This window comes from Massilia sp. CT11-108, from assembly GCF_047302915.1.
Lineage (GTDB): Bacteria > Pseudomonadota > Gammaproteobacteria > Burkholderiales > Burkholderiaceae_D > Telluria > Telluria orientalis.
Window position 1 is genome coordinate 1 of sequence record NZ_JBKYMO010000002.1, and the last position, 52,913, is coordinate 52,913.

Below are 52,913 nucleotides of genomic sequence, written 5' to 3' on the forward strand. Positions count from 1 at the left end.
CGCCCAAACCGGCACCCGCGGCTCGTCCCGCGCCGGTGGTGGTCAAGGTGGCGGCGCCGGTGCGGCGTGATTGCGTCACCGTGCTCAACGGCCTGCGTGTGTCGCAGGAGTGCTTCTGAACTTCATCCAGGGTAAAGCCATGAACGGATGCTTGACGCCATCACCGCTGTTTCGCTGCCTGTTCGTCGCCGGCCTGGCGCTGGCGGCCGCCGGACCTGCAGCCGCGGCCGGCAAATCGAAAGCCCAGCCCGCAGACAACCCGACCGGCGCCGCGCCGCTGCGTGCCGAGGCCGGACCTAATTGCAAGGGCGAGGCCGCGAAGCCGGCCCAGCTGGCCCTGCAGATCGGCAAGTCCAGCCTGATGCGCCTGCCGGAACCGGTCCAGCACCGGAGCGTCGGCAACCCGCTCGTCGTGCAGGCGCTGATGGTGGCGCCCGACACGCTGTACATCGCCGGCGTCGACGTCGGCACGACCAACATGATCATCCAGGGCAAGAGCGGCCTGTGCAGCGTACTCGACATCACCGTGGCCATGGACCCGTCGGCCCTGCAGGCGATGCTGGCCACGGCCATGCCGGACGAGCACGACATCAAGGTGCTGGCCGCATCCGATGCGCTGGTGCTGACCGGCACCGTGAGCGACGCGAGTGCCGCGGCACGCGCCGTCGAACTGGCCTCCGCCTACGTGCGGCGTCCGCTGCGCGCACTGACGGTGCCCGACAAGGAAGACGCCGCGAGTCAGAACCAGCGCGAAAGCCAGAACCAGGGCGGCGCGGCGGCGGCCACCGCGCGGGTGGTCAATATGCTGGGCGTGCGCGCGCCCCAGCAAGTGCAACTGGAAGTCAAGATCGCCGAAGTGTCGAAGAGCCTGCTCGACCGCCTGGAAGGCGGCGCCAGGTGGACCTTCAGTTCCGGCAGTTGGGGCGCCATGCTGCTGTCGAATTTCATCACTGGCACGGCCCATGGAGCGCTCGCGGTGGGCAAGAGTGCCGACCGAAACTTCTCCGCCGCGGCCGAGAAACAGGATGGCCTGGTGCGCGTGCTGGCCGAGCCGAACGTGATGGCGATCAGCGGCCAGGAAGGCACGTTCCTCGTGGGCGGTAAATTCTATATCCCGGTCGCGCAGGACAACAACCGGGTAACGCTGGAAGAGAAGGAATTCGGCGTCGGCCTGCGCTTTACCCCGACGGTACTGGGCGGCGGACGCATCAACCTGCGCGTGGCGCCCGAGGTGTCCGAGCTGTCGCGCGAAGGCATCGGCCTGTCGGCGACGGGGTTCAACGGGACCGCCATCCTGCCGGTCGTGACGACGCGCCGCGCTACCACCACGGTCCAGCTGTACGACGGCCAGAGCTTCGCGATCGGTGGCCTGATCAAGAGCAACCTGGTCGCCAACCTGAAAGGACTGCCGGTGCTGGGCGAACTGCCCGTGCTGGGCGCCCTGTTCCGCAGTGCGGATTATCAGCAGGACCGCACGGAACTGGTGTTCGTGATCACCGCGCACCTCGTCAAACCCTTGTCCGGCAACGGCTACGCGCTCCCGACCGACAAGGTGGGGGAACCGTCGCGTGCCGGCGTGATGCTCGGCGGCTTCCTGGAAGGGCCGGCGCCGGCGACGCCAACGGCGTCCGTGTCGACCCCGGCGCCGGCCGCACCGCCTGCGCAGAGCGCGGGCGGCTTCGAACTGAAATAGGAGAGAGCGATGGCCATCGGATGCAAGCGAATCGCATGTGCGGCGCTGTCGGGCATGCTGCTGTACGGGTGCGACACGACCCCGCGTTTCAACGAACACTTCGGCACGGCCGTGCGCGCCAACGTGGCGGCGCAGGTACTCGATCCGACCGCTTCCGCCAATACGAATCCCGCCGCCGGCATGGAAGGCAAGGCCGCCGTCATCGCCCAGGAGCGCTACGAGAATTCGTTCAAGGAACCGGAGAAACCGATCAGGGCACTGGTCGTCGGCGGGGTGGGCAGCAAGTGAGTCGTCCGCGCTTTTTCAATGACATGATTTTGACCGAACGCCGTCCCAAGGACCACGATGAAAGCCTTTCTGATCAGCCGCGACACCCAGCTTTACGCGGAGATCGCCTCCCAGGGTGCCGCACGCGTACCGCCGCTGCATGTCGCCGCCAGCCGCGCCAGCCTGCGCGATGCGCTCGATCGTCCGCTGCCTGATGGTCCGAGCCTGATCATCGTCGATATCAGCGATGCGGATGCCGCCGACGGCGACCTGCTGGAACGCCTGACCCGCCACTACTCGGCAGCGCATTTCATGCTGCTGACCGACAATCATCACCCCGACCTCCTGATCCGCGCCATGCGCGCCGGCGTGCGCGAAGTGCTGCAACTGCCGCTGGTGCACCGCGCGCTGCATGAGGCGATCGACCGCATTGCAGCCAGCGCCGGCGTGGCCGCGACGCGCGACGGGAAGATACTCGCCTTCATCGCCTGCAAGGGCGGCAGCGGCGCCACCTTCATCTCCACCAATTTCGGTTATGCGCTGGCCACGCTGGCGGACAAGAAGGTGCTGCTGATCGACCTGCATCGCCAGTTCGGCGACGCCACGCTGTACGTGTCGGACCAGAGACCGGCCATGACGCTGTCCGACGTGTGCCAGCAGATCGCGCGCATCGACGGGCCGTTCCTGGAATCGTGCCTCGTCCACGTGGCGCCTGGCTTCGGCGTGCTGGCGGCCGCCGACGACCCGGGCCAGACGACCGAGGCGAAACCGGAACACATCGACACGATCCTGCGCGTCGCACGCCAGCATTACGACTACATCCTGCTCGACGTCGGGCGCCAGATCGATGCGGTGTCGCTGCGCGCTCTCGACAGCACCGACGCGATCTACCCGGTGCTGCAGCTGGCCCTGCCGGACATCCGCGACGCCCGGCGCCTGCTCGACATCTTCCGCTCGCTCGGCTATCTGACGGACCACATCCGCCTGATCGTCAACCGCTACGAAAAGGGCGGCAAGCTGCGCCTGGCGGACCTGCACGCGGCGCTGGGCGCAGAAGTGCTGCACACCGTCCCCAACGATTACATCGCCGTCACCGACTCCGTCAACCAGGGCATTCCGGTGCTGCAGCTGTCGCGCGGCAGCGCCGCCGCGCGCAGCCTGGCCGACCTGGTCGAAGTGGTGACCGCACGTCGCATTCCCGAGGCGAAGGGTCTGTTCGACCGCCTGTTCGGGCGCGGCGAAGACGATTGATCTTTTCAAGGAGCCGTCCATGTCCCTGCGCGAACGCCTGTCCGTGACGGACGAGGAGCGCCAGCATCAGCCCGTTGCGGCTGCGGCGCTACAAGCCTATGCGGAACTGAAGAAAACGATGCACCAGATGATCCTCGACCGGATCGACCTGGAGCGCCTGAAGCGCCTGACGAGCGAGCAGTTCAAGCACGAGCTGGCGCTGCTGGTCCAGCGCATCATCGAGGAAGAGCGCATCGTGCTGAACCAGCAGGAGCGCCACCACCTGGTGCTCGACATCCAGCACGAGATGCTCGGCTTCGGCCCGCTCGAACCGCTGCTGAACGATCCGACCATCTCGGACATCCTCGTCAACACCTACGACAAGGTGTACGTCGAACGGCGCGGCCGCCTGGAGCTGACCGACGTGGCGTTCCACGACAACGCGCACCTCATGAAGATCATCGAGAAGATCGTCTCGCGCGTCGGCCGGCGCGTGGACGAATCGAGTCCGATGGTCGACGCGCGCCTTCCGGACGGTTCGCGCGTCAACGCGATCATCCCGCCGCTCGCGGTCGACGGGCCGCTGGTGTCGATCCGGCGCTTCGGCGCGACGCCGCTCACGGTACAGAACCTGCTCGACTATAAAAGCGTCACGCCGCCGATGATCAAGGTGCTCGAGAGCCTCGGCCTCGCCAAGGTGAACATCCTGATCTCGGGCGGCACCGGCAGCGGCAAGACGACGATGCTGAACCTCATCTCCGGCTTCATTCCGGGCAACGAGCGCATCGTGACGATCGAGGATGCGGCCGAACTCCAGCTGCGCCAGCCGCACGTCGTGCGCCTCGAGACGCGCCCCCCCAACATCGAAGGGAAGGGCGAAGTGACGCAGCGCGCGCTCGTGCGCAACTCGTTGCGCATGCGCCCGGACCGCATCATCCTGGGCGAGGTGCGCGGACCGGAAGCGCTGGACATGCTGCAGGCCATGAACACGGGCCACGAAGGCTCGCTCGCGACCATCCACGCGAACACGCCGCGCGACGCCCTGGCGCGCCTGGAAAACATGGTCGGCATGGCCGGCGTGAGCCTGACGCCGCGCGCCATCCGCCAGCAGATCGCTTCCGCCATCACCGTGATCCTGCAGGCCTCGCGCCTGGCCGACGGCACGCGCAAGGTCGTCAGCATGCAGGAAATCACCGGCATGGAAGGCGACATCATCTCGATGCAGGAAATCTTCCGCTTCGAGCAGACGGGCATCGACGCCGACGGCAAGGTGCAGGGGCATTTTTGCGCCACCGGCGTGCGGCCGCGCTTCGCCGACCGGCTGCGCATGTTCGGCGCCGCGGTGCCCGAGGACACCTTCGATCCCGACCGCGTGTTCACCTGAACCGCATCGCCGCGAAAGTCACGCATGGACATCCTCTTCTACGGATTCATCGTCTTCCTGTTCGCCGCCGTCATCCTCGGCATCGAAGGCGTCTATCTATGGTGGGTGAGCACGCATGGCGCCAGCGCCCAGCGGATCGCACGCCGGCTGCAGCTGATGTCGGGGAACCAGGGCCGCAGCGCCGAACGCATCTCGATCCTGAAGTCGCGCCGCTTCGGCCGGCACGATCTCGTCGACCGCCTGCTGCAGCGCTTCCGCTTCGCGCACCGCCTCGACAGGCTCCTGGTGCAGTCCGGCATCGCGTGGTCGGTCGAGCGCTTCCTGCTGTGCTCCGTCGCGACGATGCTGGCGGCCACCTACCTCGTGATGCAGTGGCCGATGCCGCTGCCGGTGCGCCTCGCGATCGTCCTGCTGTGCGTCCACGTGCCGCTGCTGCTGGTGCGGCGCGCGCGCATGCGCCGCCTCGTGCGCATCGAGGAGCAACTGCCCGACGCCGCCGACTTCATCGCGCGCGCGCTGCGTGCGGGGCACTCGTTTTCAAACGTGCTGCAAATCGTCGGCAACGAATTGCCGGAACCGCTCAGCGGCGAGTTCCGCATCGCGCGCGAGGAAATCAACTACGGCGTGCCGCTGGGCGAAGCGTTGCACAACATGGCGGCGCGCATTCCGCTGACCGACCTGCGTTACCTCGTCATCGCCATCCTGATCCAGCGCGAGACCGGCGGCAACCTGGCCGAGATCCTCAGCAACATCGGCCACATCATCCGTGGCCGGCTGCGGCTGGCGGCGCAGGTCCGCGTGCTGTCGGCCGAAGGGCGCATGTCGGCCTGGATCCTCGGGCTGCTGCCGTTTGCCGTGGGAGGCATGCTGGTACTGGTGAATCCCACGTACGTCAAGGTGCTGTGGACCGATCCGCTGGGCGTGAACATGCTTTGGACGGCGCTGGTCATGATCATCATCGGCGTGATCTGGCTGAAGAAGGTGATCCGCATCCACATCTGAGGAGACATCGATGACTCGCGCGCAGTTGCTGTTCCTGTTGATCGTCTTCGTGGTCGTCTGCTGCCTCGCGTGGCTTGCGGCGGTGCTGTTCGCGCCCGCCGCACTGCGTGCCCGGCTGGCGAGCTTCATGGGCCGTGCGAACGAGGACCAGACGGAACGCAGCGGCTGGATCGAACGCGTGGCGCGCGCCGCCAAGCCGCTCACCAAACTGTCGGTGCCGGAGGAGGGCTGGGAAAAGTCGGCGCTGCGCACGCGCTTCATGAACGCCGGCTGGCGCAACCCGGCGGCGCCGACGCTGTACTTCGCATCGAAGACGGCCCTCGCGCTGGGCCTGCCCGCGCTGGTCGGCATCGTACTGGCGTTCGTGCCCGCCACCATCGCCGAGCTCGGCATACTGTTCCTGCTGCTGCTCGCGGCGACGTGCGGCTACTACCTGCCGAACACGATCCTCGACCGCGTCATCAAGCGCCGCAAGCGCGACATCTTCGAGAACATTCCCGACGCGCTCGACCTGCTCACCGTGTGCGTGGAGGCGGGCCTGAGCCTCGAGCGCGCGTTTGTCAAGGTCGCCGCCGAGATCCACATCAAGAGCGTCACGCTGGGCCAGGAATTGCAACTGGTGCTGATGGAGATGCGCGCCGGCTTCAGCAAGGAAAAAGCGTTGCGCAATTTCGCGCTGCGCGTGGGGCTGGACGACGTCGACTCGCTCGTCGCCATGCTGATCCAGTCCGAGCGCTTCGGCACCAGCATCGGCGACGCCTTGCGGGTGTATTCGGAAACGCTGCGCGGCAAGCGCCGCATCGTGGCGGAAGAGGCGGCCGCCAAGATCGGGCTGAAACTGTTGTTTCCCCTCATCTTCTGCATCTTCCCGACCCTGTTGGTGGTACTGCTGGGGCCTGCCGGCATCCAGATTACCAAGCTCTTCGGCAGCGCCCTCGGTCATTCCAACTGAACGAACGGAGATTGTCATGCGCGCCCGTACCCGTCTCTACAACCTGCCATTGTTGTGCAGCGGCGTGCTGCTGCTGGCCTGCAGCAGTCCACCGCCGCAGCCGTACGCCGGCCCGCCCGCATCCCCGGCGGCGGACGACAGTTATCTGCAAGGCCGCAACCTGTACCTCGCGCGCCGCTACGGCGACGCGATCACCGCCTACCAGGCCGCACTGCGCGTCGACGCCAGGCACGTCAATGCGCGCAACGGGCTGGCGATCGCCTACGCCGAGCAGCGCGATTTCGCGCGCGCGATCCCGATCTGGCGCGATCTGACCCGTGACGTCACCATGGCATCCGGTCCCGCATCCGCTTTCCTGTTTTCCAACCTGGGCTATGCCTACCTGCTCAGCGGCGACCTCGACGCGGCCCAGGTCGCGCTCGAAAAAGCCTGCCTGCTCGATCCGCTCAACCACCGCGCCTGGCAATACCTGGGCGAGACGCTGCTCAAGGTGGGCCAGGAAGAGCGCGGCCAGCAGATGCTGCGCCAGGCCGAAGCCTTGCGCGAACACGACTTCCGCGCCGATTATGCGACGGCGAACGGCGGCACGCGCCTGCCGGCCATCGAGCAGGCGGTCCGGACCGACCGACGCCCCGACGACGACGCATGGGCGTCCGTCGAAGTGATCCGCAGGGACGACGGCATCCTCGAATTACGCCGCACGCCGGCAAACGCCGCCGCGCTGCACAGCGCGCCCGTCGATGGCGCGGCCGCCCAGCCGCTCGCGCCGGAAGCGGTCGCCAGGCTCGAGATCAGTAACGGCAACGGCCGCCAGGGCCTCGCGCGGCTCGTATCGCGCCAACTGAGCGATCCGGGACTGAAAGTGGTGCGCCTGACCAATGAAAAACGATTCGACGTGCGCCAGACGCGCGTCGAGTACCAGCCGGCGTTCCGGATGGCGGCGGAACGCCTGGCCCGGCATGTCGGCACGGGCGAGCCGGTCGAGGTCGGCCTGGCAGGGCACGCCGACGTGCGCCTCGTCATCGGCCACGATTTGCCGCTGCAGCGCATCGTCGCAAGACCGCCGACGGGTCCGCTGATGGCGCAGGCTGGCCGGGCCGATACCCCCTGAACGTGACAGTGCCGTTTTCACAACAGTAGCGGGCGACAGACTCCACCGAAATTCGGAATAATAAAATTCTTGATAACTCGGGAGAATCGCCATGAAGCTCACTCGTTTTCAGTCCGCCATTGCCCAGTCAGTTCTCGCAACCTCGCTGCTGGTGTCGCTCGCAGCCTGCGCGCCGACGCCGACCCGCGAAGGCACGGGCGAATACATCGACGATTCCGTGATCACCGGCAAGGTGAAAGCGGCGTTTGCCGCCGATCCGACCGTCAAAGCGACCCAGGTGCAGGTGGAAACGTTCAAGGGCACGGTGCAGCTGAGCGGCTTCGTCGATTCGCGCGAATCCGCCCAGAAAGCCGTGGAAATCGCGCGTGGCGTGAACGGCGTGAAGGCTGTCAAGAACGACACGGTCATCCGCTGACTTATTGCCAGCTCACCTTGCCGAAACCATTCGTCGTCGCGTTGCGCGTGGCCGGCTTGCCGTAGACGGTGGCCGAGCCCATGCCGCTTAGATTGACGTTGGCCGCCGTTTTCGCGTACACGCTGGCGCCACCGAGGCCGGTCATATCCAGGTCGACGGTTTCTGCGCGTAATTGTTGAGCGTCGAGACCGCCGACGCCGCCCAGTTGCGCGCGCAAGACCTTGGTCTGGCCGGCCACGGTGATATGGCCGGCGCCGCCCAGGTGCAATTCGATGCGGTCGGCCTGGCCGGGATTCAGCGTGAGACCGCCGACGCCGCCCAGGCGCGCGTCGACGTCGCGATATTGTCCCGTGAAGCGCACGGCGCCGGCGCCGTCCAGTGCGAGCTTCAGCTTGTCGCCGCTGAAGCCGGAGACCTCGCTCGATCCAGCGCCCTGCGACACGAATTCACGCAGGTTCGGCACGGTAAGATCGGCGCGCAACTCGTTCTTGCTGTTGCCTTCGAAACGGGTATTGTTTTCCATGTCGATCACGAGCGTGTCGCCGCGCTGCGTGGTCGTTACCTTCGTCACATAACGGCGTTCGCCGGACACCACGAGCGACGGCGTCGGTCCCTGGTGCAGGTTCAGGCGGATCACGCCGCCCAGGCGTACCTTCGATACGTTCGCATCCACGGTGCGGTTTTCGCGGACGAGGTCGTCGGCCAGGGCATGCGCGCTCAGGGCCAGGGTCGTGGCGAGGAAGGCGCTCTTGATCAGGTTGTTCATGTTCGGGGTCTCCAAATAGTGGTCTGATGGAATCACTATAGGCAAACACCTCGTAGGCAACCTGTCGATTGCGACAGAACGCAGCATTGGCGGTACAGGCCGTGAAATCGCCGCGCCATGCTGCCCTCAAGCATGCACGTCGTCCCAGGACAGGCCGAAGCGCGCCAGATACTTCTTGAGACGGTCAGCATCGTTCGGCTGGCGCTTGGCCGTGCGCGAGACGGCGAACAGCTTGCGGCCCGCGTCCGACAGCGACTGCGACTGGCGGCAGATCCCCACCACGGCCTGCAGTTGCAGTGCGTCGAACTGGTCGAGCTGCGCCGCCGCGTCCGTGCCCAGCAGCGCGTCGAGATCGGTCGCTGCCTGGGCGACGTCGCGGAAGGGCCGCCAGAGCTGCCGCAAGCGCTTGATTTCGTCCTCGACGATGGCGTCGTTGATCCGGCCGGACTCGGCCAGCGTTGCCATGCGGGTGATCGACGCGGAGAGGTCGCGGAAGTTCCCCGTCCAGCGCGCTTCCTGCGACATCGCAAACCGCATGTAGCGGTCGCGGGCCTCTTTGTTGAAGCGGACCATCTGCCCATGTTCGGCGCCGAATTCGCGCAACAGGTACTCGATGTTCGGTTCGATGTCTTCGCCGCGCTCGACGAGGCCCGGCAATTCATACGTCCACAGATTAATCCTGGCAAACAGGTCTTCACGGAAGCGGCCATGGGCGACCTCGCGGCCCAGGTCGCGATTGGTGCCGGCGATCAGCTGGAAGTCGCTGTGCACCTCGTGGTCGCCGCCGACCGGCAGAAAACGCTTCTCCTCGATCGCCTTGAGCAGCATGGCCTGTTCATCGAGACCCAGTTCGCCGATCTCGTCCAGGAACAGCACACCCTTGTCGGCCGTGCGCAGCAGACCGCTGCGCTCCGACATCGCGCCCGTGAAAGCGCCCTTGACGTGGCCGAACAGCGTCGAACCCGCGCCGTCGCCATGCAGCGTCGCGCAATTGATCTCGACGAAGCGTCCAGCCGCTCGGCGGCGCGTCTTCTTGAGCTCGTACAGGCGACGCGCGAGGAATGATTTGCCGGCGCCGGTGGGCCCCATCAACAGGATCGGTGCGCGCGACTTGATCGCCACGCGCTCGATCTCGTCGATCATCGTGTTGAAGCGCACGTTGCGGGTGGCGATGCCGGATTTCAGGAACGCCACGGCATCCTGCTGTTCCCGCGAGAAGCGCCGGGCGATCTGGTCATATTTCGACAGGTCGAGGTCGATCAGCGCCAGCGTGCCGGGCGCACCGGGCGCATGCCGGCGCGGTGGCGACGTCTGCAGCAGGCAACCCGGGAAATAGCGCGCTTCGGTCATCAGGAACATGCAGATCTGGACCACGTGCGTGCCGGTCGTGATGTGGACCCAGTATTCCTCCCGGTCGGGCTCGAATGGATAGGCGCGCGCGAAGTCGAACAGGGCGCCGTAGACCTGCTCGAAATCCCAGGGATCGTCGATATCCACCCGGCGCGGCACGATGCTGGTTTCCGGCGATACGGTGCCGATGTCCTGCATGACCTGGTCGAGCAGCGGAGTCGGCTCGCCGTTGTACAGCAGTTCCAGGCGGTCGATGACCACATCCTCATGCTGCGTCAACGCGACGGTCGGCCGCCATTTCTCCCAGCGCGCGCTGCCCTTGCCGTTGTCGAGCTGGGTGCCGATGAAGCCGATGACCACGGTGTTCTTCTTTTTCATGAATATAAACTTTTATAAATCAGGATAAATTTATCATGAAAATCCGGCCCTGCCGCAGCGACGGGCCGACAATAAATGTTCTGGATAATCAGCGGCTTGGCGCCATCTTCAGGACGCGACGAGGAGGTGGCACGCCGTTTGCAATGGAAGGGGTAGAGCAACGAGACACACATGGGGAGAGCAACGATGAAATCCGAACACTACGATGTCCTGAACGTGGACGGCGGCCGTCCGGTCAAGATGTGGACGCGCGGCGTCCCGGTCGAGGAAGGTGCCAAACAACAGCTGGCCAACACGGCGCGCATGCCGTTCATCTACAAGCACATGGCGGCGATGCCCGACGTCCACCTGGGCAAGGGCTCGACGATCGGCAGCGTGATCCCGACGCTTGGCGCCGTGATCCCGGCCGCCGTCGGCGTCGATATCGGCTGCGGCATGATGGCCGCCAAGACGACCTTGAGCGCGAACGACCTGCCCGACAACCTGGGCTCGCTGCGCAGCGCCATCGAGCGCTCGGTGCCGCACGGGATGTCGCCGAAGACGCGTGGATTCAAGGGACGCGACAAAGGATCGTGGGACACCCCGCCGCAGGCCGTCGACCAGGCGTGGATGGCGCTGAAGGACGAGTTCGACGTCATCTGCCAGAAGACGCCGAAGCTGAAGAACACGAACAACTACAAGCACCTGGGGACACTTGGCACCGGTAACCACTTCATCGAGATCTGCCTGGACGAGCAGGGCTTCGTGTGGTTCATGCTGCACTCCGGCTCGCGTGGCGTCGGCAATGCGATCGGCTCGCACTTCATCGAAGTCGCCAAGCAGGACATGCGCACGCACCTGGCGAACCTGCCCGACCAGGACCTGGCCTATCTGAAGGAAGGCACACAACACTACGACGACTACGTCGAAGCGGTCGGCTGGGCGCAGAAGTTCGCACGCATGAACCGCGAAGTGATGATGCAGAACCTGATCGCGGCCGTACGCACGGTCATCAGGAAGCCGTTCGAGACGCACGTGGAAGCGGTGAACTGCCACCACAACTACGTGCAGAAGGAACATCACTTCGGCATGGACGTGCTGGTCACGCGCAAGGGCGCCGTGTCGGCGCGCGAGGGCGAGCTGGGTATCATTCCGGGATCGATGGGCGCCAAGAGCTACATCGTGCGCGGCAAGGGCAACCCGGAGAGCTTCCACAGCTGCAGCCACGGCGCCGGCCGTACCATGAGCCGTACCGAGGCCAAGCGCCGCTATTCGGTCGACGACCAGGTACGCGCCACCGAGGGCGTCGAATGCCGCAAGGATGCCGGCGTGATCGACGAGATCCCGATGGCCTACAAGGACATCGACGCCGTAATGGAAGCACAGAGCGACCTCGTCGAGGTTGTGCATACCCTGAAGCAGATCGTCTGCGTCAAGGGATGAAATGAGAGGATGAAAGGACATGGCATGATCGAACTGGATGGCGCGGCCGGCGAGGGCGGCGGCCAAATCCTGCGCAGCGCGCTGACGCTCGCCATGATCACGGGGCGGTCCTTCCGCATCCGGAACATCCGCGCGAACCGCGCCAGGCCCGGCCTGATGCGCCAGCACCTCGTGGCCGTGCAGGCGGCCTTGCAGGTGTGCGGGGGCGACGCGACGGGCGCCGCACTCGGCAGCCAGGACCTGACGTTCGTGCCGGGGCCGATCACCGGCGGCGACTATGAATTCGCCATCGGCACGGCCGGGAGCTGCACGCTGGTGCTGCAGACCGTGTTGCCGGCCCTGCTGAAGGCGAATACACCGTCGACCTTGCGGCTCGCGGGCGGGACGCACAACCCCATGGCGCCGCCCGTGCAATTCCTGCAGCGCGCCTGGTGCCCGCGCCTGGCCGAGATGGGCGCCCGCATCGACATCCACCTGGAGCGTTTCGGGTTTTATCCGGCCGGCGGCGGCATCGTCGTCGCCCGCGTGGAGCCATGCGCGCTGCTCCGGCCGCACATGTGGATGACGCGCGGCGAGCGCCGTGCCGCGTACGCCGAGGCGTTCGTGGCCGGCATTCCGGGACGGGTCGGGCAGCGCGAACTGGAATGCATCGGCAGGGCCATGAACTGGGGCGAGGACCAGCTACTGATACGCGCCCTGCCGGCCGATCAGGGTCCGGGCAATGCCTTGATGCTGACCCTCGACTACGAACACGCGACGGAGGCGTTCACGGCGTTCGGCGAAAAGTCCGTCACGTCCGAACAGGTGGCGCGCCAGGTCGTGCAGCGCGCGCGCAAGTACCTGATGTCGCACGCGGCATTCGCGGAATATCTTGCCGACCAGATGATGCTTCCGCTCGCTCTGGCCGGCGGAGGGGGTTTTACGCTGGACGAGGTGTCGATGCATGCGCGTACCAACGCACAGGTGATCGAGACGTTCCTGCCTGTGCGGTTCACGTTCGATCGGCTTGATGGTGTCGACCGCTGTACGGTAATGCGCAATGATGTCGGATAACTTTACATTCTCTGGGCATAAAATAAATTCCTTATGTAAATCAATTGCATTTTTATGTGGCACAGCTTTTGCTGCCTTTTTCGGTGTCTACTGACCTGGGAAGCAAAATGAAATTGAGAACTTTCGCCGGCATGGTGGCGCTGGCCGCTGCGACGACTGCCGCACAGGCAACCAACCTGTCCTTTACAGGGGCGTTCAGCCATGACAACGACGTGCAACGCTTTACGTTCACGGTGAGCGGCACGTCGACCGTGACCCTGCGCAGCTGGTCGTACGCCGGCGGTGTGAATGCGCACGGCGATACGATCGCCCGTGGCGGCTTTGACCCGATCCTGTCGCTATTCGACGGTACGGGTGCCAAGCTTTACGAGCAGGATGATGCGGACTGCGGCGACGTCGCCGCCGATCTCATGACGGGCCGCTGCTATGACGTGAACTACAAGAGTGCGCTGGCGGCCGGGACCTACACGGTGACGGTCCAGCAGTTCAACAACTTCGCCGCCGGATCGAACTTGGCCGATGGCTTCGCGCGCGATGGCGTGGCCAATGAGAACTTCCGCAACGGCTTCGTCGACTCGGCCGGCGACAAGCGCGATGGGCACTGGGCATTCGATATCCTGAACGTCGACACGGCTGCCGTGACGCCGCCGGCGGGCGTGCCGGAGCCGGCGTCGCTGGCGCTGCTGGGTATCGGTGTTCTCGGGCTGCTGCGCCGCAAGCGTTCGTAAGCTTCCCTGAACGCCCAAACACAAAAGGGTTACGTGCGTGAGCGCGTAACCCTTTGTTTTTACCGCTGAATCTTGGTGCCGGCTGCAGGACTCGAACCCGCCACCTGATGATTACAAATCACCGAACTGAGCCATTTCGAGTTGTTGATCGTAGTTGATCGTTAGAGGGAAATCCTTTGTGAATCATGTGCTTAATGCATATAGCTCGGTTTTCTGTGTGGAATTGTGTTGATCTATGTATGCTAAAATTCCCTACATAGCCACTACATGAAGGGAGCCTCGATGAGATGGGACAACTTTACGAGTGCCCGAGTCGAGGCCTTCAAGTGCGTTGAAGGGCGTCAGCAGAGTATTTATTGGGACGGCAAGACTCCCGGTCTGGGCCTCAGGGTCACCGCCAAGGGCGCCAAGTCCTACATCTTTGAAACTACACTCAACGGTAAGACGCTCCGAATCACGATCGGAGACGTGCGTACCTGGTCCATCTCTCAGGCACAGGCCAAAGCTACAGTCTACAAGGCGCAGACTGACAGTGGCATCGATCCACGGAAGATACTTGCAGATCAGATTGCTGCAGAAGAGGCAGCTGAGCTAGAGCGCGTCAGGACCGAAGAGGCGACCGCGGCGGCGGCTGTTCGCGACGCAGTCACGTTGGGCGACATCTGGCCTGACTACGTTGCTGATCGAATGGCGACACGAACCGGCGGTTGGTCTGATCACCATGTGCGTGCTCACAAGCAGATGATGCAGGAAGGAGGCCAGCCGGTTAAACGCGGTTCGAAGCTGACACAGCCTGGGCCATTGTCCTCATTGGCAAGCGTCCGGCTTGTCGACCTCACGACTGATCGCATTGAGCAATGGGCAAAGGAAGAGGCAAAACATCGCCCATCCAGCGCGCGGCTCGCCTGGCGTCTTCTAAAGGCCTGCATGAACTGGTGTGGCGAACACAAGACCTATTCCAGCATGGTCACGGGCAATCCCACGAAAAGTGCCCGCACGCGGGAGAGCTTGGGCAAACCAAAAGTGCGCAACGACGTGCTTCAGCGTGAGATGTTGCAGGCATGGTTTTCGGCTGTACGTCAGATCGGCAATCCCGTTATCTCGGCCTATCTCCAGATACTGCTGCTGATCGGAGCGCGCCGGGAAGAGCTGGCCGCGTTGAAATGGGACGACGTGAACTTCCAATGGAACAGTATCAAGCTATCCGACAAGGTCGAGGATTTCAGAATGGTGCCGCTGACGCCGTATGTCGCGGCTCTCATGGCCTCGCTGCCGCGGCTTAAAGACAATCCCTACGTGTTCTCGAGCTCGGGTTCGGCGTCAGGGTATATTGCTGAGCCTCGCTATGCGCACAATCAAGCTGTCGCTGTGGCTGGCTTACCGCCGCTGACTCTGCATGGGTTGCGACGATCGTTTGCCAGCTTGAGCGAATGGGTGAAGACTCCTCCAGGAATCGCAGCGCAGATTCAGGGGCATGCGCCGCAGGGAGTCCGCGAGCAGAACTATATCCGCCGGCCGCTTGATCTCCTCCGGATCTGGCACGTTGAGATCGAGAATTGGATGCTCGAACAGGCCGGCATTGAAAGTAAACCGTCTGCCGTGTCGCTTCAGCTCGTCAAGACCGTGTAAATAGCTTTGCCTGTTTTTGAACAGGCTGTAGGTTTGGCAGTGCCTAGCTTTAGCGGGCGAAAAGGTGGCTCCCTTACCACCCTGGCACTGCCTCCATTTTTAAGGGGCGTTTGAGGGAACGCGAGCATGGTTGAAGAGCATTCGATTCCGCTGCAAGAGCTAGAACGCTGGCATCAGGCTCCCGAAGTGGAGCCCGGCATTCGGTTCGTCAAAATCCAGCTTTGCAACACGCTGGAAGTCACTATGGACTTTGCTGATTTCTTGGAAGAGGTCGATGAAAGACTAGGCCGGTGGGGGCAGGGTCAGTACACACTCAAGGAAGCAGCGCAAGTTCTATCTAAAGCCTACCCAGGGAAGATCGATGCAGATTCCTTGTGCAAGCAGCTGGAGAAAGCTATCCAACGCGGAAAGCTTGTCATCAGGGAGCACGGGGTACGTCTCGAGCAGGAAGACGTGCCACAGGGGAGGTTGGGGCGGCAGACCGTTGAAGTTCGGGACTTGAACGAGTGGCTCGAAAAGGAGGGCAGTCCCTATCGGCTTTCCTATCCCTACGACGAGCAAGAGCAGGACGAGGAAACGGAAGTGGTGAGGGATATGGCCGCCGTGCATTCAAGCGAGCAGCCGGCCGCGCGTGACGCGGAGATCCGCGAAAACCGAAATGCTGCGCTAGCCAGTCAGCCACGAGGGGCTAAAGGCCTGATTCTGGAGCACTGGGACAAGGTTGAGGCCAGATACGGCCCGCAGGCAAACGGTACTCAAGTGCTCAGGGTCTTGAGCCAATTTCTCGATGGCGCCGACAAAATGCCAGAGCTTAAGACCATCCAGAACCATCTTTCGGCATTGAGGAACGCGAAACTCATTCCCTAATTTTTTCCCGAGACATTCCCGGGAGTTTCCTACTTTCCCGGCTCCCACCGCCGGGAAATGTCCGTGCATAAAGTCCGTATCACCTTCAACAAAGATAGGTGATACGAAATGATCGTAACCCGCGCAACCTCCCCCAAACTTGCAAGCGTTCCTGAAACGCTAACCACTGCTGAAGCGGCAGTAGCCTTGAATCGCAAGCCTCAGACCTTACGCATGTGGGCTTGCAATGAAAACGGCCCGATTCGTCCAGTTCGTGTGCATGGGCGCCTAGCTTGGCCTGCAAACCAAATCGCAGCCCTCCTGAACGGAGGCGCTCATGCCTAATCGCCAAAACAAAAACGCCTCCACGAGGGGAGGCGCTCATGTCGATCAAGCTGGCGGGCTGAAGTCGACAAAACAAACTGCAGTCTTCAACTGCAGCCCACAGAATATCACAGCGGTGTGTGAGGAACTTGCACGTAACGGCGTCGCCCTTCTGGGTACCTCCGGCACCACTCAGCGTGAAACCCTGCGTCGCGCGTTGGAGTTTCGCGGCGCACGCGGGCTCAACACCTATGAAGGCACAGCAGCGGGCTACATGCGCTTGGCCACTAGGGTTAAAGAACTCAAGGACGCATGGGACATCTACACGCTGTCGGAGGACGTGCTTGGCCCTGATGGGCTCCTGCATCGAGGCGTTGCTCGCTACGTGCTGATGGGCCGGCGCAAGGACACGCCACCCCCGCAAGGGGAACTTGAGCTGGTTCCGGCATGAATACCCAGCTCCTCGCCATCAAGAACTGGAACACGTTCCAGCACTACGGCAAGCGTAATCCGCCCTGGATCAAGCTGCACAGGGCCATCCTCGACGATTACGCTTTCTGTGCCCTGCCTGACGTCTCCAAGGGCCATCTCATGCTGCTGTGGCTATACGCTAGCCAGAACAACGGCACGGTGCCGCACGACGTCCCATTCCTTGAACGGAAGCTGTCGATCACCGGGCTGGATCTCAGTGTCCTGATTGAGCATGGCTTTCTGATCGCGCAGGGCGCCGCTAGCGTCAAGCTTGCGAAGGGATAGCACATGGACAACACGTCAATTGCTAGCAATGTGCTAGCGCCGCGCTATCCACTGACGAGCACCTCAGAAGAGTGCGCTAGCAGCTTAGTTGCAACTCAGAAGAGAAGAGGAGAGTTAACGGCGAAAAACCAGCCCAGCCAAGGCGGTGCGGCTTCCCCGTTGCTGACCCTACGCCCGTATCAGTCCGCAGCCGTCCAAAACCTCCGCCTATCCCTGGCCGGGGGCGTGCTGCGCGAGATGCTCTGCAGCCCGACCGGCAGTGGCAAGACTGAGATCGGCATGGCCCTGGTACGTGGCGCTATGGCGAAGCGTAAGCGCGTGGCCTTCCTGTGCAACCGGGTTCACCTGGTCGAGCAGACTTCACGCCGGTTCACGAAAGCAGGAATCGGCCACGGCATCATCCAGGGCGAGAACACCACCCGCGTGTACGAAAGCGTGCTGGTGGCCAGCATCCAGACCGTGGCGCGCCGAGGCTTGCCCGACGTCGACCTGATCATCATCGACGAGGCCCATACTGTCGCCGGCTCCAGTGAGTACCGCGGCGTGCTGGCAGCGGCGAGGGGAGTCCCGGTTGTGGGTCTGTCGGCGACTCCATACGCCAAAGGCTTAGGCAAGCATTACGACGAGCTGGGCGGCCCGCTTTTCGAGCACATGACGGTTGCCGCGACGATCCCGGAACTGATCGAAGGTGGCTACCTGGTGGACTGTGACGTGTACGCGCCGAGCGAGCCGGATATGGCCGGCATCAAGCAGGCACGCAACGCGTTCGGGGATCTGGACTACACCGACGCCGACGTCGGCCGCGCCGTGAACAAGCCGGAGCTGGTGGGCGACATCGTGACGCACTGGCTGCGCCTGGCGCGCGGGACCCCGACTGTCTGCTTCGCGGCGAACATCGCGCACAGCAAGCACATCGTCGAGCGTTTCCATGCTGCCGGCGTCAGCGCCGAGCATATCGACTGCTATACCGACGAGGAGGAGCGTCGCGCCATCCTGGCTCGCGTAGAGACCGGTGAGACGATGGTGATCTCGAACGTGGGCATTCTCGCCGAGGGGTGGGACTTCCCGGCATGCCGCACGCTGATCCTGGCCCGGCCGACTCGCTCCCTCATCCGCTACATCCAGATGGCCGGCCGGGTGCTGCGCCCGCACGCGAGCAAGGACCGCGCGTTGATGCTCGACCACTCCGGTTCCGTGGTTCGCCTCGGGTTTCCGACTGACGAGTTTCCCCTCGAGCTGGACGACGGCACGCCCAGGGAAGCGAAAGGCGAGGCTCAGGAGAAGGAAAAGCCGTTGCCGAAGGCCTGCCCATCCTGCAGCTACGTCAAGACGGTCCACAAATGCCCCGTATGTGGCTTTGCCCCCGAGCGCAAGGCAAACGTCGACGTCCGCGCCGGCGACCTGGTGCCGCTCAAGAAGAAGTCCAAGGCGAAGAAGATGGACAAGCAGGAGTTCTACTCCCAGTTGCTGGGCGTGGCACAGGAAAAGGGTCGGCAGCCGGGTTGGGTCGCTCACCGGTACCGAGACTATTTCGGCGTTTGGCCGCGCGAGATGCAAAACGTTCCGGCGGCGCCGACCGACGAGGTGAGGGGCTTCCTGAGGCACCTGCAGATCAAGGCGGCGAAGGGAAAGGAGGCCCGCCATGCAGGCGCTTAGACCAAAGACGGCAGAAGTGGCGATCGGACGCTGGCCGGGCATCCTGCAAGCCCTCGGCGTCGATCCGGCTTACCTTCGTAACAAGCATGGCCCCTGCCCCGCCTGCACAGGGAAAGACCGGTATCGCTTCGATGACAAGGACGGTCGCGGCACTTGGTTCTGTTCGCGCTGTGGGTCGGGGGATGGCTTCCAGCTGTTGCAGATCGTGTTCGGATGGACGTTCCAGGAGACGGCCAAGCACGTCGACCGCATCGTCGGGACGGTCCCTGCGGGGGCGATCGTGCCGACACGCGCGGAGCATGACAAGGTGAAGGTGCTGCAGCGTGTGTGGGCCGAAACCCGAGAGGTCGTCCATGGCGATCCGGTGTGGCGATACCTGAACGGACGTCTCGGCCTCGAGCAGGTGCCGGCCGGGCTCAGGTTCCATCCCCGGTTGAGGTACACCGACGAGGAGGGCCGCGACTTGGGCCGCTTCCCGGCGATGCTGGCCAAGATTCAGTATCCGGACGGCGCCGGCGCATCGATCCACCGGACCTACCTGACGGACGACGGGCAGAAGGCACCGGTGCCGAAGCCGAAGAAGATCATGGCCGGCAAGCCGCTAAATACGGGCGCTGTGAGGCTTGGCGAGGTCGGGACGACTCTCGGTGTGGCCGAGGGCATCGAAACGGCTCTGGCGGCCTCTATTCGCTTCGGCGTGCCGGTATGGGCAGCCACCAATGCTGTGCTGCTGGAAGCGTGGGACCCGCCGGCCGGCGTCGAGCGGGTCCTGATAGCCGGCGACAACGACGAAAGCTTCACCGGACAGGCCGCCACGTACGGGTTAGCACGCCGGTTAGCGCAGAAAGGCCTCGCCGTTGAGATCCAAATTCCTGGGCAAACGGGTAAGGACTGGGCTGATGCTGGTGTCTAAACGCTTCCTTCGCGACTTCGCCTACATCGCGAACCTGTACGGCTGGAGCACAGAGGACGTCGAGGACGCAAAGGCGCAGACCAGGGCAAACCCTGCAGAGATGTGCCGGTACTGGTCCCAGCTCGCGGCCGCGCACCGCGCCGGGTATGCGCAGACCCTGGAAAACAACTTCATGCGGGTGGAGCAGTGGCGGCAGCTGCAGGGCGCGCCTCCTGACAAAACCTGACATTCAAGAGGGTATTTATGTCGGACATCGCGTGCGTGCGCGAGGAGACGAAGGTATCTGCCTCCTGAAAAAACCTGAGATTGCGGAACGCATTTTCGAGACGCATCGCGGGCGCGCGCGAGGAAGGGATAGTGAATGACGGCGCCTCCCGAGGCCATTTTGCGCGTGAGCGCACCACCGTTCCCGGGTTTGCGGGGACGACAACAACCTGAAGGAGCAACATGAGCACCGCCCGAGAAGAGATCCAGATCCTGATGGAAAGCATCCTTGTGACCGCCAGGACCAACCCTTTGCCTCGATTCGACCCCGAGGCCCTGGCCACGGTCCTACTCCATGACCTGGAGGGGATATGGCACCTGATGTCGGTCGAATCGAAGATCGCCATGACCTTGATTGCGGTGACCCTGCAGCACCGGCAAAACGGTGCTGTAGCTACTCGGCCAGGACTGCTTGCCAGGTGGCTGAGACCATTTCGCGCGCGTGAGGCGAGAAAAGGCCCAGGAAGGGCCTAAACCGGGCGCGTGCGCGACGGAGATGAATGGGAAAGGGGTCTCGGACCAGTACGCGCATGCGCGCGAGGTAGAAGGAAATGATGGATGACCGCACCACCCAAGGCCACTGAGACCATTTTGCGCACGCGCGCGCGCACAAGGAGGCTGGACCGTCTGGCCTTTCGGTATGGATGGTCCCCGGAAGAGATTGAGGGCGTCAGAATGCAACTAATCGAAGACCGCGATCTGTGGGACCGCTACTGGCGCAATCTGACAGTAGCGTGTGCTGCCGGCTTTGTGCAGGCCAAGGAGAACGGCTTCATGACGCTCCGGACCTGGTGCGCGAAGACGGGCCGACCAGATCCAACCATCTTCGACCTCGACGATTGATAGATTCAGATCGAATGATTTTCAAGTTCATCATTACGATTAAGTCTAACTATTGAATGTAAGTTTACGATAGGAAAGAACTATAATGAGGCCTAGTGGCACCTACTTGCTATAGCTGAGTTTCGAGCGCCCAGCGGCTCACAAACCCCCTTCTAACTCGGGAGAATGTGATGCGTAATTTCCTCCTGCTCGCGCAAGGCGTCGACGTCACCCCCCTTCTGTTGGCGATCCGTCGCCGCTCGGACCTCTGGAAAGAGGACACCTACCTCCGCGATTACCCGCAAGGCCCGTTCAAGCAGATCGAGTCGATCATGCTGCGCTTCCCCGTCAAGTCCGTGCACGAGACTGAGGAGGAGCTGCAAAACCACCTGAGCACCTACGACCAGCACGAAAACGTCGACTACCCAGCATACAAGCTTCTGACCGAAGCTCGCCCGATCGTGATGTCGTTGATGACGCGGGTCGGCGGCGAGCGCCTGGGCCGGGTCATGATCAACAAGATCGCCCCGGGCGGCGTGATTTACCCACACGTCGACACCAAGTCCCACACCGACTACTACAGCCGCTTCCACGTCGTCCTGCAGAGCCAGCCGGGAGTCTACTTCCGCGCCGGCGAGGAGACCACCTACATGGCGCCTGGAGAGGTCTGGTGGTTCGACAACGCACAGGAGCACGAGGTGATCAACAACAGCGCCGGGGACCGCATCCACATGATCGTCGATATCAGGACTTCCAAATGATCACTTGCCACGTCGAGTCATTTGAGCAGCAGCTGGCCGAGCTGCAGACGCTGCTGCCGCTGCACTACCGCGAGTTGGCCCTGAACCAGGACAAGGTGCCGCTGCAGCCTCAGTACCACGTCTACATCGAGCGCGAGCGGGCCGGCGGCCTGATCTTCGTCACCCTCCGCGACGCTGGCGAGATGGTGGGTTACTTCATCGGCTTCATCGCGCCAGGGCTGCACTACAGCACTTGCCTGACCTGCACGATGGACATCTTCTACGTCCGCCAGGACAAGCGCGCGGGTAGTGCGGGCGTGCGCATGTTCCGCTTCGTCGAGGCGGAGCTCCGGCGCCGTGGTGTGCAGCGGTGGTTCATGGGTTCAAAAATTCACGCTGACGCCAGCGCGCTGTTCAAGCGCATCGGTGCGGCGCCTGTCGAAACGTATTTCAGCAAATGGCTGGGAGAATAAATCATGGTGGCAGCAGCAGTTGTAGGAGCAGGAATCGGTGGCGCGCTTTTGTCGTCGAGCGCGACCAGGTCGGCGGCCAATACCGCGTCGAATGCACAGGAGCGAGCCACGCAGCTCGGCATCGACCAGCAAAACAAGCAGTTCGAGACGGTACAGAAGCTGTTGTCGCCGTTCGTCACGGCCGGCACTGGTTCGCTCGGCGCGCAGCAGAACCTGCTTGGCCTGAACGGCGCCGCCGCGCAGCAGGCGGCGATCAGCGGCATCCAGTCGTCCCCGATGTTCAGCTCGCTCGCGCAGCAGGGTGAAGACGCCATTCTCGCGAACGCCTCGGCCACGGGCGGCCTGCGCGGTGGGAATGTGCAGGGCGCGCTGGGCCAGTTCCGGCCGCAGTTGCTCAACCAGCTGATCGAGCAGCAGTACGCGAACCTGGGCGGGCTGACCTCGCTCGGCCAGAACGCCGCGGCGGGCGTCGGCAACGCCGGTATGCAGACCGGCCAGAACGTGGCCAGTCTGCTCCAGCAGCAGGGCGCGGCACAAGCGGGTAATGCCTTGGCAGCAGGGCGATCCCAGGCTGGGGTGTACAACGCGCTGGGGAGCAGCATTGGGACGTTCGCAGGCCTGGGCGGCTTTGGCCCCACCTCGACCTATGACGCGGCTGCAGCACGCGCCGCAGCCTCCGCGCGCCAATCGAGTGGGCTGACGTCGAGCGTGGGGGATGTTGGTTTCACCCCGATCGACATGTCCGCATTCACCTCCTCGCTCAAGTTTTGAGGCCATCATGCTTCCAATCGACTACACCACAGACATCGCCAATCCCTTCGACAGTGTCCTGAAGGGCTACCAAGCCGGCATCGGCATCAGCCAGGTACAACAGCAGCAGCAACAACAGCAGGCAGCGCTCGCCCAGAAGCAGCAACAGGCACAGGTCATCCAGTCGCTGGTCGCGAACCCGAATGCCGGCGGCGAAGAGTATGCGAACGCCATGTTGCAGGTACCGGGTATGAGCGAACAGCTCAAACAGGCCTGGGATACGAAGAGCGCGGTAGCGCAGAAGCAGCAGCTTTCCGATCTGGCCCAGTGGGGTTCGGCAATCCAAAACGGCCAGCCGCAGATTGTTGTCGACGGGTTGAACGCGCGCGCCGATGCGATCGAAAACGCGTCCAACGGTCCCACCGTTGAATCGAGGGCACTGCGCGCCAAGGCACAGGCGGTCCAGGAGCACCCGGAGTTTGGGGGCGTCCTCATCAAGTCGATGTTGGCCGTGCACCCGCAGGGCAAGGCCGTCATCGACAACATCGTCGCGCAAAACAAGGATGCCCGTGACCAGAAAGAGTCGGACTCGAAGCTGGATGGCGAGAAGATCGACCAGGCCGTGAAGAATTACGGCGTCTTCGCGCAGACGGCCGGCTCGCTCGCAAAGCCCGGTGTGAAGCCAGCGCAGGCGATCACCATGTTCAAGTCGATGGAGTCGCGCGGCTTCATTCCGAAGGGCGGCGCGCAGGAGTACATCGACGGCATGCCGGCCGATCCGAAAGAGCTCCCCACGTACCTGGGCCAGCTCCGCGACGCCGGTATGACCCCGAAAGACCAGAAGGCATTCACCACGCCGAGCGCCGACGCGACGCTGTCGGCCAGTACGCAGCGCCGAGGCCAAGATATTCGCCACTCCGAGTGGGTCGAGGAGCAGAAGGCGGCCGATGCGCCGGCAAAGCCGAACGAGACGCTGGCCAAGCAGATCGCGTTCTACCGTGCGCCGCCGCTCGGCCAGTTCAACATGAACAAGCCATGGGGGCAGGCCACCATGGACATGGTCATGCAGCTCAACCCCCAGTACGACGCAGCCCAGTACGCACCGCGCGCCGCCGCACTGCGCTCCTTCGGCGCCGGCGGCAAGGATGGTGCGGCGATCGAGTCGGCCAACACCGCGATGAACCACCTGGCGACGCTGAAGGAGTTAGCCCTGGCCCAGAAGAACGGGGACACCCGCCTTTTCAACAAGATCGCGAACAGGATCTCGGAAGCCACCGGCGGTGCCGCACCGTCAAACCTGAAGGTCGCCGTGCAGATGGTCGCGCCCGAGGTGGTCAAGGCCGTGTCCGGGGTCGGTGGCACCGGAGAAGATCGGAAGCACACAGCTGATGCTCTGGCAGGCGATGGCACCTACTCTCCCGATCAGGTTCTGGGCGCCGTCGGCACCGCGCAGGAGCTGTTCGGCGGCCGCCTGAAGGAGAAAAAGCGCAGCTACGAGCGGGGCACCGGGCTCAAGGACTTCGAGGATACATTCCTCTCGCCGGCCGCACGCTCGCTCCTGACTGGAAAGGGCGGCGGTGAAGGCAACGTGCCGCCGTCGACGAAGCCAGCGAAGTCGGCGCCAGCGCACCCGGCCGATATCGATTACCTCCTCAACAAGTACGGGAACTAGTGATGCCTGACCGCGAACAGCTTTACCAGGCGCTCCGCAATGCCGATGCCGCCGGCGACACGAAGGCCGCGCAGCGCTTGGCCGGCTACATCAAGTCGCTGCCGGCCAACGACGCCACAGAGACTAAGCAGGGGCATAACCTGTTCGACACTCTGGCGTCGATCCCTGGGCACATCAAGGAGGCCGTCACCGGTGACAAGCGGCATACCGCCGAAACCGATGCGGCGCCTGACTGGGCCGGCATGCCCGAGCTGAACTCGTTCAGCATGGCGAGTGCGAAAACCGGTCTGGGCACGTTGCTGTCCAACCCGGCCGAGACCGTGAAGGTCATTCAGTCGAACTTCCCAGGTGTGCAGGCGCGCCAGGACGAGAGGGGTAACTTCCTGCTGCGCTCGTCGATGGACGGCAAGGAGTACGCCATCAAGCCGGGCTTCCAGGTCAGCGATCTTCCTCGAGCGCTCGGCGCCATCGCGGCATTCACTCCAGCCGGCCGCGCCACGACTCTCGGCGGCGCTGCTCTCGGGGCTGCTGGTACACAGGCAGCCATCGAGGCGACCCAAGCGGCCACCGGCGGGGAGTTCAATCCGGGTGAGGTAGCAGCAGCGGGCGTCGCCGGCGCCGCTGTGCCAGCTGTGGTCAATGCAGTGCGTGCCGCTGCAGCGCCGGCCAGGCAGATCCTGCAGCGCGTGCGAGGCGTGCCGAAACCGACAGCAGCTGCTGACCCGCTGGCTGTCGCATCGACCGAAGCCGCCGATGCAGGCGCTACTTCGATGGGAGCGCAAGGCTCCGCTCCACGCACAGCTGCTGCCGATCCTGCTATCGATGCAGGTGGGGCGGCTCCCATGGCGGCAGACGACCTCACCCAGACGGCGCGTAAGGCGGCAGAGGGAGGCTTCGGAAGCAGCCGGGCAAAGCAGGTGCTGGCCGAGCAGGCCTCGCCCGACCCCAAGGTCGTGGGAGCTGCCGAGCGCCTTGGCGTCGATGGAGACCTGCAGGCGGACCACGTCACTACGAACCAGGCATTCCGCGAGCTCTCGCAGGCTGCGAAGTCGATCCCGGGGTCGGAAGGCCGGGCCATGGAGCTGGAGGGTCTGCAGCGGGTGGCTCAGCGCGCAAACGACCTGATCGAGGAGATGGGCGGCACGCACGACTTCAGCACCCTGGCCGACAGCGTCAAACATGAATTGAATGGCGTGCACGATCAGCTTAAGGGCCATGCGGACAATTTCTTTGACGAGATCCGCGCCGCAGTGCCGGCCAAGTCCGAGGCACCTGCCGAGAACGTGCTGGCGATGATCCGGGCGCGCGCCGATGAGCTCGACGGCATGAAGAACCTGTCTCCCATGGAGAAGATGATCTTTGCGAAGCTGTCGCCGAAAAGGATCATGCAAACTGAGGAGGTGCCGGGTAATCCACTGATGCCAGGCGCTCAGTCCGCGACCAAGCGCGCGGTACCAGTGACGAAGCAGCCGACGTATGCGCTGCTGGATGACGTCCGGCGCGACCTCACCGCGGCGCGCATCCAGCGCGCTGGCCCTTTCAAGGACTCGGACAGCCGACTGATCTCCATGCTCGAGGACGCGCTGAAGAAGGACCAGCGCGCTGTGCTCGAGCAGCATGGCATGGCCGGAAAATGGGATCTCGCCCAGAAAACTGTCGCCACCTACAAGGGTGTCCAGGACGATCTGGCGGCTTTGTTCGGCAAGCACCTAGACGAGTCCTTCGTCGGAAAAATGTCGAAAGCCATGAATGCGCTCCCTGCTGGAGATCCGACCCAGCTCATCAAGTTGCTTAAGGCAGTACCCGCGAGCATGCGACAGGAGGTCGTCGCTTCCGGCCTCAACACGGCATTCGGCAAGACTGCGGCCAACGGCAACGTCAGTTTCGCCAAGTTCGCGACCTGGTATGAGGGCCTGCTCAAGAACAAGCAGTCACATCTGGCGGTCATGACACACTTGCCGCCGGAGGCGCGCAAGCAGCTCAGCGACCTGTACCGCGTTTCCAAGGGCATCAGCGCCGCCACGCGCGAGCGCATCACGACGGGTCGCCTCAACGCCATCAAGGACGAGCTGAAGCCGATCGATAACTTCACCGGCCGCCTCTACAAAACTGCACGCGAGTCTGCGCTTGGCGCCACCGTCGGCACGACGGTAGGCTGGGCTTTTGGTCCAGGTGCGGGTGCTGCAGTTGCATCGGCACTTGCCAAGGGCGCCAAACCCGAGGCCATAAAGGCGGTCGACAAGCTCCTGACTTCGCCAGAGTTCACCGAGCTGGCCCGCAGAACCGCGCATGGCGTTCATCCTGAACAGCAGGATGCGATCCGTCGCTTCGTCCAATCTCCCGGATGGCGACGCTTCGCGCATGTCATGAAAATGCCTGGCAACGCGACGGCTTCGCAGCGATGGGTTACCCAAGCACTCCAGGCCGAACGCCAGCACGATCATCAGGAGAAGTAAGAGGCATGCCCGGCACCGCAAAATACGGCGCATTACGGTCCGGCTCCGGCATAACCGGTCAGTCTGTTGTGTTACTGTGGCAACTTTCTAAATGCCCGGAGTCGACCGATGCTGAAGCCCTCCCTCATCTGCGCCACCCTGGCCCTGCTGGCAGGGTGCGCAACTCCCCTCACCGATGCGGCACAGAAGGTCCAGATAGTGACCGCTGCTCAGAAGGAAAAGTGCCAGACTATCAAGCTGGTGACCTTCAATCAGCGTCTCGGTCCGGACAAGCCCGGCAACGCCATGAAGTCCGCTCTGAACGAAACCGCGGCCGCCGGTGGCAATGCCTTCTACGTCGTCTCGACCTCCTCGGACTGGGCCGAAGGCGCTTCGGTCGTCGGCGAAGCGCTGCGCTGCGGCGGCTGAGCCGCTCCTATTTTTCGCACGTACCGCGCGCCGGGATGGGCTGCGAATGTTGGGGAATGTTGAGGTTGGTGAAAAATTTCCGATATCAATACTGCCTTACATAGGAGAACATCATGGGGCGAAAGACCCAACCGAAGACCGAGCTGACGGCGCGAGAGAAGATGGATGCGTTTGGGATCGATGCAGTGTGCGCTGCGATCCTGCATCCGAAAGCCATGCACGCGATCGCCGACGAAATCGGGGTGTCGCAAGGCTCCCTGGTGGCCTGGATTGGCGCCGACTCTGAACGTTCCGCGCGTGCGCGCGAGGCAAGGGTACAAACCGCCCAGATGTGGGACGAGAAGGCGACGCTGACAATTGAGACGGCCGGCGATCAATTCGAGCTGTCCAAGGCGCGTGAGCTTGCGCAGCACTACCGCTGGAGGGCGTCGAAGATTGCCCCGCGCGACTATGGCGACAAGGTAGCGATCGGCGGTGCTGCCGATCTGCCGCCGGTCAAAGCCGAGTCGATGCTCGATGTCAGCAGCCTGTCGACCGCTGCACTGATTGAGATCATGCGCATCAAGGATGCAACTGAGCCAAGATGACTGTTCATCTAAAGTAGACCGGAATAGGCGTTTTTCTAAACGCCTGACCGGAACAAAAAATCTAATTAAATCAGCTGGTTAAGTTGGAAAAGCTAGGGTCGATAACGCCGGATTTCCGAACGCTTTTTAGAACTCTGCGGATTGGCACAGCAAAATAGTGAAATTTACTGGAAGGCGTACCAGGTAGTGCTACTCAACCAGTGGCGCAGGGCAGCGGGAGCGGCGCGGATCGGTGTCCGGTAATAGTGGCTTGAGTCGGCTTTTGGCCGGCCGTTTGAGCTGGACCTTGAGCACGTCATACTCGCCCTCGACCCATTTGTGATATCCCTCGACATCAATCAGGACGCGACCGTCCGGCGCCTTCTTCCACACTTGGTCCAGCATCCAGATTCCACTGTGGATCTTGGACCGAATAGCAATTTCTGAGTAGCCAGACTCGGCCGCTAACTTGCGGATTGTCAGGTAGCGCAGCATACGAGTCTCCAGTTAAAAAAAGGGGAAATATTCAGGTTTTGCCCTTCGATGTGACGCCAGTAGGGTGCCGGCCTCCTCAGAAAACCTCAGATTCAGGAAGTGATCGAACGCCGCAAGGTAGCCAAACGGCGAGGCATGTTGACAAATGTTGACATCGGCGCTCAAGGGCGGTATTGGATATCTCCAGATACTAGAGGCTACCATTGAATACCACTTCGTCACTGCCTCACTAAAATAGTGGAATCTACTGGGCGCTCTTGGCAAAAATACTGTATGCGCATACAGTATTCGGATGAGATGCAGAATGATCAAGATGAGGAAAGACGGGGTCGACCAGCCCAAATGGAAGCTCCGTGAGTACACGCCACCGCCTGGTCAGCTCGAAGTGATGGACGTGCGCGACGATGGCGTGGGCCGGTCGGTAAAGGTCGCGCGGCACACGGCCGGCGAGGGACCGCTGCGGCGCCAAGAGGTGCTGTACGAGCCGCACTTGATTTGGATGAGTGAGGGCCGCTTCACCCTGGCCGGCTTCGAGCGCGTCCAAGTCGAGGGCAAGACGATCAACTATGCGCAGTCGTGGCTTTGTACCGTCGAGCCGGGTGTGCCCTAATCAGGGACGTACGCGGCATCCTTCCGAACGCACCACCGCCTGCCGATTTTTATAGGTTGAGGCTGGATAAACCCATCGTGAACCCATCGCAAGAGGCTGTTGTAGTGCGGAGCATGCTCCCCAAGCAGCAGCTCGCCCCAGACCTTGAGAGGGATGTATCGAGGAAGACCGATAGTGTCCTCCGGTAGGAGATGCATCGAACCTCGAGGCGACGTCGGCGCCCGAACTAGCCCCTTGGCGTTAAGCTCCGCTGTGTTCTTCATGACCCTATCGACAAGTGATTCCTTGGGCTTTGCGGGCGTGTCTGGGCTGGACTGTGTGTCGTTTGATTTAGACTTGGATTTGGGCCTGCTGATTTCAGTCGACCCTGTAGCTGCACGTGGCACCTTCTTGCACGTGAACGTTGACGGGCCACGTTTTCGGGGGAGCGGAGGAATTGGCGGTGGATTGCCTACTCTAATTTTCGCCCAATACCCTTGGATTGGAGTCGGCACATCAAGTGCAAAGCATGCCTTCCGTATGTCGTAATCAGTTAGGTTGTACTTGCGCGCCACGGCACTGACGGTTGTTGACCAAACTTCACGGTATAGCTCATCTCGATCCAAGATCACGTCCACGGCTGCTCCATATGATTTTGGAAACAGAAGGGTAGCGTAAACCGGGAGCGCAGTTCAGCGGCTGAACAGATGGCCTGGGAAATTAACGACGGCAGGATAGGGGACATACCAGCAACTGTGCCACAAGGCTTGGTATTACCAACGCTCAGCGGCAAGGCTGCGCGCAACGCAGGATAGGCTTTTGCCACTACTTGTAATACAAACGGATGCTGCAAGGGCTTGCTCTACAGCAGGAGATAGAGATGACCGACGACGAGACGAAAGCACTTCTGAAGGCGATCCTGCACGAGCTCACGGAACACATGATCCCGCTCGAAGTCGACCTGTGGGACACGGAACACATAGCGCGCTACCTCAAGCGCTCGTACAGCACGGTGCGGGACAAGATCCTACCGTTGTCGAGCTTCCCGAAGGCGATCCGCATCCGGACTGCAAACGGTACCGGCCACCCGCTCTACAAGGCCCGTGAGGTCATTCAATGGGCAGAAAGTCTGCAGGAGAAATAGAGAAGCCGGTTGCCTCGGATTGCTGACGTTTGCACCGGTCACGCGGCCGGTTTCACGATGCCGAGGATATTCGCGCGTGACACGGCGAAGCGGCGGGCAAGCTCGCTAACGGTGACGCCGGCCGCGTAGTCGGCCACGATCTGGCGACGCTGCTCGTCCGTGGTCTTGGATGGGCGGCCCAAGGTCTTGCCCTCCGCCTTCGCCCGTGCCAAGCCAGCCTGGGTGCGCTCAACCAGCAAATCCCTCTCCATTTCGGCCACTGCCGCAAGCATGGTCAGCATCAATTTGCCCGCGGCGCTGGTGAGGTCGAGCTTGCCCAGCTGCAGCACGATGACCTCAATACGGCGCGCGGCCAGCATCTTGATCGTCGCGCCGACGTCCTGCGCGTCACGGCCGAGGCGGTCCAGTTTCGTCACCACCAAAGTTTCGCCGTCGCGGATCTGGCCGAGCATCTTGGCGAACTGCGGGCGCTGCATCGCCGAGACCTTGCCCGACACGCCCTCATCTGCAAACCAGTAGTCGATTTGGTAGCCGGCCGCCTCGATCTCACGGCGCTGGTTCTCGGTGGTTTGCTCGGTGGTGCTAACTCGGCCGTATGCAAAGGTCGCCATCCTGCTCTCCGTTGTCCTAAGTGTTAGAAAACGGTGTCAGAATATACTGATGTGTTGGAAATTGCAAGGCCTATATTTCTAACATGGAGAGTTGTTGATCCTCGTTGATGTTAGAAATCGTTCGTTTATGGACAGCCTGAAAATCATTGCAATGGTTGAGATACTGTCTTACTATGCATGCAAATCAACCAATGCATGCAAGGCATGCAAACGATGTTAGGAGGAAATATGCAGCCTATTACCTTGGTTCATTCTGTTGACGACGCGAAAGCGAACATCGCAAGATTCAATCGGATTATCAACGGCGGCACTGGGAAAGAAAGGCTGGTTAAGCTCTTGTCTCATGTTCAAGCTTGGTATGCAGTTGAAAAGGATGGGGCCTTCGAATTTGGTCCTAGCAAGTTCATTGGGTACAAGGACATGACAGCTGACTTGTATGCAGATGAGACTGGATCGACAGGAAGGCTGGACGGCCGAGTAACCGAGAAAAAGCTTTCCGCTTGGGCAACTCCAATCGCACAGGATGATCCACGCTACGAGCAGGCACATCGGGCTTTATCGCAGTTTTGTGCCAAGTTCCGAGCATTCCCAAATGCCCGTGCCAGGATTTCAATATTTCAGGTCTCTGCTGATGATGGCGTTAACGAAATGGAAAAAGTAAGGGCGCTTTGCGTGCTTATCAAAGACCTTTCAAATGAGGCCAGGCAGGAATTGCGGAGGCGCATGTCCGTTTTGGGGTGAGTATTTGAGGTCAGCTCAAAACTGAGCCGACCTAGCAGCCAACGCAATTTTGCGTCGGCCAATCGACGGGCTGAAAAGTCAGCCCGTCGATAGAGGTCTCAAAATGGATGGGTGAGATCTGGCGGCTGAATTTTCAGCCGACCGATTTAACCGACGCAAGTAAATGGTGGGTGGATCAAGTTATACGTGCAACCGGCTTCGAAGATTTCGGCGTGTCGGTCGCGTCGCGCCTGCCCTCGATCGCCACACGGGCGACGACCGGCTTGCCACACGCGTTCACATGGAACGGCAGTCCCATGCGGCGCAGCGCCTCGATCTGCTTCGATTTCATCTTCCGACCGGTCAAGGTCGTGAGCTCTTCCTGGTTGAGAAATATGTCGGCCATGGGCCCTCCTGTGCGATGCCGGGCGGGTGCCCAGCCGGTCCACATTAGAATGCCAGCATGACAAAGGAGAGCCCATGAAAATCGCCTACCTTGAGGCCGTGCCGCTGCTCGACTACTGGGTCGGGAAAGCGCAAGGCCTACAGGTCGAGATCGTCGCGCCGCACGGCGCCGGCTCCGAAATGTGCGTCATCGAGAACGGGGAAGCCTTCAGTCCGTCGACCAGCTGGGCCCAGGGCGGTCCGATCATCGAGCGCGAGTATATCGACCTGATCAGCGACTTCGGTCGCTGGATGGCGAGGCACGGTAAGCGGCAGGACTACAGCCGGGCGGATGTGTCGCCCCTCGTCACGGCAATGCGCGCCTACCTGGCGTGGGAGTACGGCGACGAGCTGCCGACATCAGCGGAATAGCCGCCTTATCGTAGAGTGCAAGTCGACGCTTAGCCCTGCAGCCGGTGCTGGTGGATGCCGGTAATGCCGGGCGGCAGCTCTTCCTGCTTCTCGAGGAACCGGCCCTTGTAGCCGGTCAGCCGGGTATATTCGACTTCGGCCTTTGCCGAGTTTACAACGACCTGGGACAAGTCACCGATCACCTTGGCGCGTTCGATGTCGAGCGTTCCGTTCTTGACGCCTGCGATGGTGTCGAACAGCAGCTCGCGCAGATCCTCAATATTCCTAGCCATTTTCTTTACTCCGTTTGATGGTTTTCGTCAGCACGCCCCTGAGTTGGACAATGCCCCTGATTTCTGGCGCGAGCGAACAGCAGCGGTCGCGTATCGCGTCGGCGATGGTCACGCACTCCAATTTGTCGATCGTGATTTCCTCGAGCACGGCGGTTCTCATGCCGGGCTTGAACAGCAGGCGGTGCCCTTCCGGAATCGGGCCGCGCTCGGCGATCCACAGCACCTCATGAACACCACGCCAGCGATTGCTGTCCGGGCCCGGCTCGTCGCTCACCTTGACGTGGACGATGCCGCTGTCGATGCGGTAGGAACCGACCGGCTTGGCGCTGGGCGACGCTTGGCCATTGAATCGCCGGCGTGCAAACATCGCCTTTATGCCGGCTTCCGACTTGCGCAGACCTAGGCTTTGCCCCTTGGATTTGATGCGGCCAGGGGTTACGCCGAAAACCTTGGCAAGTTCGTGGTTGTCTTTGTCGGCATAGGACTGTCGCAAAATTTCGACCTCGTCATCAGTCCAAAGCACTCGCTGTTTCATAAGTCAGGCTCCCCTGGAACTGCGCACGTTGACTGCCGAGTAGGCAACTCATCCGTTTGATTGGAGGCATACTACGCGCCTCAATGGCTGAGCTCCTTTCATTACGACTAGGCACGTACTGTGTCATGTCCACAAGCCGTTGACGGCGGCGCCCGCGCGCTGGCGGTGCTCGGCCAGATCCTGGCGGCGCACATCAGGCCAACACGATCTGGGCGTGGTACATCGCCGAGGCGGCGCCCACGGCCAGGATAACTAGAATCAGCATGAAGGTGCCGGCAAGGTGGCTGCCGAAGCCCCGAGCTAGATTGACGAGCCCGCGAGCCAGCGCCTTGATGATGGCCGTGGTGAGTTTGATGCTGGGACTGGGAAACATAATTGTTGCTACTCCCTGAAAGTGGTTGCTGAGGTCTACATGCTGTCGTGCAAGATCACGGCCGTACAGGAATCTCGGGTGTGTTGGCAGCGAGCACATCATCTTGCCAATGACGAGTCATGGGCTACCCCAGGGTTTTCTATCGGCCTTGGGTATCGTGCTGTCACGACTCTGTGGTATGCACACCCTAGTGTCCTAGGAAGGCAATCGCAGATCCTCTTGTGGTTTTTCCATTGCTGGTTGATCGCGTTTTTAGGGCCGCGCGGCCGCCGGCAACTTGGTCGATTAGAAAAAGTACGGGTTTCGTTGCGCGCTTGATTTGTCAAGATTCAGTAACGGTAACGGTAACTGTTACTGCGCATTTACGTTGCGCCTTAGTCCCGGCACTCTGTAGCCATATCCACTCCTAAGGTTCAAAATGGAAAAAATCGAAGCAGTCATCAAGCTGGCCGGCGCCGTCCTCGCGCTCATCGCATCAGCGATCCAACTCGCACGGCAATGGCCTTGAGCGGCCGGATCGGCCAATGGGCTGCCGCAGTGACGCGTGTAGAATCTTTCCTTCTGCACCGTCCGAAGCCCAAGACCGAACGCACATGACGACTCTCTACGACCTAATCCCCGATGCGGACTCTGTCTTGGCATTGGAACCTGAGGAACTCGCCGGCGTCGGCCTCGAGCTGATCACTTTGGGTTCTCCGATCGGCGGCTCTCGCCTTCATCCGACGTCCTTTACCCACCCGGACACCCTGGGGCCCTTCCCGCAGCACAAGCGCAGCCAAGTGGAGTACGCGATGGCAGAGGGATGGAATTGGCTCGTGCGTGAGGGCTTGATTGCGCCGAAGCCAGGCGAAACATTCGGCTGGCACTTCGTGACCCGCCGCGGCGCGCAGCTGAAGAACCGAGCCGGCGTGGCCGCTTACACCAACTCTGTGCAGCTCCCGCGCGCGATCCTGCACGCGGAGCTCGTCAAGTGCTGCTGGCCAGCATTCATGAGGGGCGAGTACGACACGGCCGTGTTCCAGGCTTTCCGTGAGCTCGAGGTCGCGATTCGGGAGACGGGTGGGTTCTCGGCCGACGACTTTGGCGTGGCTTTGGCCCAGAAGGCCTTCAGCGAGAAAAACGGTCCTTTGACTGATATGGACGCGCCGTCCGGAGAGCGGGTTGCCTTGCTCCAGATGATGGCCGGCGCTCTAGGTTCCTACAAAAATCCGCATAGCCATCGCCGGGTCCAACTTAGCGCGATCGACGCGACCGAGATGATTGTTCTCGCCAGCCACCTGATAAAGATCGTGGACGCACGGCGACCGGCGGCCTAGCAATTCTTTCCGCTCTCGTGTCATTCCTTAGCACGTCAGTTACCTACGCCAGCTCGGGCGCTTGAAGAGAGACACAGCTAGACACCAATCTGATGATATAGCGCTGCGGGTGCAATCACTCAGCCGGAAAACCGGTCATGGATACTATTACTTTGCGGCCATCAACAGCGTGGATCGTAAGGTATTCAAGACGTTCGAGAGTCGTTGCGAAATCAGGAAAACGCTGCGTAGATAGTACGGTAAGCCTGCCCTGTCCGGCACAAGAGCCAGGAGCGAAAAGATAGACGTCTCCGTTGCTAGGTTTTGTCCAAGGTTGAACTTCTTCTCCGATCTCGCACATCGCAATCGTGGCGCGGTCGACGCAGGGAATGGCAATGAAGTGTTGGTCTGGATCTTGAGTGAAGATGTACGGGTGAGGTGAGGAACGGATAGGCTCTTGGTAGGTCGGGCTAGCCGATGAAAGCTGATGGTTTTGACTTGTTGGGAGGAGGTCAAGCTCAACCGAGTAGTTATACCTTCGGCCGTCGTGAGTCCCGCCGCCGTGAATAAGGGCGTCGCACGTTGTGGGTATGAGTGCCGATCCCGCTGCAGTCAATGCTTGCCTGAACAACGGTGCCTCGTCTTTCGAAAGATGCCCCACCTTTTTACCTTCGATCCAGACGCCAACCGCGTTTGGATCGCTCGGGTTCTCCTCTTCAGGCGCGAGCATTGCAGTGCAGTGCACGACCGCACCGTCGCCATCCATATTCATCGCAATCAGGCGAATGTTGTCGAAGTAGTGCGACTCCCCAACTACGTCAGTAGTAAACGAGCCTGAGGGGCGCCAATGCTTTAACGTTGGGGCAGTAGCTTCGATGCGAATTTTCTGGGCCGGTGTCGGAGACATCAAGGCAACGATCGATCGAAGAAGGCTCATCAGGTCCTCATTACACTTTAGTCAGCAAGATATGTGGAAGTCACTCTACGGATCGCCAGGAGTGTGATCGGAAGACACCTATCTTTCGCTGTTCTTAAGCTTGGCCGCTACCCGTCTCGCTACCTCCTCAGCAAGCACATCAAGATCCATATCTGTAGTTGTGTTGCCTTCTACCGAACTCTGAAGTATGTCCAAAATCTCAGCATTTAGGCTACGCTTGCGCGCGGCCGCACGCGCTTCGAGCTGCGCACGTAGCTCTTCGGGCATCCGGAGTGGGTACGGGATTGGTTGGGTAGCCATAACACAGCAGCATAAGAGTCTTCTAGATACTACGCAAAGAGTCTTCTTGACTCTAAGAGTCAAATAGACTCTAATGATTGCTAGGCATTTGATCGAGGACAACATGGCACTCAAACAGCAGACCCCAACCCCGGTGAGACTTCCCCAAGAACTTAAGGACTGGATCAAGTCACGCGCGGGCGCCAACCTTCGGTCCGTCAATGCCGAGATTACAGCCTTGCTCATCAAGGCTCGTGAGGTCGAGCGGTGTCAATCTGCCTGACTCCGGAATCGCGAGAGGGAGATGTAATGGATTAACCGATGGCGAAATGAAAAGGGCCAGCGTGCGAGGCTGACCCTTGGAATTTCTTTTGCAACCGCGCCCGGCGGAACCGGGAGTTGCTGCAGTGACGAAGGGTGAGAGCTTCGTCACTGTGGTGTGGACAGGTGCATCTTTTTCAAGGAGCAGCACATGAACGAGACGAAGTTTACCTCAAAAATTGGCGGTGCGACATCGCCAGAAGAAAAAAAGGCGGTTCTTTCTCCAGAATACGCCGGCCGAATCGAGAGCCCTTACGGAGTCCAATACATCAACCGCGACGAGGCGGTTGATCACGCACACATGCGGGCCCGGCAGCTCTCGAGTCTGCTTCTGCTCATCCAAGGCGATAACGCCGAAGGTTTTCGTGGCCTTGGACTGGGCGCGCAAGATAGCCTGCTGTGGATGGCCGTCCAGATGGCTGACGAGCTAAAGGATATGGTCGACATTGTTGCAGCTGACGCTCAGGAGGACCAGGTATGAGCCAGACGACAACGCCACCGGTATTGGACAACCATGCTCCGTTGTTCGAACCGTTTGAGTGGGTGGCCCGAGCCCATCAAACAGGACCCTATGACCTGCTGTCTGATGTGCGTGACCTTGCCGCAGGGGCAGGCGTGATCATGGCAATGATCGAGCAGTCGGACATAGATGTCGACAACGGCGAAGCTCCCCTGTTCACTCCATTCAATAGAGGGCGATTGCTGCGTATGAGTATCGCTGCGATGAACACTATCGATGTGCAAGTCGAGCGTTACTTTGATCGCATGAGCAAGGACGGCGAGAAATTACGTGTCAGTACTGGGAGGAATGCACCATGACTCAGTATGAGCGAATGGCAAAGTTGTTCGCCGCAACCGATGATGCTGGGCGGCACTTTGTCATGGTTGTGCTGGAGTATGAATACGAACGTGTCCAGCGCATGCGCCGCCCGACCTTGCGCCTGATCCAAGGAGGCCCACCGGCCGCGTCGACCACTAAGCCCCGCGCATCGGTGCGCACCAAAAAAAAGGAGTCGGCATGACTACGTTCACCACTGCTCCCGTCAGCCCGGGCGCCGCCCGCATCGCCGGCATCGACGTCGACCAGCTGCTGCACGACATTGGCGAAGCCAGCGCGCAGGGTAGCAGCACCGCGCTGTTCGGCCTGCTGCTGAGCGCGCAACGCGTGTTGGTTCAGGTCAGCGCCGACGTCCACCCGAAACCCACTGAAACCCGCATGGATGCTGTGTCCCACGGTGGCGTCGGAGGAGTTCACGGGCACCGTGGGACACGCCTGACCGATGCCGACTACGCGGCCATGGTGAAGCGCTACGAGGATGCCGGCGACGTCCAGAACGCGAACATCATCCGTCGACAGTGCGAGGTTGCGCGCGCAACTGGCGAGTGCAAGAGCGGAGTGAATCATGCGTTCTGATGCTCTCTTGGCCCGACTGGATCTCGTGCGCAAGACCGGCAACGGGCGCTGGGTATGCCGCTGCCCAACTCACGACGACAGAGGCCCAAGCCTGTCTGTTCGTGAGTTGGATGATGGCCGCGTGCTGCTTCATTGCTTTGCCGGCTGCGACGTGCAAAGCATTCTGGATGCGATCGGCTTGGCTTTCGAGGATCTTTTTCCCGAGCGGATTGGCGGCGATGTTGTAAAGCGAGAGCGTCGGCCCTTCAATGCCGCCGACGTTTTGCGCTGCCTGTCCTTTGAAGCCCTGATCCTGTGCCAGTATGCGACCACCATGGCAAAGGGTGATGCACTGACGAAGGACGCGAGAGAACGGCTGCTGACCGCTGCCAAGCGATTCCAACACGGCGCGGAGGTGACACATGCGTGACGGCTGGGATAGCGTCTTTCGTGGGGCGGTGGCGTTGGACGGGATGCCGGATCGCGAACGGATCGTGAAGATTCGTTGCGGTGCCGACATCAAGCCGCTGCCGATCACATGGCTATGGCCTGGCTGGCTCCCGGCAGGGAAACTGACCATTCTCGCCGGTGCAGCCGGCACGGGTAAGACCACTTTGGCTCTAGCGCTCGCAGCCGTCATCACCGGCCGCAGCCGTTGGCCCGACGGCGCGGCCAGCAGGACGACGGGCAACGTCCTGATCTGGTCCAGCGAAGACGTGGCCGACGATACTCTGGTTCCGCGGTTGCTTGCATCCGGCGCCAATCTCGAGCGTTGTTATTTCATCGAGGGCATCGCCCATAATGGTCAGAGTGTGCCGTTTGACCCGTCGCAGGACATCTTGGAACTGCACCGCACGGCTCAAGCGATCGGCGGTGTCAGTCTGCTGCTGATCGATCCGATCGTGTCTGTCGTAGCCGGCGACATGCACAGGGCGAACGACGTTCGCCGAAGCCTGCAGGCCGTGGTGGATTTTGCGGACGCGCACGGCTGCGCCGTTATCGGCATCACGCATTTTGCCAAGGGCGGCGCCGGCCGTGCGCCACAGGATCGGGTCATTGGTTCGCAGGCGTTCGGCGCGCTGGCGCGCATGGTCCTGGTGGCAGCCAAGGAAGAGGGCGGCGGCCGGCGCGTCCTGGCGCGGGCCAAGTCGAACATCGCCTTGGACGATGGCGGCGTCGCATATTCGATTGGGGCTGTCACCTTGGACAGTGGGATCGAGACGACTCACGCCGTTTGGGAGGGAACTATTGAAGGGACCGCGCGCGAGATCCTTGGCTCGGTCGAGTATGTCGAGGATGACGCCAACGGGGAGCAGCAAGATGCCGAGCAGTTCCTCCGTGATCTTCTAACCGACGGGCCCGTGCCGACCAAGCAGATTAAAGCCGACGCGCTCGGGGCTGGCTACGCTTGGCGGACAATCGAGAGGGCCAAGCGTGACCTTGGCATTGAAGCGGTGAAGGCCGGTATGAAGGTCGGATGGGAGTGGCATCTCCCGAAGACCGCCAAAAACGCCGAAGACCGCCACACAAATTAAGTGGCGGTCTTCGGTAAAAATGGCGGTCTTCGTGGCGGTGTTCGTCCCCGCATCATCGATTTCCTAACGTTAGGAAACGTCGAGCTGACGCCTGCCTAGCATTTTGCAGGCGTTTGCTGACGCAACGAAGGAGAGAGGAAGTGTTTGGGATACCGCTTGTTGTAGTGCTAATGCAACATCAGTACCTGATTTGTAGATGGTCTAGAACTGACGTTGGAACACAGACGAATACAGAGTGTTGACGAAACCCAGTACGGGCGCGGGCTGCGGACCGAAACCAAACACAGAACGGCCACAGAATTGGAAATCCAAGGGACAAGAATTTATTCCGCACTGGTCGTACGTAGATTGGGTCTCTTGACCATGGGAAATTTCCTGTTTTAGTATTGGGGCGTCGGTCTCCGGCAATTACCTCGCTATCGCTTTCTCTTCCTTGGAAAGGAAAGCTGATTCACAAGCTGCCTTTGCGGCATCTCCTCTCCGCTGGCCTCATGTTTGAGAGGTCATGTGACAGCAATTCAAACTCTCAAATTTCGATCACTTGATCGATCGCGGCAGCGCCAACTTGTTATGGCGACGTTCCCATGGAAGTACCGCGCTCACAGCAATCCATTCGGGACAAAAGAGCGAATTTCCGGCACCGACCGGACACAGGACGCGCTGGCTTATAGCCGGGCTACTGCTGACTTTCGCGACGCTCTAGGGCGGCAACCAAACCACGAGGGTGCTGGCGTCACCCGCGACCTGCCCAAAGGGCGGGGCACGCCACGCGAGAAACCGCGTCAACGTTCTGGGCCTGGCAGCGGTAGGTCAGGCGATCGGTAGCCGAAAGGCGCCGACGTGTTGCCGACGCCATGAAGGCGGCAGCATGAAATGAGTGTGCTTAAGTTTGGGCTCCTTCGCCCCGGCTGTGTTCAATTTGTTCAATAGGTGAGATATGCATCAGCGAGATCCTGAGGTAGGACCAAGTGTGGTCGCAGCCAGTCTGCTTGCGCAAGAGCAACGGACTCACGTTGATACATCGCGTGCAGCCTTCTATCTATGTCGGAAACCCCAGACGATGCGTGTTTGGGTATCGACGGAACGGGGGCCAATACGTCCCATCCGCATCAATGGCCGGTTGGCCTGGCCAGTGGCTGAGATTCGACGGTTGCTTAGTCTTTGCTGATCACTGTGACGCCAGCGAAATACGGAAAAGTAGGGTAGTGCGGCTGCAGATTTTGCTCACCCATGAATTTATGGCAAAAATGCCCCTACCCTGCCATTAGGTGTCAGGTTGGCCCCCCCCTTTCACCCATTACCTAACCACGTTGGATTGTGGTTAGGTGGAAGGTTCCACCTAACCACTTCGCCGCCTGCGGAACTAGCTGCGCAAGGCGAGTTTAGACGAGCATTTGCAACCACGCCTGACCGAACTCGGCAACATGGACGCATCTTGTTCATTTGAGGTCAGCCCCATGAGTAGCCCTAAGTACAAAGGTCACACTACCTCCAGCTCGAACTATGTGCCGCTCGATCTCGAGCAGCGCACACACGTGGACACGGCGAGTGCTGCGTATCACTTGGGCCGCAAGGCGCAAACAATGCGAGTGTGGGCGTCGACGGAACAGGGGCCAATACGGCCGGTCCGGGTCAACGGTCGATTGGCTTGGCCTGTTGCCGAGATTCGCCAACTGCTCCGCTCGCCGCGATGTAGTTGAGATTAAGGTGGGAAAATGGTGGATGACGCACCAACGCCGGTTCCCAAAACTTTAAAAATTTGGCGTGTTTGCACTCCACCGACTGGGTTTCCAGCGAAGGGAGCGAACATCGTACGGAACTCTGGCGATGCTACTTTAGCATAGACCAAAAGTGCCCCCTGCTCGATACCTGTCGCATCAAATAGGAAATCACAGTAGATCCCATTGTCATGAGACGCGGTAGCACGCCAAACAAAACGAGGTAACGATGCGGTTAGTATTTCGAGCCCATCTTTGACCGTTCCGGCAACCACATCTTTTAATACCTCGGCCTTAAAATCGCTACCGGTAGTCAAGTAGATATCCCACTCCGGCCGCTGGAGGTGGGCGAAAAACTGAGCGCGCACCATCTCTATGAAACTGTCCAGCTCTAGGATCGTGTCATGTATTAGCTCGAATGGGATGCGGATCTTCTTGTATAGAGGAAGGAGCATCAGGAACGGAAGCGCAATTACTTCGCCGCCGGGGATATTGCTACGCCATTCGGTTTTCATGACGTCCAAAGTCGGGGCTGGGTTGCCAAAATGGGCTCCCGGGACAGTGGCAAAACGCATCCGAGCAAACGGGCCGAGTTGGTCATCATGAACGTATATTTTCCCGATTCGAGAGGACGCTAGCCTAAAACCAGTTTGCCCTGACGGAACTATAGGATCAGTACCGTATTCATAGCCGGCAACTGCTACGGCATGTCTACCGATGACGCGGAACGGTGTCGCACCGGTGGCGTCGTAGTCTACAAGCTGTATGCCAAAAAGAACTGGGATTTTCCCACGCATGTATGCGTATAGGGTGCTCTTAACCAAATGAGCATGCGATGCGCCAACAACCTGGGGTTCCAGGCCCACAGAATTAATAGCATATGCCATTTGCTGTGACGTAAGCCCCTTGTTTGGGAACGCCCTTGTATTTGGCATATCACCGTCCGGCAAACTTGCTGACCCCGCCTTAGTGATCTCCGTTGGAGAAAGTATCGGATGATGAAAATATCGCCCCGTGGCATGAAAGATCGACCAAAGAGCGCTAGTTGCGCAAGCAGCCGCTACACTATCTTGTTCTTGAAACGGAAGTGACTCAACAGAGAGGCTGATACCTGCAAGATTCGCGGTGTATCGTTGCACAACCGGAAAATTCCGGCGACCCTTCTCGGAAGGGTAGGTCTTAAGGCAGGTACGACCAATGATGGTCTGCGGGAGGGGTTTCACTACGACAAAGCCGAGGTAACTATCCTGCAGCGTTGCAATACTAAGTGGGGATGCCTCACCGGAAAGCAGGGCAACAAAATGCTCTTGAGTGAACTCAGAACTGAAAAAGTGAAGACGTGCCGTAACGCGGCGATAGTTGTGGAAGCAACTAACGTAGTAGCCTGTATAGTCGTGAAGGAAATCTTTATCAATATAGGCTGGCTCAAGTACGATAGTACGAGCGCCTAGTTGCTGTAGATATACCTCAAGGAAAGTGCGATGCATCTTTCCATTGACATGGTCTGCGGTCGATTCAGAGCAACTTGCCAGCAGTCGGACCAACTCTGCTGGGGTGTAAGGAAAGACCGTCAACGGTCAGACGGTGACAGGTTCGTGCAGTTCTTTAATGTCAACTGCGCGAGCTTTGGCCAAAACACCTACAGACGCTTCCGATAACGTTAAGGACTCGTGAATTTTTTGTTGGCCATAGGCACTAGCCAGCCAAGCAGCGATGGCATCAACAGACACCCCTACTGCGGCAGGAGCATCGCCAAGTTTAAAAAATTCCATGTTATCCCCGGGAGCAGGTGTTGGTTGTTAATTTTTCAATGCACCGTGTATGCGACAAAGTATATCTAGTTTGCCGTAATGCACAAAGCGCAGTTACAAAATATCTTGAAAGTAAGGAAAGGTTGCTGTTGTTTTTGGGAAACTTTAAACTGATACGGGAGCAAGGATTGGTTTGTTCCTAGATGAATTGCAGCAATCCGAAAATCCTACACTAAACCTACACGGCGCGTAGAAAGCAAAAAGCCCAACCATAAAGGCTGGGCTAAGTGCTTGATTCTATTGGTGCCGGCTGCAGGACTCGAACCCGCCACCTGATGATTACAAATCAACTGCTCTACCTGATGAGCTAAGCCGGCAATGTGGCCAGAATTATACCCTTATTTGATCCGGGTCAACGTGGGGCGTCCACCTTTTTTGGGTGGTTCGTCATCGTCGTCGGGTACATGCGACACCTCGGACGTCTTGGCCGGGACGGCAGCCAGGCCGGGAGCCGGGGCGGCTGCCGGTTCCGGTGCGGGCGCGGACAGGTCGGCGGCCGTCGTCGACACGTCGAAGGCCATGCCCTGGCCGTTTTCGTTGGCGTAGATGGCCAGCACGTTGTGGACCGGGATGTACAGCTCGCGCGAGACGCCGTTGAAGCGCGCCCGGAAGGTGATCGCGTCGTTGTCCATTTTCAGCCCGGAGGTCGCGCCGTAGCTGATGTTCAGAATGATCTCGCCCTTTTTCACGTATTCCATGGGAACCGTGGTGGCGGCGTCGACCTTGACGGCCAGGTAAGGCGTGTAGCCGCTGTCCGTGCACCATTCGTAAATGGCACGCAGCAGGTACGGCTTGGTGGAGATGTCGGGCATGGTGTGATCGGAATGATGCGAGATGTTACACGCCAGTGTACTTCGATTCGCCTGCGGCGGCGTAAACTGGCGTGCAACGGAGGTGGCGCGTTAACGGCGCATCACCTTTTCGGACGGGGTCAGGGCTTCGATGTAGGCCGGACGCGAGAAGATGCGCTCGGCATACTTCATCAGCGGTGCCGCGGTCTTCGACAGTTCGATGCCGTAGTGATCCAGGCGCCACAGCAGCGGAGCAATGGCCACGTCCAGCATCGAGAACTCGTCGCCCAGCATGTACTTGTTCTTCAGGAACAGCGGAGCCAGCGTCGTCAGGCGGTCGCGGATTTCGGCGCGCGCCTTGTCGTGGCTCTTGTCGCCCACCTTGTTGCGCTCGTTTTCGAGCGTGTTGACGTGGACGAACAGTTCCTTCTCGAAGTTGAACAGCATCAGGCGGGCACGGGCGCGCATGAGCGGGTCGGCCGGCATCAACTGCGGATGCGGGAAGCGCTCGTCGATGTATTCGTTGATGATGTTCGATTCGTACAGAATCAGTTCGCGCTCGACCAGGATCGGCACCTGGCCGTACGGATTCATCGTCGAGATGTCCTCGGGCTTGTTGAACAAATCCACGTCGCGCACTTCGAAGTCCATGCCCTTTTCGAACAGGACCAGGCGGCAGCGCTGGGAGAACGGGCACGTGGTGCCGGAGTAGAGAACCATCATGGTTTATAGTTCCTTCAAGAAACAAAGGGGTGAAGCGCCAGGCGGCTCACCCCGAATAGACATTGCCCGCATTATAACCGGGCAATCAACTCACTTTACGTCTTTCCAATAAGAAGCATTCAACGACCAGGCAAGGAAAGCGAATAATGCGAGGAAAATCACGACGATCGCGCCCAGGCGCTTGCGAAAATCGCGCGCCGGTTCGGCCATCCAGTCCATGAATCCGACCAGGTCGGCCACCTGCGTATCGAATTCCTGCTGACTCAGGGTGCCCGGAGTCACCTGCTCGAATCCGGCGAAGCGGTGCACGGTCTTGCCAGGCTCGTGCGGATCCGGTTCCTCGACCATCTTGACCGTACGCACACCCTGCAATTGCCACAGCACGTGCGGCATGGCGACGTTCGGCACGACCAGGTTGTTCCAACCGGTCGGACGGGCGTCGTCCTTGTAGAAAGTGCGCAGGTAAGTGTAGATGTAGTCGGGGCCGGACCCGGCACTCGAGGCGCGCGCGCGCGTGATTACCGACAGGTCCGGCGGCACGGCGCCGAACCAGGATTTCGCATCCGCGGGACGCATTGCGATCGTCATCATGTCGCCCACCTTCTCGCCCGAGAACAGCAGGTTGTTCTTGATCTGGTCTTCGCTCAAGCCCAGATCGCGCAGACGATTGTAGCGCATCGACGATGCGGAATGGCAGTTCAGGCAGTAGTTGACGAACAGCTTGGCGCCGTTTTGCAGCGACGCGATGTCGGTGCGTTCCGGCGCCCGGTCGAGCGCGACCGTCCCTTCGTTCGCGAACACGAATCCCGGCAGCAGGGCCAGGACCGCGAGCAGTTTTTTCGAGAAAAACATCATGGTTGTCCTTTGGCTAGTTTCCGGAATCAATGCGGGGTGAACGTGACACGCTTCGGTACCGGCTTGAACCGGCCCATCGCGCTCCACCACGGCATCAGGAGGAAGAAGCTAAAGTACAGCAGCGTGCAGGCCTGGGCGAGCAGCGTGTAGGCCGGGGTCGGCAGCTGGGTGCCGAGGTAGCCGAGCGTCAGGAACGCGACGAAGAACACCGCGTACACGTATTTGTGCCAGCTCGGGCGGTAGCGGATCGATTTCACCGGCGAATGGTCCAGCCATGGCAGCAGGGCCAGGATCACGACGGCCGAGCCGAACAGCACGACGCCCCAGAATTTCGCATCCAGCACTTGCGGCAGCATGCCGATCTCGGCCAGGATCGCGACGACGGTGATCGCGATCTTGGTCTTGTACGACAGGCGCGAACGCAGCCAGATGAACACGACGTACGCGGCAATGCCGGCCATCACGACCCACATGAAGTCGGACGTCGTCGCGCGCAGCACCGAGTAGAACGGCGTGAAGTACCAGGTCGGCGCGATGTGCGGCGGGGTCTTCAGCGAGTCGGCGGGCAGGAAGTTGTTGTATTCCAGGAAGTAGCCGCCCATCTCAGGCGCGAAGAACACGACGGCGCTGTAGATCAGCAGGAAGGCCGACACGCCGAACAGGTCCTTCGTCGTGTAGTACGGGTGCGAGGGGATCGTGTCGACGCCGTGGCCGTCCGGGCCCAGGTTTTCCTTGACCTCGATGCCGTCCGGGTTGTTCGAACCCACTTCGTGCAGCGCGATCAGGTGCGCGGCGACGAGGCCCAGCAGCACCAGCGGGATCGCGATCACGTGGAAGGCGAAGAAGCGGTTCAGCGTGGCGTCCGACACGACGTAGTCGCCGCGGATCCACAGCGACAGGTCCGGGCCGATGAACGGGATGGCGCTGAACAGGTTCACGATCACCTGGGCGCCCCAGTACGACATCTGGCCCCATGGCAGCAGGTAGCCGAAGAACGCCTCGGCCATCAGGCACAGGAAGATCGCGAAGCCGAACAGCCAGATCAGCTCGCGCGGCTTGCGGTACGAGCCGTACAGCAGGCCACGGGTCATGTGCAGGTACACGACGATGAAGAAGGCCGAGGCGCCGGTCGAGTGCATGTAGCGCACGAGCCAGCCCCACGGGACTTCGCGCATGATGTATTCGACGGAACCGAACGCGAGGTTGGCGTCCGGCTTGTAGTGCATGGTCAGGAAGATGCCGGTGACGATCTGCAGCACGAGCACCAGCATGGCCAGCGAGCCGAACAGGTACCAGATGTTGAAGTTCTTCGGGGCGTAGTAGCGGCCCCACTGGTCGTTCCACAGCTTCGACAGCGGGAAGCGGTCGTCGACCCAGGCAAGGGCCTTGTGGCTTTTCGGCGCGTCGGCCGGGAGTTTGGTGTCCTTGAACGCTGCGCCCATCTTATGCCTCGCCTTTCTCGTCTTTGCCGATCAAGATCTTGTTATCGGACAGGTACATGTACGGAGGAACATCGAGGTTGGCGGGGGCCGGCTTGTTCTTGAAGACGCGGCCCGACAGGTCGAATGTGGAACCGTGGCAGGGGCAGAGGAAGCCGCCGTGCCAGTCGTCCGGCAGGTTCGGCTGGGGACCTTCGGCAAAGCGGGCGGAGGGCGAGCAGCCGAGGTGGGAGCAGATGCCGACGACGACGAGCACTTCCTTGTGCTTGTCGTAGGCGCGGAATTCGTTCTTCGCGTATGCCGGCACCGGCATTTGATAGGGTTTATCGGAATTCGGATCGGCAACGAGGTTGTCGTTCTTCGGCAGACTGGCCAACATTTCGGGAGTGCGGCGGAGGATCCATACGGGCTTGCCGCGCCACTCCACGACTTTCAGTTCACCCGGTTTGACATCGGAAATATCCGCTTCGACCGGAGCACCGGCCGCCTTCGCTCGTTCCGAGGGCTGCAACGTACTGACCAGCACCCCGGCCGTTGAAACACCGACAACGCCACCCGCCGCGCATGTAGCCACGAGCAAGCCTCGCCGGCCTGAATCGACCTGCTTCTCATTACTCATACCAACTCCATTCGTCAAATGCGAAATGTTGCAATGCAATACGTTGCAAACCAGTAAAAGGCTTTTTTGCAACAGTCGATTATAGGTGAACAGTTTTGCAAATTAAAGAAAAAACGTTTGCCGTGTCAGGCGGCTTCCAAAAACGCCCGTTTTTGACTTGGACCACTTGGCCACATGGTTATCTCGCCGGATCGGATCGCCCCACGTTTCCTGTATCATCGCTGTGAACCTGACAAGGTTTTAAAAAACACAAGGGGGGTCCGTGATGGCTATGCTGGAAGAGTTCAAGAAATTTGCGATGAAGGGCAACGTCGTCGACCTGGCGGTCGGCGTGATCATCGGCGGCGCGTTCGGACGCATCGTCGATTCGCTCGTGCAGGACGTCATCATGCCCCCGATCGGCAAGCTGTTCGGCGGCCTCGATTTCGCCAGCTACTACATCCCGCTCAACGGCCAGGCATACGGCCTGCCGCTGGCCGAGGCCAAGAAGGCCGGCGCCGTGCTTGCGTACGGTAATTTCTTCACGATCCTGCTGAACTTCGTGATCCTTGCCTTCGTCATCTTCCAGATGGTGCGCCTGATGAACCGCATGCGTGCGCCGCTCACCAAAGCGGAAGAAGAGAAAGAGGTGGCCGCGGCGGTGGCAGTATCGGAAGAGGTCGTGCTGCTCCGTGAAATCCGCGATTCGCTGAAGCGCTGAACACAGGAGTTCCCCGATGCGCCGCTACTGGCTGCTGTTCGCGCAAACCGTCACGATCGCCCTCGGCATCTATGTCGTGATCGCGGCGCTGCGGCCGGCGTGGACGGGGCGCGCGCCGACCCAGGTCGGCGGGGTAGTGCCCGTGCTACAGGCGCCCGGCGGCGGCCCGGCGCCGGCCAGCTACCGCGACGCGGCCGGCCGCGCGATGCCGGCCGTCGTCAACATCCTCACCAGCAAGGCGTTGCGCGAAACGCATCCGCTGCTCAAGGATCCATTCTTCAAACGGTTTTTCGGCGACAAGATGCCGCCGCAGGAACAGATGGCCAGCCTGGGCTCCGGCGTGATCGTCAGCGGCGACGGCTATATCCTGACCAATTATCACGTCGTGGAAGGCGCCGACGAGATCGAGGTCGGCCTCGCGGACGGGCGCAAATCGGCCGCCAGCATCGTCGGCACCGATCCGGAAACAGACCTCGCCGTCATCCGCATCAAGGCGGATAAATTGCCCGTGATCGTGCTGGGCGACCCCGGGCAGGCGCGCGTGGGCGACGTCGTGCTCGCGATCGGCAATCCGTTCGGCGTGGGCCAGACCGTCACCCTCGGCATCATCTCGGCGCTGGGCCGCAACAACCTGCACATCAACCACTTCGAGAACTTCATCCAGACGGATGCCGCCATCAACTTCGGCAACTCGGGCGGCGCGCTCGTCGATACGCGCGGCAACCTGCTGGGCATCAACTCGGCCATTTATTCGCAAACGGGCGGTTCGGTCGGCATCGGCTTCGCGATTCCCGTGTCGACGGCGAAGACCGTGCTCGATTCCATCATCAAGCATGGCCAGGTCGTGCGCGGCTGGATCGGCGTCGAATCGCAGGACATCACGCCCGAACTGGCCGACAGCTTCGGCCTCCCGCGCGACCGCGGCGCCATCATCGCCGGCGTCGTGCGCGGTGGACCGGCCGACCGCGCCGGCATGCGTCCGGGCGATATCCTGCTGGCTGTCGAAGGCAAGAAAGTTGGCAGCACCAACGACATGATGAACCTCATCGCCGACCTGCCGCCCGGCGGCAAGGCGCAGATGACGGTCATGCGCAAGAACCGCGAGACGACCATCGCCGTGACCGTCGGCCGCCGTCCGCGCCAGACCCCCTGAACTTTGGATTATCTATGCATCTGCGCGACCTGACGCAATTCCTTTCCGAACTTAAAGAGAGCAATACCCGGCCGTGGTTCATCATGAACAAGCCCCGCTACGACATCCTGCGGGTCGAATTCCTGGAAGTGCTGACGGAACTGATCAAGGAGATCGGCCGGTTCGACAAGCAGATCGTCGCCTGCGACCCGAAGAAGGCGATGTTCCGCTTCCAGCGCGATACGCGCTTTTCGCACGACAAGACGCCGTATAAAACGCATTTCTCGGCCGGCATCGCGCCGGGCAACAAGCGCCGGCCCAGCGAAGGCGGCGGTCCGACCTATTACTTCCACATCGAAGCGGACGGTACGCTGCTGTATGGTGCGGGCGAATACCTGCCGCCGGCGGCGCGCCTGAAGGCGATTCGCGAGCACGTCGTCAACGATGCGACAGGTTTCGCCAAAATGTTGAAGAATAAACATCTGCGCGAAGCGTATGGCGACCTGCAGCCGGAAGACAAGCTGCAACGCCCGCCGAAGGGATTCGATCCGAACCATCCGCTGGTCGAATACCTGAAGCTGAAGAGTTATTTCGTCTGGAAGGAAGAGAAGCTGGACATCAACGCCCCGGACAAGCTCGTGCCGCAGCTTGCGCAGGGATTCAAGGACGCCACCGCGCTTGTCAACTGGCTGCGCGGGGTGCCGCAGACATTCGAAGAGTAAAGGGAGTCACACATGGCGTTGCACCACGCAGTCTCGGGTGAGCGGATCGCACTCCAGCGGGGCGAAGACGACATCGCGAATTTCACCTCGATCGCACTGATCAAGACGGATCACATGGAGTTGATCCGGCTCGTGATACCGAAGGAAAAACCGCTGCCGGAACATTGGGTCGAAGGCGAGATGACCTTGCTGTGCCTGGAAGGCGAGATCGCGTTCCAGGCCCACGGCCGCACGACGATCCTGCGGCCGAACGAGATGGTTTATCTCGCCGGCGGCGAGCCGCATGCGGTCCAGGCCAACCAGGATGCGGTCGCGTTGCTGACCATCCTGCTGCATCCGGGCGATAACACGGGTGGACCGACGCGGAGCACGCCCGCGCCGTAATCTCTGGATCAGGCCAGTTCGTCGCGCGGATCCCGCGCCAGCAGCCTGGTCACCATGTCGCTGGCGGAATCGCCATCGAACAGCACGCCGGCCACCGCATTGGTGATCGGCATGTCGACGCCCAGCCTGGCCGCCAGCTCGCGCACGGCCTTGGCGCAGGGTACCCCTTCGGCCACGTGGCCGAGTTCCCGGACGATCGTGTCGAGCGGTTTGCCCTGGGCCAGTGCCAGGCCTACGCGGCGGTTGCGCGACAGGTCGCCAGTGCACGTCAGGATCAGGTCGCCCATCCCCGTCAGGCCCATGAAGGTGCCCGCATGGCCGCCCAGCGCCGTACCGAGGCGGGTGATTTCCGCGAGGCCGCGCGTGATCAGCGCGGCGCGCGCATTCAGGCCGAGGCCGAGGCCGTCGGCCGTGCCGGTGGCGATGGCGAGGATGTTCTTGACGGCGCCACCTACTTCCACGCCAACCATGTCATCGCAGGAATACACGCGCATATTGCCGCCATGGACGAGCGCGACGACGCGGTCGCGCAGCGCCTTGTCGGTCGAGGCGACCGTCAGCGCGCACGGCAGGCCGCGCGCCACTTCCTGCGCAAACGACGGGCCGGACAGCGCGGCGGCCGGCACGGCATCGCCCAGCACTTCGCGCACGACCTGGTGCGGCAACAGGCCGGTCTCGTATTCGAAGCCCTTGCACAGCCAGACGATGTTCGGAATGGCGCGGCCCTTCAGTTGCAGCAGCAGCGGGCGCAGGCCGGCGACCGGGCAGGCCGCGATCAGCAGCGGCGCCTCGCCGGCGCTGTTCACGACATGCGCGACGGCGGCATCGAAGTCGGCCGTGACGTCCAGGCCGTCCGGGAACGGAAAGCCGGGCAGGTATTCGGTGTTTTCGCGCGCGCTGGCGGCTTGCGCCATCTGCGCGGGATTGCGTCCCCACAGCAGGACGTCGTGGCGCGCGGCGAGCGCGATCGCCACCGCCGTGCCCCAGGCGCCGGCACCGAGGACGGTGATTTTTTGGGGTGGTTTCGGTTCGTGCATGGGTATCGAAATACGGGCTAGATGCCCCAGATGTCGGAAGCCTTGACGTAGCCGCTGGTGCCGTCGCGGTGGCGCACGCGCACCCAGTTGCCGGCTTCCGGATCGACGAGCTCGAGCAGGACGTTTTTTTCGGCCGTCATCACGACGGGCGCATTCTCGTCGGGCGCCGAACGCACCCTGGCGGACGCGACGCGCACGATGACGTTGCGCTTCGCCGACAGGTTTTTCGCTTCGGTCCAGGCCATGTCGCCGGTGGCGTCTCTGATCTTGACCCAGTCGCCGTAGCTGAGGACGACCTCGACCGGCATGCCGCTGGGCGCGACGTACAGCTTGCCGCTGCGGGTGGACGGGGCGTCGTACAGGATCACGGCATGCGCGCCGACCGTCTTGAAATCGAACGCGGCGGCCGCGCACGATGCCAGCAGCAGCAAGCAGCCTGCAATGAGTCGGTGGCGGAAGCGGATGGGGCGCATGTGGGCCTTTGAAGACGTGTCTGCCGAAAGTCGGCATACACGTCAAAGAAACAAGGCGTCCGGCCCCGCCCGGGACGGGCGAAGCGGGACGCCCGGGATATTACTGGTTACCAGCCGGCGTGCCTGCAGCGGCAGCCTGCTCGGCCAGCGCCTGGCGGCGCTGCTGGTAGAACACTTCGAAGTTGATCTCGGCCAGGTGGACCGGCGGGAAACCGGCGCGGGTGATCACGTCGGCGATGTTCGCACGCAGGTACGGGTAGATGATGTTCGGGCAACCGATGCCCAGCAGCGGATCCATCTGCTCGGCCGGGATGTTACGGGCTTCGAAGATACCTGCCTGCTTGCCTTCGGCCAGGAAGGCCACTTTGTCCTTGACCTTGGCGGTCACGGTGATGGTGACGGTCGATTCGTAGATGCCATCGGCAATGCCTTCGGCGCCGACGTCCAGCGCGACCTCGATGGTCGGGGCTTCCTGCTCCAGGAAGATCGCCGGGGAATTCGGTTGTTCCAGCGACAGATCCTTCAGGTAAATACGCTGGATTTGGAATACGGGTTGCAGGTTTTCGTCAGCCATGGAACGCTTTCGTGTAATTGTAAGAAGAATGGCATAGCCTGCCATTCGAGGTGCTTGACTTGTCAAGGCGCCGGCAATTGTATCAAAACCAATTCGGTTTCAATAGTTTGCCGGGGCCTGGCCAAGCCAGCACCGATCAGGCTGCTTCGCCCTTCAGCAGCGGGTCCAGGCGGCCCGCCTGGTCGAGCGCGTACAGGTCGTCGAAGCCGCCCACATGGGTATCGCCCACGTAGATCTGCGGCACCGTACGGCGGCCCGTGCGCTGCATCATGATGGCGCGCTGTTCCGGATCAAGGTCGACACGGATGCGTTCGATGTCGCTCACGCCCTTGGCTTCCAGCAGACGCTCGGCGCGCACGCAGTAGGGGCAGCTGGCGGTGTGATAGAGGACAACATGGGCTGTCATGGCAGTATCCTTTCAAATTATTTGATCAGGGGCAGGCCGGCAGCCGTCCAGGCCGCGATGCCGCCTTCCAGGCCATAGATATCTTCGAACCCTGCCGCTTTCAACAGGCGCGCCGCTTTAGTGGCGTGTTTGCCGTCCTGGTCGACGACAACGATGGTCTTGATTTTCGACTTGTCCAGCTCGCCGGT

Annotated in this window: 66 protein-coding genes and 1 tRNA gene (1 of these 67 running past the window's edge); 43 read left to right on the plus strand and 24 right to left on the minus strand. The window is 61.3% G+C overall.

The features are described 5' to 3' along the window. The first annotated feature begins 139 nt into the window (after nt 1-139). The 8 genes from ACEN88_RS00335 (at nt 140) to ACEN88_RS00370 (ending at nt 8,054) form a co-directional block, all read left to right on the plus strand. Nucleotides 140-1,693, plus strand: a complete 1,554-nt coding sequence (locus ACEN88_RS00335) for a type II and III secretion system protein family protein (protein ID WP_413336856.1) — start codon at nt 140-142, stop codon at nt 1,691-1,693. 9 nt (nt 1,694-1,702) lie between these two features. Further along, a complete protein-coding gene (locus ACEN88_RS00340) occupies nt 1,703-1,981 on the plus strand; it encodes a hypothetical protein (protein ID WP_413336857.1) in 279 nt (92 codons plus the stop codon). A gap of 57 nt (nt 1,982-2,038) precedes the next feature. Next, nucleotides 2,039-3,211: an AAA family ATPase gene (locus ACEN88_RS00345; protein ID WP_413336858.1), complete on the plus strand. Its 1,173-nt coding sequence runs from the start codon at nt 2,039-2,041 to the stop codon at nt 3,209-3,211. A gap of 19 nt (nt 3,212-3,230) precedes the next feature. Next, a complete protein-coding gene (locus tag ACEN88_RS00350) occupies nt 3,231-4,574 on the plus strand; it encodes a CpaF family protein (RefSeq protein ID WP_413336859.1) in 1,344 nt (447 codons plus the stop codon). A gap of 24 nt (nt 4,575-4,598) precedes the next feature. Then, a complete protein-coding gene (locus ACEN88_RS00355) occupies nt 4,599-5,576 on the plus strand; it encodes a type II secretion system F family protein (protein ID WP_413336860.1) in 978 nt (325 codons plus the stop codon). A gap of 10 nt (nt 5,577-5,586) precedes the next feature. Beyond that, complete coding sequence (locus ACEN88_RS00360; RefSeq protein ID WP_413336861.1) at nt 5,587-6,528, plus strand: type II secretion system F family protein; 942 nt, start codon at nt 5,587-5,589, stop codon at nt 6,526-6,528. Between the two features lie 16 nt (nt 6,529-6,544). Further along, complete coding sequence (locus ACEN88_RS00365; RefSeq protein ID WP_413336862.1) at nt 6,545-7,639, plus strand: LytR C-terminal domain-containing protein; 1,095 nt, start codon at nt 6,545-6,547, stop codon at nt 7,637-7,639. 91 nt (nt 7,640-7,730) lie between these two features. Further along, nucleotides 7,731-8,054 carry a BON domain-containing protein gene (locus tag ACEN88_RS00370; RefSeq protein ID WP_413336863.1) on the plus strand — a complete coding sequence of 108 codons (324 nt, stop codon included), beginning with the start codon at nt 7,731-7,733 and terminating at the stop codon, nt 8,052-8,054. 1 nt (nt 8,055) lies between these two features. On the opposite strand, the gene ACEN88_RS00375 is transcribed toward ACEN88_RS00370, so the two are convergent. Then, nucleotides 8,056-8,820, minus strand: a complete 765-nt coding sequence (locus tag ACEN88_RS00375) for a GIN domain-containing protein (protein ID WP_413336864.1) — start codon at nt 8,818-8,820, stop codon at nt 8,056-8,058. A 126-nt stretch (nt 8,821-8,946) separates the two neighbouring features. Beyond that, nucleotides 8,947-10,548, minus strand: coding sequence for an RNA repair transcriptional activator RtcR (rtcR, locus tag ACEN88_RS00380; protein ID WP_413336865.1), 1,602 nt, complete (start codon nt 10,546-10,548; stop codon nt 8,947-8,949). 186 nt (nt 10,549-10,734) lie between these two features. Here rtcR and ACEN88_RS00385 point away from each other — a divergent pair, with 186 nt between their 5' ends. The 19 genes from ACEN88_RS00385 to ACEN88_RS00475 all read left to right on the plus strand — a co-directional run bounded on the left by ACEN88_RS00385 (nt 10,735) and on the right by ACEN88_RS00475 (nt 28,047). Further along, nucleotides 10,735-11,970 (plus strand): RtcB family protein, encoded by a 1,236-nt coding sequence (locus ACEN88_RS00385; RefSeq protein ID WP_413336866.1) that lies wholly within the window; start codon nt 10,735-10,737, stop codon nt 11,968-11,970. Between the two features lie 24 nt (nt 11,971-11,994). Beyond that, complete coding sequence (rtcA, locus tag ACEN88_RS00390) at nt 11,995-13,023, plus strand: RNA 3'-terminal phosphate cyclase (protein WP_413336867.1); 1,029 nt, start codon at nt 11,995-11,997, stop codon at nt 13,021-13,023. A 107-nt stretch (nt 13,024-13,130) separates the two neighbouring features. Further along, nucleotides 13,131-13,751: a DVUA0089 family protein gene (locus tag ACEN88_RS00395; RefSeq protein WP_413336868.1), complete on the plus strand. Its 621-nt coding sequence runs from the start codon at nt 13,131-13,133 to the stop codon at nt 13,749-13,751. Nucleotides 13,752-14,033: 282 nt separating this feature from the next. After that, nucleotides 14,034-15,380, plus strand: a complete 1,347-nt coding sequence (locus ACEN88_RS00400; protein WP_413336869.1) for a tyrosine-type recombinase/integrase — start codon at nt 14,034-14,036, stop codon at nt 15,378-15,380. Between the two features lie 126 nt (nt 15,381-15,506). Further along, complete coding sequence (locus tag ACEN88_RS00405; RefSeq protein WP_413336870.1) at nt 15,507-16,247, plus strand: hypothetical protein; 741 nt, start codon at nt 15,507-15,509, stop codon at nt 16,245-16,247. 316 nt (nt 16,248-16,563) lie between these two features. Further along, nucleotides 16,564-17,001, plus strand: coding sequence for a hypothetical protein (locus ACEN88_RS00410; RefSeq protein ID WP_413336871.1), 438 nt, complete (start codon nt 16,564-16,566; stop codon nt 16,999-17,001). Continuing rightward, entirely contained in the window at nt 16,998-17,306 is a 309-nt protein-coding gene (locus ACEN88_RS00415; RefSeq protein ID WP_413336872.1) for a hypothetical protein, read from the plus strand. The genes ACEN88_RS00410 and ACEN88_RS00415 overlap by 4 nt, the downstream gene beginning before the upstream one ends. A 3-nt stretch (nt 17,307-17,309) precedes the next feature. Beyond that, nucleotides 17,310-18,962, plus strand: a complete 1,653-nt coding sequence (locus tag ACEN88_RS00420) for a DEAD/DEAH box helicase (RefSeq protein WP_413336873.1) — start codon at nt 17,310-17,312, stop codon at nt 18,960-18,962. Beyond that, a complete protein-coding gene (locus ACEN88_RS00425; RefSeq protein WP_413336874.1) occupies nt 18,949-19,875 on the plus strand; it encodes a toprim domain-containing protein in 927 nt (308 codons plus the stop codon). The genes ACEN88_RS00420 and ACEN88_RS00425 overlap by 14 nt, the downstream gene beginning before the upstream one ends. Next, nucleotides 19,862-20,101, plus strand: coding sequence for a hypothetical protein (locus ACEN88_RS00430; RefSeq protein WP_413336875.1), 240 nt, complete (start codon nt 19,862-19,864; stop codon nt 20,099-20,101). Before ACEN88_RS00425 ends, ACEN88_RS00430 begins: the two co-directional genes overlap by 14 nt. Before the next feature lie 221 nt (nt 20,102-20,322). Then, complete coding sequence (locus ACEN88_RS00435; RefSeq protein WP_413336876.1) at nt 20,323-20,613, plus strand: hypothetical protein; 291 nt, start codon at nt 20,323-20,325, stop codon at nt 20,611-20,613. 84 nt (nt 20,614-20,697) lie between these two features. Next, nucleotides 20,698-20,982: a hypothetical protein gene (locus ACEN88_RS00440; RefSeq protein ID WP_413336877.1), complete on the plus strand. Its 285-nt coding sequence runs from the start codon at nt 20,698-20,700 to the stop codon at nt 20,980-20,982. A gap of 170 nt (nt 20,983-21,152) precedes the next feature. Then, nucleotides 21,153-21,722 carry an aspartyl/asparaginyl beta-hydroxylase domain-containing protein gene (locus ACEN88_RS00445; protein ID WP_413336878.1) on the plus strand — a complete coding sequence of 190 codons (570 nt, stop codon included), beginning with the start codon at nt 21,153-21,155 and terminating at the stop codon, nt 21,720-21,722. Continuing rightward, nucleotides 21,719-22,174, plus strand: a complete 456-nt coding sequence (locus ACEN88_RS00450; RefSeq protein ID WP_413336879.1) for a hypothetical protein — start codon at nt 21,719-21,721, stop codon at nt 22,172-22,174. The genes ACEN88_RS00445 and ACEN88_RS00450 overlap by 4 nt, the downstream gene beginning before the upstream one ends. A gap of 3 nt (nt 22,175-22,177) precedes the next feature. Further along, nucleotides 22,178-22,945, plus strand: a complete 768-nt coding sequence (locus tag ACEN88_RS00455) for a hypothetical protein (protein WP_413336880.1) — start codon at nt 22,178-22,180, stop codon at nt 22,943-22,945. A gap of 7 nt (nt 22,946-22,952) precedes the next feature. Continuing rightward, nucleotides 22,953-24,596, plus strand: coding sequence for a hypothetical protein (locus tag ACEN88_RS00460; protein WP_413336881.1), 1,644 nt, complete (start codon nt 22,953-22,955; stop codon nt 24,594-24,596). Between the two features lie 2 nt (nt 24,597-24,598). After that, nucleotides 24,599-27,052, plus strand: coding sequence for a hypothetical protein (locus tag ACEN88_RS00465; RefSeq protein WP_413336882.1), 2,454 nt, complete (start codon nt 24,599-24,601; stop codon nt 27,050-27,052). Nucleotides 27,053-27,160: 108 nt separating this feature from the next. After that, the gene (locus ACEN88_RS00470) at nt 27,161-27,460 is read left to right on the plus strand and encodes a hypothetical protein (protein WP_413336883.1); all 300 of its coding nucleotides are present in this window, start codon (nt 27,161-27,163) and stop codon (nt 27,458-27,460) included. A 113-nt stretch (nt 27,461-27,573) separates the two neighbouring features. Then, on the plus strand, nt 27,574-28,047 hold the full coding sequence (locus ACEN88_RS00475) for a hypothetical protein (protein WP_413336884.1): 474 nt from the start codon (nt 27,574-27,576) through the stop codon (nt 28,045-28,047). 189 nt (nt 28,048-28,236) lie between these two features. Here the strand turns inward: ACEN88_RS00475 and ACEN88_RS00480 are convergent, their stop codons facing one another. Next, complete coding sequence (locus ACEN88_RS00480) at nt 28,237-28,521, minus strand: excisionase (protein ID WP_413336885.1); 285 nt, start codon at nt 28,519-28,521, stop codon at nt 28,237-28,239. 304 nt (nt 28,522-28,825) lie between these two features. On the opposite strand from ACEN88_RS00480, the gene ACEN88_RS00485 reads away from it, so the two are divergent. Then, nucleotides 28,826-29,131 (plus strand): hypothetical protein, encoded by a 306-nt coding sequence (locus ACEN88_RS00485; RefSeq protein WP_413336886.1) that lies wholly within the window; start codon nt 28,826-28,828, stop codon nt 29,129-29,131. On the opposite strand, the gene ACEN88_RS00490 is transcribed toward ACEN88_RS00485, so the two are convergent. Then, nucleotides 29,128-29,394, minus strand: coding sequence for an excisionase (locus tag ACEN88_RS00490; protein ID WP_413336887.1), 267 nt, complete (start codon nt 29,392-29,394; stop codon nt 29,128-29,130). The genes ACEN88_RS00485 and ACEN88_RS00490 overlap by 4 nt on opposite strands. A 596-nt stretch (nt 29,395-29,990) precedes the next feature. On the opposite strand from ACEN88_RS00490, the gene ACEN88_RS00495 reads away from it, so the two are divergent. Continuing rightward, on the plus strand, nt 29,991-30,254 hold the full coding sequence (locus ACEN88_RS00495; RefSeq protein WP_413336888.1) for a hypothetical protein: 264 nt from the start codon (nt 29,991-29,993) through the stop codon (nt 30,252-30,254). 38 nt (nt 30,255-30,292) lie between these two features. Here ACEN88_RS00495 and ACEN88_RS00500 read toward each other — a convergent pair whose 3' ends face one another. Beyond that, nucleotides 30,293-30,865 (minus strand): recombinase family protein, encoded by a 573-nt coding sequence (locus ACEN88_RS00500; RefSeq protein ID WP_413336889.1) that lies wholly within the window; start codon nt 30,863-30,865, stop codon nt 30,293-30,295. A 228-nt stretch (nt 30,866-31,093) separates the two neighbouring features. Between ACEN88_RS00500 and ACEN88_RS00505 the strand changes: the two genes are divergently transcribed. Then, nucleotides 31,094-31,606, plus strand: coding sequence for a hypothetical protein (locus tag ACEN88_RS00505; protein ID WP_413336890.1), 513 nt, complete (start codon nt 31,094-31,096; stop codon nt 31,604-31,606). Nucleotides 31,607-31,781: 175 nt separating this feature from the next. Here ACEN88_RS00505 and ACEN88_RS00510 read toward each other — a convergent pair whose 3' ends face one another. Next, the gene (locus tag ACEN88_RS00510; protein ID WP_413336891.1) at nt 31,782-31,991 is read right to left on the minus strand and encodes a DUF4224 domain-containing protein; all 210 of its coding nucleotides are present in this window, start codon (nt 31,989-31,991) and stop codon (nt 31,782-31,784) included. A gap of 74 nt (nt 31,992-32,065) precedes the next feature. On the opposite strand from ACEN88_RS00510, the gene ACEN88_RS00515 reads away from it, so the two are divergent. After that, nucleotides 32,066-32,401: a phage protein NinX family protein gene (locus ACEN88_RS00515; protein WP_413336892.1), complete on the plus strand. Its 336-nt coding sequence runs from the start codon at nt 32,066-32,068 to the stop codon at nt 32,399-32,401. A 29-nt stretch (nt 32,402-32,430) separates the two neighbouring features. Here ACEN88_RS00515 and ACEN88_RS00520 read toward each other — a convergent pair whose 3' ends face one another. The 3 genes from ACEN88_RS00520 to ACEN88_RS00530 form a co-directional block, all read right to left on the minus strand. Further along, on the minus strand, nt 32,431-32,673 hold the full coding sequence (locus tag ACEN88_RS00520; protein ID WP_413336893.1) for a hypothetical protein: 243 nt from the start codon (nt 32,671-32,673) through the stop codon (nt 32,431-32,433). Then, nucleotides 32,666-33,208, minus strand: coding sequence for a hypothetical protein (locus ACEN88_RS00525; RefSeq protein WP_413336894.1), 543 nt, complete (start codon nt 33,206-33,208; stop codon nt 32,666-32,668). Before ACEN88_RS00525 ends, ACEN88_RS00520 begins: the two co-directional genes overlap by 8 nt. 193 nt (nt 33,209-33,401) lie before the next feature. After that, the gene (locus tag ACEN88_RS00530; RefSeq protein ID WP_413336895.1) at nt 33,402-33,581 is read right to left on the minus strand and encodes a hypothetical protein; all 180 of its coding nucleotides are present in this window, start codon (nt 33,579-33,581) and stop codon (nt 33,402-33,404) included. Between the two features lie 593 nt (nt 33,582-34,174). Here ACEN88_RS00530 and ACEN88_RS00535 point away from each other — a divergent pair. Further along, nucleotides 34,175-34,897 carry a TIGR02391 family protein gene (locus tag ACEN88_RS00535; RefSeq protein ID WP_413336896.1) on the plus strand — a complete coding sequence of 241 codons (723 nt, stop codon included), beginning with the start codon at nt 34,175-34,177 and terminating at the stop codon, nt 34,895-34,897. 115 nt (nt 34,898-35,012) lie between these two features. Here the strand turns inward: ACEN88_RS00535 and ACEN88_RS00540 are convergent, their stop codons facing one another. Further along, nucleotides 35,013-35,813, minus strand: coding sequence for a hypothetical protein (locus tag ACEN88_RS00540; RefSeq protein WP_413336897.1), 801 nt, complete (start codon nt 35,811-35,813; stop codon nt 35,013-35,015). A gap of 78 nt (nt 35,814-35,891) precedes the next feature. Beyond that, a complete protein-coding gene (locus ACEN88_RS00545; protein ID WP_413336898.1) occupies nt 35,892-36,218 on the minus strand; it encodes an Arc family DNA-binding protein in 327 nt (108 codons plus the stop codon). Here ACEN88_RS00545 and ACEN88_RS00550 point away from each other — a divergent pair. From ACEN88_RS00550 to ACEN88_RS00580, 7 genes are all read left to right on the plus strand, one after another. Continuing rightward, nucleotides 36,217-36,375, plus strand: coding sequence for an Arc family DNA-binding protein (locus tag ACEN88_RS00550; RefSeq protein ID WP_413336899.1), 159 nt, complete (start codon nt 36,217-36,219; stop codon nt 36,373-36,375). The two genes, ACEN88_RS00545 and ACEN88_RS00550, sit on opposite strands and share 2 nt — an antisense overlap. A gap of 189 nt (nt 36,376-36,564) precedes the next feature. Then, complete coding sequence (locus tag ACEN88_RS00555; protein ID WP_413336900.1) at nt 36,565-36,894, plus strand: hypothetical protein; 330 nt, start codon at nt 36,565-36,567, stop codon at nt 36,892-36,894. Continuing rightward, nucleotides 36,891-37,232 carry a hypothetical protein gene (locus tag ACEN88_RS00560; RefSeq protein WP_413336901.1) on the plus strand — a complete coding sequence of 114 codons (342 nt, stop codon included), beginning with the start codon at nt 36,891-36,893 and terminating at the stop codon, nt 37,230-37,232. Before ACEN88_RS00555 ends, ACEN88_RS00560 begins: the two co-directional genes overlap by 4 nt. After that, entirely contained in the window at nt 37,229-37,435 is a 207-nt protein-coding gene (locus ACEN88_RS00565) for a hypothetical protein (RefSeq protein WP_413336902.1), read from the plus strand. The genes ACEN88_RS00560 and ACEN88_RS00565 overlap by 4 nt, the downstream gene beginning before the upstream one ends. Next, nucleotides 37,432-37,827 (plus strand): hypothetical protein, encoded by a 396-nt coding sequence (locus ACEN88_RS00570; protein WP_413336903.1) that lies wholly within the window; start codon nt 37,432-37,434, stop codon nt 37,825-37,827. Before ACEN88_RS00565 ends, ACEN88_RS00570 begins: the two co-directional genes overlap by 4 nt. Beyond that, nucleotides 37,817-38,236, plus strand: a complete 420-nt coding sequence (locus tag ACEN88_RS00575; RefSeq protein ID WP_413336904.1) for a DNA primase — start codon at nt 37,817-37,819, stop codon at nt 38,234-38,236. The genes ACEN88_RS00570 and ACEN88_RS00575 overlap by 11 nt, the downstream gene beginning before the upstream one ends. Further along, a complete protein-coding gene (locus ACEN88_RS00580; protein ID WP_413336905.1) occupies nt 38,229-39,341 on the plus strand; it encodes an AAA family ATPase in 1,113 nt (370 codons plus the stop codon). Before ACEN88_RS00575 ends, ACEN88_RS00580 begins: the two co-directional genes overlap by 8 nt. Before the next feature lie 1,702 nt (nt 39,342-41,043). On the opposite strand, the gene ACEN88_RS00585 is transcribed toward ACEN88_RS00580, so the two are convergent. The 8 genes from ACEN88_RS00585 to petA form a co-directional block, all read right to left on the minus strand. Beyond that, on the minus strand, nt 41,044-42,546 hold the full coding sequence (locus ACEN88_RS00585) for a hypothetical protein (RefSeq protein WP_413336906.1): 1,503 nt from the start codon (nt 42,544-42,546) through the stop codon (nt 41,044-41,046). A gap of 90 nt (nt 42,547-42,636) precedes the next feature. After that, nucleotides 42,637-42,831, minus strand: a complete 195-nt coding sequence (locus tag ACEN88_RS00590; protein WP_413336907.1) for a hypothetical protein — start codon at nt 42,829-42,831, stop codon at nt 42,637-42,639. Nucleotides 42,832-43,111: 280 nt separating this feature from the next. Continuing rightward, a tRNA-Thr gene (locus tag ACEN88_RS00595) sits at nt 43,112-43,187 on the minus strand. A gap of 21 nt (nt 43,188-43,208) precedes the next feature. Continuing rightward, nucleotides 43,209-43,682, minus strand: coding sequence for a ClpXP protease specificity-enhancing factor (locus ACEN88_RS00600; RefSeq protein WP_413336908.1), 474 nt, complete (start codon nt 43,680-43,682; stop codon nt 43,209-43,211). A 90-nt stretch (nt 43,683-43,772) separates the two neighbouring features. Further along, nucleotides 43,773-44,384 (minus strand): glutathione S-transferase N-terminal domain-containing protein, encoded by a 612-nt coding sequence (locus ACEN88_RS00605; protein WP_036231132.1) that lies wholly within the window; start codon nt 44,382-44,384, stop codon nt 43,773-43,775. A gap of 90 nt (nt 44,385-44,474) precedes the next feature. Then, complete coding sequence (locus tag ACEN88_RS00610; protein ID WP_413336909.1) at nt 44,475-45,236, minus strand: cytochrome c1; 762 nt, start codon at nt 45,234-45,236, stop codon at nt 44,475-44,477. 29 nt (nt 45,237-45,265) lie between these two features. After that, nucleotides 45,266-46,681 carry a cytochrome b gene (locus tag ACEN88_RS00615; RefSeq protein ID WP_413336910.1) on the minus strand — a complete coding sequence of 472 codons (1,416 nt, stop codon included), beginning with the start codon at nt 46,679-46,681 and terminating at the stop codon, nt 45,266-45,268. A gap of 1 nt (nt 46,682) precedes the next feature. Further along, complete coding sequence (petA, locus tag ACEN88_RS00620; protein ID WP_413336911.1) at nt 46,683-47,297, minus strand: ubiquinol-cytochrome c reductase iron-sulfur subunit; 615 nt, start codon at nt 47,295-47,297, stop codon at nt 46,683-46,685. Between the two features lie 265 nt (nt 47,298-47,562). Here petA and mscL point away from each other — a divergent pair, with 265 nt between their 5' ends. Genes mscL through ACEN88_RS00640 form a run of 4 tightly spaced genes read left to right on the plus strand, consistent with a single transcriptional unit; the run spans nt 47,563 to nt 50,235 of the window. Beyond that, a complete protein-coding gene (gene mscL / locus ACEN88_RS00625; protein ID WP_413336912.1) occupies nt 47,563-47,997 on the plus strand; it encodes a large conductance mechanosensitive channel protein MscL in 435 nt (144 codons plus the stop codon). A 16-nt stretch (nt 47,998-48,013) separates the two neighbouring features. Then, nucleotides 48,014-49,150 (plus strand): Do family serine endopeptidase, encoded by a 1,137-nt coding sequence (locus tag ACEN88_RS00630; RefSeq protein ID WP_413336913.1) that lies wholly within the window; start codon nt 48,014-48,016, stop codon nt 49,148-49,150. Between the two features lie 14 nt (nt 49,151-49,164). Then, the gene (locus tag ACEN88_RS00635; protein WP_413336914.1) at nt 49,165-49,851 is read left to right on the plus strand and encodes a DUF2461 domain-containing protein; all 687 of its coding nucleotides are present in this window, start codon (nt 49,165-49,167) and stop codon (nt 49,849-49,851) included. A gap of 12 nt (nt 49,852-49,863) precedes the next feature. Continuing rightward, complete coding sequence (locus ACEN88_RS00640; RefSeq protein ID WP_413336915.1) at nt 49,864-50,235, plus strand: cupin domain-containing protein; 372 nt, start codon at nt 49,864-49,866, stop codon at nt 50,233-50,235. 8 nt (nt 50,236-50,243) lie between these two features. Here ACEN88_RS00640 and ACEN88_RS00645 read toward each other — a convergent pair whose 3' ends face one another. The 5 genes from ACEN88_RS00645 to ACEN88_RS00665 all read right to left on the minus strand — a co-directional run. Further along, nucleotides 50,244-51,272 (minus strand): NAD(P)H-dependent glycerol-3-phosphate dehydrogenase, encoded by a 1,029-nt coding sequence (locus ACEN88_RS00645; protein WP_413336916.1) that lies wholly within the window; start codon nt 51,270-51,272, stop codon nt 50,244-50,246. Nucleotides 51,273-51,289: 17 nt separating this feature from the next. Next, nucleotides 51,290-51,745, minus strand: coding sequence for an SH3 domain-containing protein (locus ACEN88_RS00650; RefSeq protein WP_413336917.1), 456 nt, complete (start codon nt 51,743-51,745; stop codon nt 51,290-51,292). A gap of 100 nt (nt 51,746-51,845) precedes the next feature. Further along, a complete protein-coding gene (gene secB, locus ACEN88_RS00655) occupies nt 51,846-52,319 on the minus strand; it encodes a protein-export chaperone SecB (RefSeq protein ID WP_056134424.1) in 474 nt (157 codons plus the stop codon). Between the two features lie 136 nt (nt 52,320-52,455). Then, nucleotides 52,456-52,725 (minus strand): glutaredoxin 3, encoded by a 270-nt coding sequence (gene grxC, locus ACEN88_RS00660; protein ID WP_413336918.1) that lies wholly within the window; start codon nt 52,723-52,725, stop codon nt 52,456-52,458. 17 nt (nt 52,726-52,742) lie between these two features. Next, nucleotides 52,743-52,913: the final stretch of a rhodanese-like domain-containing protein gene (locus ACEN88_RS00665; RefSeq protein ID WP_413336919.1), read on the minus strand. It continues 234 nt past the right edge of the window; 171 of the gene's 405 nt are visible here — the last part of the coding sequence; the start codon falls outside the window, past its right edge — the gene reads right to left on this strand; it ends in the stop codon at nt 52,743-52,745.

Bases quoted from the DNA above. Each gene is read 5' to 3' on its own strand.
- ACEN88_RS00350 (WP_413336859.1), top strand. From the start codon at position 3,231: ATGTCCCTGCGCGAACGCCTGTCCGTGACGGACGAGGAGCGCCAGCAT.
- ACEN88_RS00460 (WP_413336881.1), top strand. From the start codon at position 22,953: ATGCTTCCAATCGACTACACCACAGACATCGCCAATCCCTTCGACAGT.
- ACEN88_RS00590 (WP_413336907.1), bottom strand. From the start codon at position 42,831: ATGGAATTTTTTAAACTTGGCGATGCTCCTGCCGCAGTAGGGGTGTCT.
- ACEN88_RS00530 (WP_413336895.1), bottom strand. From the start codon at position 33,581: ATGTTTCCCAGTCCCAGCATCAAACTCACCACGGCCATCATCAAGGCG.
- ACEN88_RS00435 (WP_413336876.1), top strand. From the start codon at position 20,323: ATGAGCACCGCCCGAGAAGAGATCCAGATCCTGATGGAAAGCATCCTT.
- ACEN88_RS00515 (WP_413336892.1), top strand. From the start codon at position 32,066: ATGAAAATCGCCTACCTTGAGGCCGTGCCGCTGCTCGACTACTGGGTC.
- ACEN88_RS00470 (WP_413336883.1), top strand. From the start codon at position 27,161: ATGCTGAAGCCCTCCCTCATCTGCGCCACCCTGGCCCTGCTGGCAGGG.
- ACEN88_RS00510 (WP_413336891.1), bottom strand. From the start codon at position 31,991: ATGGCCGACATATTTCTCAACCAGGAAGAGCTCACGACCTTGACCGGT.
- ACEN88_RS00555 (WP_413336900.1), top strand. From the start codon at position 36,565: ATGAACGAGACGAAGTTTACCTCAAAAATTGGCGGTGCGACATCGCCA.
- ACEN88_RS00445 (WP_413336878.1), top strand. From the start codon at position 21,153: ATGCGTAATTTCCTCCTGCTCGCGCAAGGCGTCGACGTCACCCCCCTT.
- ACEN88_RS00455 (WP_413336880.1), top strand. From the start codon at position 22,178: ATGGTGGCAGCAGCAGTTGTAGGAGCAGGAATCGGTGGCGCGCTTTTG.
- ACEN88_RS00635 (WP_413336914.1), top strand. From the start codon at position 49,165: ATGCATCTGCGCGACCTGACGCAATTCCTTTCCGAACTTAAAGAGAGC.
- ACEN88_RS00430 (WP_413336875.1), top strand. From the start codon at position 19,862: ATGCTGGTGTCTAAACGCTTCCTTCGCGACTTCGCCTACATCGCGAAC.
- ACEN88_RS00375 (WP_413336864.1), bottom strand. From the start codon at position 8,820: ATGAACAACCTGATCAAGAGCGCCTTCCTCGCCACGACCCTGGCCCTG.
- ACEN88_RS00575 (WP_413336904.1), top strand. From the start codon at position 37,817: ATGCGTTCTGATGCTCTCTTGGCCCGACTGGATCTCGTGCGCAAGACC.
- ACEN88_RS00605 (WP_036231132.1), bottom strand. From the start codon at position 44,384: ATGATGGTTCTCTACTCCGGCACCACGTGCCCGTTCTCCCAGCGCTGC.
- ACEN88_RS00540 (WP_413336897.1), bottom strand. From the start codon at position 35,813: ATGAGCCTTCTTCGATCGATCGTTGCCTTGATGTCTCCGACACCGGCC.
- ACEN88_RS00450 (WP_413336879.1), top strand. From the start codon at position 21,719: ATGATCACTTGCCACGTCGAGTCATTTGAGCAGCAGCTGGCCGAGCTG.
- ACEN88_RS00610 (WP_413336909.1), bottom strand. From the start codon at position 45,236: ATGTTTTTCTCGAAAAAACTGCTCGCGGTCCTGGCCCTGCTGCCGGGA.
- ACEN88_RS00560 (WP_413336901.1), top strand. From the start codon at position 36,891: ATGAGCCAGACGACAACGCCACCGGTATTGGACAACCATGCTCCGTTG.
- ACEN88_RS00475 (WP_413336884.1), top strand. From the start codon at position 27,574: ATGGGGCGAAAGACCCAACCGAAGACCGAGCTGACGGCGCGAGAGAAG.
- ACEN88_RS00420 (WP_413336873.1), top strand. From the start codon at position 17,310: ATGGACAACACGTCAATTGCTAGCAATGTGCTAGCGCCGCGCTATCCA.
- ACEN88_RS00600 (WP_413336908.1), bottom strand. From the start codon at position 43,682: ATGCCCGACATCTCCACCAAGCCGTACCTGCTGCGTGCCATTTACGAA.
- ACEN88_RS00465 (WP_413336882.1), top strand. From the start codon at position 24,599: ATGCCTGACCGCGAACAGCTTTACCAGGCGCTCCGCAATGCCGATGCC.
- ACEN88_RS00480 (WP_413336885.1), bottom strand. From the start codon at position 28,521: ATGCTGCGCTACCTGACAATCCGCAAGTTAGCGGCCGAGTCTGGCTAC.
- ACEN88_RS00505 (WP_413336890.1), top strand. From the start codon at position 31,094: ATGCAGCCTATTACCTTGGTTCATTCTGTTGACGACGCGAAAGCGAAC.
- ACEN88_RS00565 (WP_413336902.1), top strand. From the start codon at position 37,229: ATGACTCAGTATGAGCGAATGGCAAAGTTGTTCGCCGCAACCGATGAT.
- ACEN88_RS00440 (WP_413336877.1), top strand. From the start codon at position 20,698: ATGACCGCACCACCCAAGGCCACTGAGACCATTTTGCGCACGCGCGCG.
- ACEN88_RS00385 (WP_413336866.1), top strand. From the start codon at position 10,735: ATGAAATCCGAACACTACGATGTCCTGAACGTGGACGGCGGCCGTCCG.
- mscL (WP_413336912.1), top strand. From the start codon at position 47,563: ATGGCTATGCTGGAAGAGTTCAAGAAATTTGCGATGAAGGGCAACGTC.
- rtcA (WP_413336867.1), top strand. From the start codon at position 11,995: ATGATCGAACTGGATGGCGCGGCCGGCGAGGGCGGCGGCCAAATCCTG.
- ACEN88_RS00400 (WP_413336869.1), top strand. From the start codon at position 14,034: ATGAGATGGGACAACTTTACGAGTGCCCGAGTCGAGGCCTTCAAGTGC.
- ACEN88_RS00410 (WP_413336871.1), top strand. From the start codon at position 16,564: ATGCCTAATCGCCAAAACAAAAACGCCTCCACGAGGGGAGGCGCTCAT.
- ACEN88_RS00370 (WP_413336863.1), top strand. From the start codon at position 7,731: ATGAAGCTCACTCGTTTTCAGTCCGCCATTGCCCAGTCAGTTCTCGCA.
- ACEN88_RS00490 (WP_413336887.1), bottom strand. From the start codon at position 29,394: ATGAAGAACACAGCGGAGCTTAACGCCAAGGGGCTAGTTCGGGCGCCG.
- ACEN88_RS00485 (WP_413336886.1), top strand. From the start codon at position 28,826: ATGATCAAGATGAGGAAAGACGGGGTCGACCAGCCCAAATGGAAGCTC.
- ACEN88_RS00395 (WP_413336868.1), top strand. From the start codon at position 13,131: ATGAAATTGAGAACTTTCGCCGGCATGGTGGCGCTGGCCGCTGCGACG.
- ACEN88_RS00415 (WP_413336872.1), top strand. From the start codon at position 16,998: ATGAATACCCAGCTCCTCGCCATCAAGAACTGGAACACGTTCCAGCAC.
- ACEN88_RS00645 (WP_413336916.1), bottom strand. From the start codon at position 51,272: ATGCACGAACCGAAACCACCCCAAAAAATCACCGTCCTCGGTGCCGGC.
- ACEN88_RS00500 (WP_413336889.1), bottom strand. From the start codon at position 30,865: ATGGCGACCTTTGCATACGGCCGAGTTAGCACCACCGAGCAAACCACC.
- ACEN88_RS00425 (WP_413336874.1), top strand. From the start codon at position 18,949: ATGCAGGCGCTTAGACCAAAGACGGCAGAAGTGGCGATCGGACGCTGG.
- ACEN88_RS00640 (WP_413336915.1), top strand. From the start codon at position 49,864: ATGGCGTTGCACCACGCAGTCTCGGGTGAGCGGATCGCACTCCAGCGG.
- ACEN88_RS00525 (WP_413336894.1), bottom strand. From the start codon at position 33,208: ATGAAACAGCGAGTGCTTTGGACTGATGACGAGGTCGAAATTTTGCGA.
- ACEN88_RS00495 (WP_413336888.1), top strand. From the start codon at position 29,991: ATGACCGACGACGAGACGAAAGCACTTCTGAAGGCGATCCTGCACGAG.
- ACEN88_RS00630 (WP_413336913.1), top strand. From the start codon at position 48,014: ATGCGCCGCTACTGGCTGCTGTTCGCGCAAACCGTCACGATCGCCCTC.
- ACEN88_RS00365 (WP_413336862.1), top strand. From the start codon at position 6,545: ATGCGCGCCCGTACCCGTCTCTACAACCTGCCATTGTTGTGCAGCGGC.
- ACEN88_RS00535 (WP_413336896.1), top strand. From the start codon at position 34,175: ATGACGACTCTCTACGACCTAATCCCCGATGCGGACTCTGTCTTGGCA.
- ACEN88_RS00355 (WP_413336860.1), top strand. From the start codon at position 4,599: ATGGACATCCTCTTCTACGGATTCATCGTCTTCCTGTTCGCCGCCGTC.
- petA (WP_413336911.1), bottom strand. From the start codon at position 47,297: ATGAGTAATGAGAAGCAGGTCGATTCAGGCCGGCGAGGCTTGCTCGTG.
- ACEN88_RS00585 (WP_413336906.1), bottom strand. From the start codon at position 42,546: ATGCATCGCACTTTCCTTGAGGTATATCTACAGCAACTAGGCGCTCGT.
- secB (WP_056134424.1), bottom strand. From the start codon at position 52,319: ATGGCTGACGAAAACCTGCAACCCGTATTCCAAATCCAGCGTATTTAC.
- rtcR (WP_413336865.1), bottom strand. From the start codon at position 10,548: ATGAAAAAGAAGAACACCGTGGTCATCGGCTTCATCGGCACCCAGCTC.
- ACEN88_RS00615 (WP_413336910.1), bottom strand. From the start codon at position 46,681: ATGGGCGCAGCGTTCAAGGACACCAAACTCCCGGCCGACGCGCCGAAA.
- ACEN88_RS00570 (WP_413336903.1), top strand. From the start codon at position 37,432: ATGACTACGTTCACCACTGCTCCCGTCAGCCCGGGCGCCGCCCGCATC.
- ACEN88_RS00345 (WP_413336858.1), top strand. From the start codon at position 2,039: ATGAAAGCCTTTCTGATCAGCCGCGACACCCAGCTTTACGCGGAGATC.
- ACEN88_RS00520 (WP_413336893.1), bottom strand. From the start codon at position 32,673: ATGGCTAGGAATATTGAGGATCTGCGCGAGCTGCTGTTCGACACCATC.
- ACEN88_RS00550 (WP_413336899.1), top strand. From the start codon at position 36,217: ATGGCACTCAAACAGCAGACCCCAACCCCGGTGAGACTTCCCCAAGAA.
- ACEN88_RS00545 (WP_413336898.1), bottom strand. From the start codon at position 36,218: ATGTTGTCCTCGATCAAATGCCTAGCAATCATTAGAGTCTATTTGACT.
- ACEN88_RS00335 (WP_413336856.1), top strand. From the start codon at position 140: ATGAACGGATGCTTGACGCCATCACCGCTGTTTCGCTGCCTGTTCGTC.
- ACEN88_RS00340 (WP_413336857.1), top strand. From the start codon at position 1,703: ATGGCCATCGGATGCAAGCGAATCGCATGTGCGGCGCTGTCGGGCATG.
- grxC (WP_413336918.1), bottom strand. From the start codon at position 52,725: ATGACAGCCCATGTTGTCCTCTATCACACCGCCAGCTGCCCCTACTGC.
- ACEN88_RS00405 (WP_413336870.1), top strand. From the start codon at position 15,507: ATGGTTGAAGAGCATTCGATTCCGCTGCAAGAGCTAGAACGCTGGCAT.
- ACEN88_RS00360 (WP_413336861.1), top strand. From the start codon at position 5,587: ATGACTCGCGCGCAGTTGCTGTTCCTGTTGATCGTCTTCGTGGTCGTC.
- ACEN88_RS00650 (WP_413336917.1), bottom strand. From the start codon at position 51,745: ATGCGCCCCATCCGCTTCCGCCACCGACTCATTGCAGGCTGCTTGCTG.
- ACEN88_RS00580 (WP_413336905.1), top strand. From the start codon at position 38,229: ATGCGTGACGGCTGGGATAGCGTCTTTCGTGGGGCGGTGGCGTTGGAC.